Below are 55,514 nucleotides of genomic sequence, written 5' to 3'. Positions count from 1 at the left end.
TGCTCGACGGCGACGTCCATTACGTGAACTCGCATCACCGCCCGCATGCCCGCGTCCTCGCCCGATTGTTCGGCGCAATCCGTGCTGCGGTACGAGATCGCAGCGACGGACCTGAAGCGCTGATGGACGCGTCGATCGCAATGCCGCCGCACAACGTGCCGCAGCCCGACGTCGTCCTCACCCGCGAGCCCGAGGGCGAGGGGCTGATCCCGCTCTCGTCCGTTGCGCTCGCAGTGGAGGTGTCCGACACAAGCCTGCGGCACGATCTCGGGCGCAAGCGCCGCATCTACGCGCGCGGGGCGTAGCGGAATATTGGGTGGCCGACGTGCGCGGACGCGTGATCCACCAGTTCTGGTCGCCGCTTGGCAGCGACTATCGCGAGCGCCGGTGCGTGGCGTTCGGCGCCCCGGTCACGGGCGCGACGCTAGACGGGTTCGTGGTCGATACCGAGGCGCTGTAACACAGGGCAACGCCCGGCAGCGCTATGATGGGAGCACAGGATGACAGCGCATGATCGCCTCGCCCCCGGGAGATACCGGCTGACGATAGATGACTACCTCAGGCTCGCTGACGCGGGTGCCTTCGGCGAGCAGCGCGCCGAACTGATTGAGGGGGACATCTGGGTGATGAGCGCGATCCATGCGCCGCACGGCGAGGTCCATGCGACGCTGACCTATACCATCAAGGCGGCGCTGACGGCGATCGGTTCGACATGGCGCCCGATGCTCTGTGTCTCCACCCGCTTGAGCGAACATAATTTGGTGGAGCCGGACATCGTCGTAGTAACGAAAGCCGATGACGGCCTTTTGGCCGGCGAGGCGGTCTATCTCGCGGTCGAGGTCGCCAGCTTGACCTTGCGTCATGATCTTGGCGCCAAGGCCAAGGCCTATGCGGGCGCCGGGGTACCGGAGTATTGGGTGGTCGATGTCGGTGGGCGCGTGATCCATCAGCTCGGGGAGCCGTGCGCCTCGACTCATCTCAGGCGAGCGCTCGTCCCCGTCGGCGAAACCGTGGCGGCAGCGACCGTCGCCGGCTTGACGGTAACGACGCACGACCTCTGAGCCCGGCAGCGCGCCGTCTGATAGGAATCGACGTCCGGGTCGCCACCGCGACCCCTCTGCCGGCGGGTGAGGACGCGCACGATCTGATGCGGCGTCCCCACCGAGCCGTCAGCGTGTCAGCTTCTTGTACGCCAGCCGCGTCGGACGATCGGCCGCGTCGCCCATGCGACGACGCTTGTCTTCCTCATAGCTCTCGTAATTGCCCTCGAACCATTCGACATGGCTGTTGCCCTCGAAGGCGAGAATGTGGGTGCAGAGGCGATCGAGGAAGAAGCGATCGTGGCTGATCACCACCGCGCAGCCCGCGAAGGTCTCCAGCGCCTCCTCCAGCGCGCGCAGCGTCTCGACGTCGAGGTCGTTGGTCGGCTCGTCGAGCAGCAGGACGTTGCCGCCCTCCTTGAGCATCTTGGCCATGTGGACGCGGTTGCGCTCACCGCCCGAGAGCTGGCCGACCTTCTTCTGCTGGTCCGGGCCGCGGAAATTGAACGCGCCGACATAGGCGCGCGTGCCCAGCTCCTGCTTGCCGAAGCGGAACACCTCGAGCTCGTCGGAGATCTCCTGCCAGACGTTCTTGTTGGGATCGAGGTCGTCGCGGCTCTGGTCGACATAGCCGAGCTTCACCGTCGAGCCGACCTCGATCGTGCCGGCGTCGGGCTGCTCCTGCCCGGTGATCAGCTTGAACAGGGTCGACTTGCCCGCTCCGTTGGGGCCGATCACGCCGACGATGCCGCCCGGCGGCAGCGTGAAGTCGAGGTTCTCGAACAGGAGGCGGTCGCCATAGGACTTGGTCAGCCCCTTGGCCTCGATCACCTTGCCGCCGAGCCGCTCGGGCAGCTGGATCAGGATCTGCGCCTTGCCGGCGACCCGATTCTCCTGCTTCGCCATCAGCTCGTCGAACGCGCGGATACGCGCCTTGCTCTTGGTCTGGCGTGCCTTGGGGGTCTGGCGCATCCAGGCGAGCTCGTCGGCGATCGCCTTTTGCTTGCCCGCCTCCTCGCGCTCCTCCTGCTCGAGGCGCTTGGCCTTCTTCTCGAGATAGCCCGAGTAGTTGCTCTCATAGGTGTAGTAGCGCCCGCGATCGAGCTCGAGCACCCAATTGACGACATTGTCGAGGAAGTAGCGGTCGTGGGTGACGAGGATGACGTTGCCCGCATATTCCTTGAGGAAGTTCTCGAGCCACGACACGCTCTCGGCATCGAGGTGGTTGGTCGGCTCGTCGAGCAGCAGGATGTCGGGCTTTTCCAACAGCAGCCGGCACAGCGCGACGCGGCGGCGCTCGCCGCCCGACAGCTTGGTCACGTCCGCGTCGCCCGGCGGGCAGCGCAGCGCCTCCATCGCCACCTCGAGCTGATTGTCGAGCGTCCAGCCGTCGACCGCGTCGATCTTGCCCTGGAGCTCGCCCATTTCTTCCATCAGTGCGTCGAAATCGGTGTCGTCCTTCGGATCGCCCATCTCGGCCGAAATGGCGTTGAAGCGATCGACCAGGTCGGCGATGGGGCGCACGCCGTCCTTGACGTTGCCGATCACGTCCTTGCTGGGATCGAGCTGAGGCTCCTGCGCGAGATAGCCGACGCGGACGCCCTCGGCGGCCCAGGCCTCGCCGGTGAAGTCCGGGTCCATTCCCGCCATGATCTTCATCAGCGTCGACTTGCCGGCGCCGTTGGGGCCGATGATCGCGATCTTCGCCGAAGGGATGAACTGCAGGTGGATGTTGTTGAGAACGGGCTTGTTCGCGCCCGGGAAGGTCTTGGTCAGACCCTTCATGACATAGGTGTACTGGACGGCCATCTGGCGCGCTGCTCCATGGGCTGGGTGCGACGGGAAATCGGTCGCGCATGTAAGCGCGCAGGGGCGCGTTGGCAAATTGCGCGCGCTTGATTACGCCGCCAATCATGAACCGCTTCCCGCTCCGCACCGCCGCGCTCGCCACCAGCGCCCTCGCCGCCCTCGTCGCGCTCGCTGCACCCGCTGCCGCGCAACACGCCGTGCCGCCCGCGCCCGCGGCGGTGATGCCCGAGGTGGCGGCGCTGCGCGACGCCGCGCTGAAGGACGATCTCGCCTATGAGCTGGTCGAGGGGCTGACAACCGAGATCGGCCAGCGCCTCGCCGCGACCGACGCCGAGGCACGCGCCCGCGACTGGGCGGTGAAGAAGCTCACCGCGCTGGGCTTCAGCAACGTCCGTTCCGAGCCCTTCACCATGCCGCTGTGGCTGCGCGGCGAGGAGCAGGCCGAGATCGTTGCGCCCTTCCCGCAGAAGCTGAAGCTGGTCGCGCTCGGCCATTCGGCCGCAACGCCGCCCAAGGGGATCACTGCCGAGCTGGTGGTGTTCCCGACCTATGGCGACCTGGTTGCCGCGGCGGCGGGCTCGCTCAAGGGCAAGATCGCCTATGTCGGCAACAGCATGCAGCCGACCCAGGATGGCTCGGGCTATGGCGCCAACGGCGTTGCGCGCTTCAACGGCCCCGGCGTCGCCGCGAGCAAGGGTGCGGCGGCGATCGTGATCCGCTCGATCGGCACCGACACGCATCGCCTGCCCCACACCGGCACGACCGACTTCCCCGACGGCGTGAAGCCGATCCCCGCCGCGGCGCTGTCCGTGCCCGACGCCACGCTGATCGAGCGCATGGCGAAGCGCGGCCAGCCGATCCGGATGCACCTGCTGCTCACCCCGCGCTCCCCCGGGCCGAGCCAGTCCGGCAACGTCATCGCCGAGGTGCCCGGTACCGATCCCAGCGCGGGCGTGGTGCTGGTCGGCGGCCACCTCGACAGCTGGGACCTCGCCACCGGCGCGATCGACGATGCCAGCGGGGTCGCGATCACCGCCGCCGCGGCCAAGCGGATCCTCGACAGCGGGCAGCGTCCGCGCCGCACGATCCGCGTCGTCTGGTTCGGCGCGGAAGAAGTGGGTGGCCTTGGCGGCGCGGCCTATGCCGAGCGCCACGGCAAGGAGCGCCACGCGATCGCGGCCGAAAGCGATTTCGGCGCCGACCGGGTGTGGCGCTTCGAGACGATGCTGCCGGCAAGCGCCGCGGCGGTGGGAGACCGGCTCGCCAGCGCGCTCGCCCCGCTCGGCATCGTGCGCGGCACCGGCAAGGCGGGCGACGGTACCGACATCGCCGCCACGATCTCCACCGGTGTCGCCGGGGTCGATCTCAACCAGTCGGGCCTGCGCTACTTCGACACGCACCACACCCCGGACGACACGCTGGAGCGGGTCGATCCCGAGCAGTTGCGGCAGAATGTCGCCGCCTGGACGGCCATGCTCGCGATCGTCGCCAATGCACCCGAGGAGATCGGTCCGGTGCCGCGGCCCTGACCGCAAACGGGTGCGAACGCGCGTTCACCGTTCGTCGCAAGCTTTCAGAGAGATGAATTTTGCTTATTGACCCCCCACGGCGGTAGGGTATGGCGGAATTTCGCGACGGCGTTGGGGTCGGCCGCGAATGGTTTATGATGCTTGGGAGCATTCAGATGAAGAAGATCCTGCTCGTCGCCGCCGCCGCGTCGCTGATGTCGGTCGCCGCCTGCTCGAAGTCGCCGGAGGCCGCTGCGGTCGAGAACAACGCCGACATGATGGCGGACAACATGGACGCGCTCGCGGGCAACGTCGCCGACATGTCGAACACCACCGCGAACCCGTTCGCCGAGGACAATGCTGAGTCGGTCGCGGAGAACATCCACTCGGCCGCCGAGAACGTCCGTGACGCCGGCGAGGACGCCGCGCACAACATGTGATCGACCGGGTAGGGTTCGGGAGGATGAGGCGCTCGCTGCTTCCGCTGCTCGCCGCCGTTGCGCCGCTCGGCGCCGCCGCGTGCGATCGCAGCCCCGAACCCGCCTCGATCGGGAACAATGCCGAGATGATGGCCGACGCGCTCGAGCGCCGCGCCGACAATCTCGAGGCGATGGCCGAGGCCGCCGCCAACGACAGCGCCGCCGCGATGCTGGCCGGCGCTGAGACGAACTTCGGGGACGATGCCGGCAGCGCCGGCAATGTCGCGGCCGATCCGGCGACGCGCTGAGCGCTCGTCCGGTAAGGCGACGATGGTATTGATAAGGGGCACCTTCGGGTGCCCCTTCGTTCGTCGACCGCTGCTTGCGCGCGCGCGCGACGGCGACTAGGTCGACGTTGGCGTCGGGGAGTGGCGCAGTCTGGTAGCGCGCCTGCTTTGGGAGCAGGATGTCGCAGGTTCGAATCCTGTCTCCCCGACCACAGCCTTATTTCACCGCATCCCTGCCACCGCCGTTTTGGGCCGTAAACCCAAGGGCCAACAACCGCTTGTTCGCGGTCCCAGCCGGGCGCATCCGTACCCCGTCAACCGCGAGGCTTGTGGGGGTAGTTTGGGGGTACAGTCCGCGAAGGCCGGGGGTACCGGATGCTGACGGATCTGGCGTGCCGCCGGGCGGTTCCGCGGGCGACCGCGTACAAGCTCAGCGACGGATCCGCCTTCAACTGAGCCTGCGACGTCGATTATGCCTTCTTCGACTTCACGCGCCCTTCGCTGAAGCCGTTGAACCAAGCGGTTCGCATCTCAAAATTCTCGTGGCCATAGGGACATTCTACGCCTTGGTGCGACAAGTCAGCTCCTGCACGCTCACCGCTGGATCGCGCTGCCTCAAGATCAGCTTCGCCCTCGTCGACGCCGACGTTCGCTGCAACGGTTTCTGCATCAGCTCTATTCATGACCGTGCCATCTGTCCTGGGCCTTTCGCTCGAAAACCTTCAGGCGCCGCTTCGCCACCCGATAAACAGAGAGCTCGTACGACATCTTTTCGCTTGTGACGTGGACACCTTCAACAAACAGCACAGAGCCTAGCGCGTCCATGACGGCGCGCTCAGCAGCCGCCAGCATCTTCCAATCGCGTTCCGTCACTGTATCTTCAACGTTTGAGGCCGATGCACAATCGGATAAGCGGTCCGGCCACTTAGACGAAGCCGGCTGTTACGCATCGAAGCGCTTCCCGCTCGCTGGTGACACGAAGCCGGAAGTCATAAGGGTGGCCAGGATAAGCCCACTCTCGTCGGTGACATCGACCTGCAGGTGCCCGTCGGCCCAGAATGATCCGTCGACGATTGCCAGCGCGCGGCTGGCTTCCTCAACAGCCTGCGTCTTGGCAGCGGACAGGTTCGGCAGGTCGACGACCTTGTTGCCGATCTCGCCTTTGTCGTCGCTGATGGTGAAGCGGAAGCGGGTCATGACTCCGTAATGCCGCTCAGCTCAGATCGATGCTGGCGTCCACCCATGTTACGGCGATTGCAGCTTAGCCTGACGCTCAGGCGACGGCATAGATGAGAAAAGGGACCCGGCAGACTGATCTACCGGGCCGAGGTCAAACCCTCGTGGCTGAGGATCTGTGGGTCGCAGGGCATCGGTAAGGCACCGCCCCTTCTTCTCGCCACCGCCTTTCCTTACATCAACCTGATCGGCATTACTGATGCTCGTGCGCCCGCTGATCTTACCGGCACGCTCACTCTGCAAAAAGCTCCAGACTACCTCGGGAAAACGTGGGTCTAGTGTGGGGCTGGAAGCTCGGTGACCGGTAGAGGAGGAGGCGGTGGCGGCACCGGAATGCAGAACGGCGCGTAGCAGCCCTCAGGGCGGGGGACGCCAGGCCGATAGGTCATGGTCGACAGGATGAGCTTGGAATGCGTGGCTCGCGCTACCGCTACGGTAGCCGGAGCAACCCTGTACTTAGCCAGCAAAGGGCTGATGGCTGCGGCAAAGATATCACTCGAGGCCCAGCCGCTTCCGGAGTGCAACTTACCAGGCGTCCGTGATCATCCAAATTGCATTCCCATTGCACGCTACCAGCAGTCTCGGCCCCCTTGGGGAACACGTGCTGGAAGTCTGCATCATCTGGGACCGACAGCCATTCGATTTCGACGGAGTTGCCACGTGGTCCGGGGAAAAGGATTGCACCTGGCTGGTGTGCGGCGGCCTCGGCGCTCCCTGTAAACGGGATCATACGTGCCGAGAGGGCGGCTGAGTTTCTCATTTGCGCTTATCTCGCCTGACCTATGAGTCACCCGCATCCCTTACATCTCGTCCCAGCACCACCCCTGAGTGGTTGAGGAATCCGATTGTGGGCGAGCTCGCGAAAGCGGATATTCCATAGCTCGCCGGCATCAGCCCAGCTGCGCGCCAACTGGGTGTCGTCCTGTCGGCCCTCCCATAGCTCCTCTGCCAGCCGCTCAAACCAGCCCCTCGGAATCGGTCGAGCCGCATAGCGCACCTCCGGCGGAGTTGTGGCCTACGCCAGGCGCATGTCCGACTCGGTCTAGATTCTCGCGGGCGCTCATTGCCTCCAAATGACGCAAGCTGGTGAGTCAAACCAGCCTTTTTGTTCACGCCCTGTTCCGTATGCTGGCGTCATGGTCGGCCCGCCAAAGACTCTTCAAGACCTCCGCCGAGTCGAGGGATCGATCCGCGTCACCTGCCAATCGTGCAAGGCAGTGAAGCAATATGACCGGGAGGTGTTGATCATCGATCGGCGCTCCCAGCGTCGCTCAATGGAGTGGGAAATCGTCCTCCGCGACATGCCCTGCCGCTCGTGCGACTCGAAGGACACGCGGGTGGACGGCGTACCATTCGGCAGTAGCGACCCCGAGCTACGCGCCCAACGCGCTCGATCGCTGCTGATGAACCTGGCACTGGCGGTGTTGGACGATGCCAGCCGGCGCGCGCGGGACGAGGACGTCTGCACACCCTCAACTCGTCTCGCCCTGCGCGTGCTGCGGCCCTACCTGCCCGACCGCGAACTGCTGATGACGTTCTGGACCGCGGCGGAGACCGGACGAGGCAAGCCGCACGGGCCGGCGCTTCAGGCGATGCGGTGGATCGTTACCAAGCTGGTGGACGCAGGGCATCCGGTGTGGGCGGAGTTCCGCTAACTAGAAGGTGGTAGCCTGTCCAAACTTGGCACACATCGCTTTGATTATCGAGGGAACCTGGGAAATCCCCCTCCTCGGACGCCGGATTTGCATAGAGACAAATCGCGTTTCTGAACCTTAGATGACTTCCAGATTGAAAGAAGCGGCCAGCTTCGACGCTAGCTCGACGTGGTGCGCAGATGGTCTTTTGGGGGGCGGAAATGGCAAACGCCAACATTTTGGTCAGACTTCTGATGAGCGTCGGGGGATGCATCTTGCTGCTCAGCGCTATCGTCGCGCTGTCGTTGTACACCATCGTCCGCGGCGCCGAGGTGTCAGCCCAGTAGGTTGGCTCGGGATGCGTCTGTAGAAGCCGGGAGCGCTGTGGGAGCGGTGATCGGCCGATGGGCTGGAGCTTTCGGACGCGCCGCCGAAGGTTGAGGGACGAATCCCAGCGCCCGGAACACCTCGGGCGCGTTGGATCGCTTCGGCGTGCGTGAGAGCATATCGACCTCGACATCGAGGCAGCGAGCCTGATTGGCTTCGTGTTCAAGCTGCGCAGCGAAGAGCAGATCACTGCCCCATATCAGCACGGCGGTGATCGCCCATGCGCCAAGTTCCGAAGATAGTGCCGCGCCCGACTAGCATCAGCATTACGCAAATCGCGCCAGCTGCTGCGCAGGTCACAGCCCAGGAGAGGTCGACGTACTTCAGTAATGGCGCCGCGATGAAGGCGATGACCACCACGAAGATGGTGAGCGCCTGAACCGACGTCTGCGCGCGAGTGGCGCTCATTGTGTCAGCAATCCAGTTCCCGCCGCTGGATCTCGGCGGCTAGCGTCTCGGTCTCGCGGTCCCTTGGCTCACCTGAAGCGCTCAGGAGCGCCTGTCGCAAGCCGTCATCATCCCCTGGCACGAAGGCGCCGCCGCGCTCCGGCGCGCTGACGAGCACGCACCAGTAGCACGGCGCGTTGCGATTTGAGGCATCGAACTTGCTGAAGCGGGTCTCGCGGCGCTTCACTCTCCCCACCTCGCCGGTCTGCGGGCCGCCGTAGACGGGGAGTGTCGGTGCGGCCCCGAAGTGCGGACCATCAGAAATCCAGCCCGCGCCGCTCGACCTCAGCCGGCAACACGTCAATGCGCGGGTCGTTGGACAGAGCCTGCATCCATTTGGTGAGCAACTCCTGGTCGGTCCAGTTGGCGAGCGCTTCGGGCGCGGGCGGATCGTCAGGAACGCTCAGGGGTTGCCTGTCAGAGGGCCAAGATCAAGCCGCTATGCGGCCGCTGAGCGCTCCAGCGGCCTAGCGGGTCTCCAGCGCGAGTGTCAGGCGAAGCGCAGCACCGACCTTCGGCGCATGGCGTAGCCGATCGCGCCAAAGCCAAGGATCATCATCGCCCAGGTGGCAGGCTCTGGTACGCTCGCCACCGAAAAGCGTAGGCTCGAGAGCCGAACCGCTCCGAGAAGATAATCGTACTGGCCGTAGCTAAAGCTGCCCGAGCACTGAACGACGCGCTCGCAGACGTTGCCGCCGGCCGGCACGTCGAAAAGGCTGGTAGGCGCGCCAGTGATGAAGCCGCGGGCACTCAATCCCAGTCCATCGCTTCCTCCGAAGCGTCCGGGACCAGTGCTCGCCCCGAGACTCAGGCACTTCGCTGTGTATTGGCAGCCTAGATCCCCGAGTACGGCGAGCGCATAGCTCGATGAGGCGGCGCCGTCGTTCTCCTGTGTGATCCCGTTGATCGTGATGGTACCCCCGCCGATGTCAGCAGTGCGCTCCGGGTCGTCCCCTGGAAAACTATTGAACTCGCCGGAGCTAACAAGCTGAGAGCCGGTCGACCGATACAATGGCGGTGTGGCGGTCAGATCGACAGTGATCGTAATTGTCGCGGTTTCACCGATTAGCGACGCCCCACGCGGACCAAACCGGCCGAATTCATCTATGGGCTCTCCGATGTACGGTGCGAGCCGCTCTATAACTCCGACCCCTGTTGCGATGACGGTCAGGGCGTGGGCGGAACACGGCATCACGGACAGGACCGCAGTGGCTAGAACAGCTCTCAGCATCGTCCGCCTCCATATGTCGTCGGATTGCCGACTCACCTGCTAAATACCACACGCCTCAAGCACTTAGTAGGCGGTCTCTTTTACCTTCAGCGAATAAGGCTCCCTCCGCAGCCTGCACCATGCGCTCGCGCCCGCTTCGCGACGCCTTGCAAGGGAGCTTGGCAGATCAAATCTTCTGCCATCTTGCCCCAGCGCCTTTGGCTCCCCCCTGCCACAGGCACACCTTCTAGCCACCCGCCCCCAGCGCGCGCTTCGCTCGCGCGCGATGCCCGAGACCGCCGCAGCCGCCGTCGACCTCTCTCGCCTGCCCGCGCCGCGGGTGGTGGAGCCGCTCGACTTCGAGACGATCTACGCCGCGATGCTCGCCGCGCTCCAGCAGCTCGTCCCGGGATTCGACGCCACGGTCGAGAGCGACCCGGCGGTTAAGCTGCTCCAGGTCTGCGCCTATCGCGAGCTGCTGCTGCGCGCGCGCGTCAACGACGCCGCGCGCGGTGATGCCGGCCTTCGCGCGCGGCAGCGACCTCGACCAGCTCGCCGCCCCGATTGGGGATCACGCGCCACCGCCTCGGCGCCGGTGACCCGAGCCGCAACATCGCCCCCACCTACGAGGACGACGACGACTTCCGCCGCCGCCTCGTCCTCGCGCCCGAGGGCTTCTCGGTCGCCGGGCCGGCGGGCGCGTACGTCTTCCATGCGCTCTCGGCCGATCGCGACGTGCTCGACGCCAGCGCGATCAGCCCCGCGCCGGGCGACGTGCTCGTCTCGGTGCTCTCGCGCACCGGCGACGGCACCGCGCCCGCCGCGCTGGTCGCTACCGTCGATACCTATCTCTCGGCCGAGACGCGCCGCCCGCTCACCGACCACGTCCGCGTCCGCGGCGCCACCATCGTGCCCTACGTGGTCGAGGCGGTGCTCACCACCTACGCCGGCCCAGATGCCGCAACCGCGCTCGCCCAGGCGCAGGCCAATGTCGCCGCGCACGCCGCGCGCTGCCACCGGCTCGGACTCGACGTCACGCGCTCGGCGCTGTTCGCCGCGCTGCACGTGCCCGGCGTGCAGAACGTCACGCTGCTCCATCCCGAAGCCGACATCGTCGTCGACCGCACCGCGGCGACGTGGTGCTCGGCGATCACCGTCACCGTCGGCGGGGTCGGCGAGTGACGCTACTGCCGCCCAATGCCACCGCGCTCGAGCGCGCGCTCGAGACCGCGACCGCGCGGCTGGGCGACGTGCCCTCGCCGCTGCGCGCGCTGGTCGATCCGGACAGCTGCCCGGCCGAGCTGCTGCCCTATCTCGCCTGGGCGATCGCGATCGACAGCTGGTCGGAGGACTGGCCCGAGGCGATCCGCCGCGCGCGCGTCCGCGCCGCCATCCCGATCCAACGCCGCAAGGGCACCGTCGCCAGCGTGCGCGACCTGATCGCCAGCTTCGGTGGCGCGCTGGCGCTGCGCGAATGGTGGGAGCCAGCCCGCCCGGTCGCCCCTACACCTTCGCGCTGGTGACCAGCCTGGACGGCGTCGTCCGGCCCGAGGCGACCGCCGCCTTCGCCGAGGCGGTGATCGCCGAGGTGCACCGCACCAAGCCGGTGCGCTGCTCGTTCAGCTTCAGCCAGGCCATCGCCGCGGCGGGCCGGCTCGGCGCGGTCGCCGCGGCGCGCCCCGCAGTGCACGCGCGGCTCCGGCTGGCGGCCTGAGCGATGGGGCTCCAGCTCGTCCTCACCGACGCCAGCCGCGCCGCGGTGATTGACCACAGCGGCGGCGGTTTCCGCGCGGTCCGCGTCGCCGCGGTCGGCGTCTCGCCCAGCCCGGTCGCGGCGAGCACCGCGGCCAGTGCGCTTGCCGACGAGGTGAAGCGGATCGCCACGATCGCGGGCGAGACCACCGCGCCCGACACCTTCCACGTCACCGTCACCGACGAGAGCCAGGACGCCTACATCGTCCGCTCGTTCGCGCTCTACCTAGACGATGGCACGCTGTTCGCTTTGTACGGCCAGGACGAGGTGATCGTCGAGAAGTCGGCGCAGTCGCTGCTGCTGCTCGCGCTCGACGTCGCGCTGGTCGACGTGCCCGCCGCGGCGATCACCTTCGGCAGCGCCGCCTTCACCAACCCGGCCGCGACGCCGCGGCGCGCCGGCGTCGTCCGCCTCGCCAGCGACGAGGAAGCCGTCGCCGGCGTCGAGCGCGCCGCCGCGGTGACGCCGGGCTCGATGCGGCTGTTCGCGCAGCTGGCCGGCGCGACCTTCACCGGCGGGGTCACCGCGCTGCGCGGCGTGTTCGCCGACGACGAATGCTACCTGCGGGTACCGCGCGCCGGCCTCGCCGACGTCAGCTTCGACGCCGGCGACGTGCTGCGCTACGACCGCGCGGCGGATCGCTGGGACTTCCTGATCGACAGCCACCCGCGGCTCACGATCACCGCCGCCGGGCTCGACCGCGCCGGCAACCGCATCTGGGACGCGGGCAACGACGGCGCCGGCTCGGGGCTCGACGCCGACCTGCTCGACGGCCACGACGCCGCCGCCTTCGCGCTGCTCACCGGCGCGACCTTCACCGGCGGCATCACCGCGGTGGGCGGGCTCTTCGCCGACAACGACTGCTACCTGCGCGTACCGCGCACCGGCATCGCCGATCTCAGCTTCGACGCGGGCGACGTGCTGCGCTACGATCGCGCCGCCGACCGGCTGGATTTCTTCGTCGCCAACACCCCCGGCTGACGATGAGCGCGACCGGGCTCGACCGCGCCGGCAATCGCCTGTGGGACGCGGGCAACGACGGCGCCGGCTCGGGCCTCGATGCCGATCTGCTCGACGGCCACGACTCGACCGACTTCGCGCTGCTCACCGGCGCAACCTTCATCGGCGGCGTCACCGCGATCGGCGGCCTGTACGCGGACAATCACTGCTACCTGCGCATCAACCGCGAGGGCAAACCCGATCTCAGCGCCGACGAGGGCGACGTGCTGCGCTACGACCGCGTCGCCGACCGCTGGGACGTCGTGATCGACAATCACTCGCGGCTCGGCATTGCCGCCACCGGGGTCGACCGCGCCGGCAACCGCGTGTGGGACGCGGGCAACGACGGCGCCGGCTCCGGCCTCGACGCCGACCTGCTCGACGGCTGGGAGCGCGACGACCTGCGCGCCTGGAGCAACCTGCTCGGCCGCCCCGCTGCCTTTCCGCCCGCGGCGCACACGCACAAGGCCGCCGACCTCATCGGCGCCTTTCCCGGCGCGCTGTCGACCAACGGCTATGTCGTGCTGCCCGGCGGGCTGATCATCCAGTGGGTGTCGGGCGCGTTTCAGGACGCCGGCAGCGTGGCGACGCAGACTGTCACCTTCCCGATCACCTTTCCCGGCGCCTGCACGCAGGTGGTGGTCACCGCCCAGCTCGGCCAGGCCGATCCCGAGGCACACGCCGCCTACCAGCTGGTCGCGGTTTCCGCGTCGTCCGCGACGGTGCAGCGCCAGCTGCCCGGCGGCGCGATCGTCGACCGCCAGGCGAGCTGGCCGCGGCTGCTCGCGCTAGGCTATTGACGGAGCGCCCCCGGTGCCGATCCACTACAGCGCGACGCACAACGCCTTCTTCGACGCGCGCCTCCACGCCGAGCTGCCCGCGGACGCGGTGCCAATCGACGCCGCCGAACACGCCGCGCTGCTCGAGGCGCAGTCCGCCGGCAAGGAGATCCGGGCGGGCGATGACGGACGCCCGACCGCGCGCGCGCCGCGCGAGACGGGCGAGCAGCTGCGCGCACGGTTGCTCGCGGCGGTGAAGGCGGAGGCGGCGCGGCGGATCCACGCGGTGGCGCCGCTGTGGCGCCAGCTCAACGACGCACGCGACCTCGCCACGGCCCCGGGCGAGCGCCGCGCCGCGATCGAGCGACGCTTCGCCGCGATCGACGGCTTGCGCGCCGCCTCGAACCGGCTCGAGGCCGCGCTGTCGGCGATGACGCCGCGCCAGCTCGCGCGCGTCGACCTCATCGATGACAGCCACTGGACGGAGTCGACGTCATGAAGGTCAGCATCGGCGCGTTCGACAGCGCGACCCGTACGGTCGCGGTCACCTTCGAGCACGACGGCGTGCGCCACGAGCGCCCGGTCAACGCCTGCCTCGATGGCAAGGGCGGCTACGAGGCCGCGGCCACCGAGGCGCGGGTCCGCGAGGTCGCGCGCGGCGTCGAGTACAAGATCGCGGCGGGCGTGATCGCTGCTGCGGTTGCGGGAGCGGTCGCAGCGACCGAATGACTCATGCTCGTCGGTGCGACTGATGCCGGCTGACCGGAGGTAAGCGGACGCGTTCTCAACTGAGGGAGAACAGCACCATTCGCCGAGCAGCGTCTTTCGCTCCGCTGCATAGCCCAGGTCGACCGTTGGCAGCGATGCGAGTTGAAGATCGTCTGTATTCAAGTGACCGACGCCGACGACGCGCCAGTCTCTCCCCGTATGGCTCTCCGCCGCACGTGACTTGTAGATCACCGTCCACGTCATGAGCGAACCCGAGCACTGGCGCTCCGTCAAAAACGTGCTGGCACAGATAGCACGCCTTATAGGGATGGAAGGTAAGTCCAGCCAGCGAGATCATCGCGCCAGCGTGGTGGCAGCAGCTTCGTTCGCGAAACGGCATCACGAACGATCTCACCGGATCGGAGCTGAATGGCTGGTTGTGGCACGATAGCGGAAGGGCCGCTTACAGGTGCCGTACAGCGTAAGCGGCCACTCGTTGAGTTCGGTTGGAGCCTACTCTCGTTCGTCAGCGTCGACCGACTTCAGGCGCAAGCGTCACGAGCGGCTTGCCTTTTTCCACTATGTAGGTCGCGAGCTCGGCGCCATTGGTGGTGCCAGGATTATGCGCCTTGTGTGCTACACCTGCCGGTATGAACAAAACCTCGCCAGCTTTGAAGGTCGCCGGGCTCTGGCCGTCCAGCTGGTATTCCAACGTGCCTTCGATTACGTAGATGACCTCCTCGCCCGGATGTCGGTGCCAAGGCGCCGTTGCTCCCGGTGCGATGTCGATGCGCGCCTGCACTGTCTCCCGATTAACGATTGACAGGTCGTGTCGCTGAAGGTCTGTTCGCTTCACGCTCTGCTGACCCTGCGCAGTCGCAGCCATCGCACAAAAGGCGAGTGACGATCCAATTGCGAGTACGTACTTCGAGCCCATGCTCTTACTCCTTCGTGTTGAGAGTTTCCCTCGGGTTCTTGCGGTGAAGCGGGCAAAGCGTGCGACGCTCGATATCAGTCACCAACTGTTTCACGCTATAAGGCAGAGCCATGTCGTCATAGCCGGCAGGACGAAAATGACGAGTTTCATCTTCGCATCCGGAAGTGATGGACCGACGACTGCATGAAGCGCCAGTAAGGAGCTAGCGGACGCTACCGCTCACGCGCTCGCCGCCCGCAGGAACGTACCGCTTCCCGCTGAGGACCTGTCGCAGCGGCCTCCCACAGGCACGCGCCCGCGCGCCACGGCGCCCCCCGGCGCATGGTCGCGCCTCGTCATGACCGCGCTTTCCGACCCGCGCCGCTTGTTCGGCAACCTGCTCCAGCTCGGCGCGGTCGAGTCGGTCGATCTCGCGCACGCCACCTGCCGCGTGCGCGTCGGCGAGCTGGTCACCGGCGACATCCCCTGGCTCACCCCGCGCGCCGGCGCCGCGCGCGTCTGGTCGCCCCCGGTCGCGGGCGAGCAGGTGCTGCTGCTCTGCCCCGAGGGCGACGTGGAGGGCGGACTCGTTCTGCCCGCGCTGTTCAGCGACACGCATCCTGCCCCCGCCAGCGACAAGCGCGACCTCGTCACCTGGGCGGACGGCGCCGAACTCTCCTACGACGCCGAGGGCGCCGGCCTCGTCCTCAAGCTCCCTGACGGCCGACCGCTCACGATCACCGCGCCTGCCGGCGTCTCGATCGAGGCACCGGTCGCGATCAAGGGCGACGTCAAGGTGAAGGGCAGGACCGCGCTCGACGGCGACGTAAGCGTCACCGGCAAGCTCACCGCCAGCGACGACGTCGTCGCTTCCGGCAAGAGCCTCAAGCGCCATACCCATCCCGGTGTCCAGCCGGGCGGCGGCACCTCGGGGCCACCGCAATGAACGGCATGGACGCCGTCACCGGCCGACCGCTTCGCGGCGCGGCGCACCTGCGCCAGTCGGTCGCGGACATCCTCTCGACCCCGATCGGCAGCCGCGTCGCGCGCCGCGATTACGGCTCGCTGCTGCCCGAGCTGCTCGACCAGCCGATGAACGCGCTCGGTCGCATGCGCCTGGTCGCCGCGACCGCGCTCGCGCTCGCACGCTGGGAGCGCCGGCTGCGCGTCACCGCGGTCGCGGTCGAGGCGCGCGCCGACGGTCGTGTCGCGCTCACCATCGACGCCACCCGCACCGACGTCCCCGCCCCCAACGCGCGCACGCGGCTGCTCGTCCCGCTTGCCCCCCGCCCCGCCTGAGGAACCGCCCATGCACGGCATCACCGTCACCGAATATAGCGAGGGCGCCCGCGCGCTTGTCACCGTCGCCACCGCGGTGATCGGGCTGGTCGCTACCGCCAGCGCCGCAGCGGGCGCCGCGAGCGACGCGCTCGACGCCGCCTTCCCGCTCAACCGTCCGGTGCTGGTCACCGACCTCCCCGCTGCGATCGGCGTCGCCGGGAATGACGGCGCGCTGGTCGCGATCGCCGATCAGGTGCGCGCGCCGGTAATCGTCGTGCGCGTCGCCGCGGGCGCCGACACGGGCGCGACCAACACCAATGTCATCGGCGGCACCGTCGCCGGCACCAAGACCGGGCTGCAGGCACTGCTCGCCGCCGAGCCGCAGCTGGGCGTGCGCCCGCGCATCCTCGGCGCGCCGGGGCTCGACACACAGCCGGTCGCCGCCGCGCTCGCGGTGGTCGCCGTGGTCGCGGACAAGCTGCTCGATCGCGGAGGAAGTCGCCCGCGCGCTGGAGGCGTACCGCCGCCGCGAGGCCGCGCACGCGCGCGCCAGCTACCGCGACGATCCCGACGGAGCCGACCAATGAACCTGATGGCGCTCGGCATGTTCGTCTTCTCGATCGACACGCTCGCTTATCAGGAGCTGACGCGCGACCGCGCCTGGCGCCACGCCCGCGCCCCCCGCGTCGGCGCGCTCGACGCCACCCAGTTCCTCGGCCGCGACAATGACGAGATCACGTTCGCCGGCGACGCGCCGGCCGAGCTGATGGACGGCGCCGCCTCGCTCGCGCAGCTGGTCGACATGGCCGCGGAAGGCGCCGCCTGGCCGCTGGTGAGCGGCAGCGGCGACGTGCTCGGCCAGTTCGTCGTCACGCGCGTCAGCGAGCGCCACACCGCCTTCTTCCCCGACGGCACGCCGCGGCTGATCGGCTTCCAGCTCCAGCTGCTCCAGGTCGACGCCGAGCCGGCCCCCTCGCCCGCCGCACCGGCCGGCGGTAACGCTGCGGAGTGGGTGTGAGCGCCGCGCCCAACCGCCCCGACTATCGCGTCACCGTCGACGGGCAGGACATCACGCCGGTGCTACGCGGGGCGTCAGCTGGTGCGGGTTCACGCGGCGGGCGCCCGCGGCTGGTCGCGCTGCGTGCGAGGTGGTGAATGACGTTAACCCGCAGAAGTACTCGTTGGCCCACATTGCGGCGTAGTTTGCCTTCGCCGGGTGCTTGTGATCAGACGGCGGAGATTGTGGAACAATGATCCTCGCCCCGGAGCCACTACCAACACCTTCTAACGACGCGGCCCGTGCACGATTGCAGTCATGGTGCCACCGCTGCCCATGTGAAGGCGTCTTGCCGGTCGTGAACTCGACCGTCTGCTTTCGAACGATCGGTGGAGGGTACGGTGGCCGTTCGGCGACGCGAGCTTCGTAAGCGTCTTGCGGCACACACCGCCCCAACATAAGGAGACGTTATACCGTACCTGGTTGATCTAAGGGGGATCGATGAACCGACTGTCCATCCGGGCAGGCCTGATGCTTGGCCTGTTCCCGATCACCATGCCTGCCTCCGCCCAGACGGAGGCTGAGGAGCACTCACGCCGCTCGGACATCGTCGTCAACGGCATCCGCGAGGACGATAGCTATGCGCCCCAGCAGGCGACCGTTGCGGGCAAGAGCCCCGCTCCGCTGATTGAGATTCCGCAATCAGTCAGTGTGGTCACGCGCCAGCAGATCGAGGACCGCAACCTGTTCACAATCGGCGAGGCGGTGCAGACCGTGGCTGGCGTCACAGTGATGCCGTTCGACGGCACCAATCCCGATTATCGCGCGCGCGGCTTCGTGCTCGACTATGCCTATGACGGCATCCCCTCAACCTTCTCCTCGGGCGTGCCCGAATTCGACCTCGTCATCTACGAGCGGCTCGAGGTGCAGCGCGGACCCACGGGTCTGTTCCGCGGTTCCGGGTCGCCGGGCGGCACGATCAACCTCATCCGCAAGCGTGGGCAGGATCAGCTCACGGTTTCCGGTGCGCTCTCTGCGGGGTCCTGGAACAACTATCGCGGCGAGTTCGACATCGGAGGGCCAGTGGATGCCGCGGGTCGCCTGCGCCTGCGAGCAGTCGGCGCGCTCCACGACCGCGACTTCTTTCAGGTAAAGTCGCATACACGCAAGCTCACCGCCTATACCGCGCTCGACTTCGACCTGACGCCGACGACCACGGTCGGAGCGTCGCTCAGCTACCAGGATACGGTGGCGAACACGCCGATGAACGGGCAGCCAGCCTATGGGCTGTTGACCAACGGCCAGCTGCACCCGCTGACCGACCAGTTCCTGAACTTGCGCCGCGACTTCCAACATCTGCCGAGTTGGAACAAGTTCACCGAAACGACCACCGAATATGCCGGCGAGATCAAGCAGCAGCTCGGCGACTGGTCGATGGTCGTGCGCGGACTTTACCGCATCATCCCGCGAGCCTGGGAGGATGCGTTCGTCCGGCCCGGAACGGGTGTCGATCCCGTCACACTGATCGCAGAATATGTGAATCGCCGCAGCCGCGGCGTGAATGGCAAAACGTCGGTGGACGCCTATGCTACCGGGCCCTTCACGCTGTTCGGCCAGGAGCATGAGCTGGCGATCGGCTACAGCTGGGACAAGCGGACAACCTCATTCCTCAATCGCACCCAAACTCCGGTCGGTCGCTATTCCATCTACGATGCGGACACGATCCCGCTGCCGGCTGCCGCCTTCACGTCCGGGAGCGAGACCGATCTGCAGCAAAGCGGCGTGCACGCGCAGCTCCGGCTGCGCCCGATCAGAGGTCTGACGATCGTCGCGGGCGGTCGGATCAGCGACTATACCAACAAGTCGCGCAACATCCCGCCCTCGTCCCCGACCGGCCTCGTCACCGGAGCGCGAGAGCGCGGCCAGTTCACACCCAGCCTCGGTGCGGTGCTGCACCTGACCGACGATGTTACGCTGTACGGAAGCTATTCCGACATCTTCAACCCTCAGACTTCGCTGCGCGCTGACGGCAGCGTGCTCGACCCGCGCGTCGGAGAGCAATATGAGGCGGGGCTGAAGGGGCGCTTCCTCAGCGGCGCAGTGAACGCGAGCGCCGCGATATTCCGCAGCAAGGACAAGAACCGCGCCCTCTCCGACACGGCTAACCCCGGGTTTTTCGTGCAGGCGGGCGTCGTGACAGTCGAAGGGTTCGAGTTCGAGGTCACCGGGCGCCCGCTGCCCGGGCTGGACCTGGTGGCGAGCTACACCAATGTGAAGACCCAATTTGAGCTGGGAACCGCCGCACAGACCGGGGCGGTGTTCGACCTCAACACGCCCCGGCACCAGTACAAGGCCTACGTCCGGTACGAGCCGGCGGCGCTCGGCGGGGTCTTTGCCGCGGTCAGCGTAAACGGTCAAAGCGGCGTCATCGCGGGCGGCGTGGCCGGCCTTCGCGAGCAGGCGCCGTTCGCGGTCGCCGGGGCCCAGCTCGGCTGGCGGGTCAGCGAGGAGCTGCGGGCGTTCGTGTCGGTCAACAACGTGTTCGACAAGGTATATTACCAGCGCGTCGGCTCGATCAACACGTACAACTTTTATGGCGAGCCGCGGAACGTCCTGCTGACCCTGCGGGCAAGTTACTGATGGCGCCCGTCCTCCTCTCGGTCCTCGCCGAGCACCGGTGGCGGCTGCCGATACGCGACCCGACGGCTCGCGGTGCTCAGGCTGGGCGCAGCCGCGGTGAGGGCGCAGGCGGCCAACTGCATGTTACGCAGGAAACGGGCATAATCGAAGACTGACACGTACCCGAAGGTACGATCCACCACCGACTGCCCGCGGTGGAGATACCCTCCGCCGCGGTGCCGCCTACGCTCTCTGCGGATAATGCCGAGCAAGCCTATTGCACCCGCGCGAAACCCGCTGCGTCGGCCTGAGTGGCGATGATCCTTGAGCTGCGCGCGGTCGCTCTGCCGCAGGTACGGGTCGTGGTGGAAGTCCTCGCTGCGGCCGGAGGTTCGCGCCTGGGCGACGCCGGCGGCGGAGAGCCGCTCGGCACTCCCCGACCACAGCCTTATCCCACCGCATCCCCGCCACCTCCGTTCTGGGCCATAAACCCGAGCGTTGCCGGCCTGGTGGGCGGTCTCAGCAAGCGCCAGCCGTGGCCCATCGACCGCGATGTCTGTGGAGGTAGTTTGCAGGCATCGGCTTTCGCGAAGCTACTCGCCCCCCGCTGGCGCGCCTTCGCTCTTGGTGCCGCGACCAGCTTCGACTAGCACGCGGCCATGGCTCACTCCGGCTCCTGCCACTGTGGCGGCATTCGTTTCACGATCGATGTCGAGCCGGTCGAACTCACCACCTGCGATTGCTCACTGTGTGTGAAGCGTCACGCGGTGATGACGAAAGTGCCGGAAGCTGCGTTGTCCGTGCAGACGGGTCAGGATCTGCTCGCCACGTACGAGTGGAACACCCGCCGCGCCAAACACCATTTCTGCCGTCGATGCGGCATCTACGTGTTTCATCGGAAGCGCGCAGCCCCCGACCACTTCGGGGTCAACGTCTTCTGTCTCGACGGCTTCGACACCGCATCGCTGCCGGTGCGCGCGACCGACGGCCGGGGAATGACCGTGGTCTCCGATGCACCGCGCGATGAGTGGCCCGGCCCCCGCGTCTCGGGCGCGCGCGGATAAGGCGGCCTTGCGCGTCAGAGTTGTCGAAAGCCGCTTGTCCGCTCTCTCCCCTGGCCAAGTATTGCGCCGGAGGAATCCGTTGTAGCGATATGCCCCCGCGTTCCAGCAGCGCTGCCGATCGCGCAAGCGGTACCGAGGCTGGAGCTTCGACAACGCCGCGATACCGAATGTCTGGCCGTGTAGAGCCCGCTGAGACCTGATCGGTGGCTGCCGTAGCGGCACACGCCGTTCACAAGCGAACGAACAAGGTCGCACTCAGCACATGGTTGACGCGGTCATCGCCTGGGCGGTTGATGCGCTGGTTCAGATATCCCGGCTCAAGCCGCGCCCGCTCCGCAACCGGAAATCCGACGCCGACAAAGGTGCGCCATTGATCGATACCGTCGCGCACGCCCCAGCGGGTCTCGTTGAGGTTGAAGAAGCCCTCGGTAAACGCGACCGCCTGAAGCCCGCCCGGCTTGGCGATCGGCACCTGCACCCGCACGAACTGGCGGAGCCGCCAGGCGGTGCCGTCTCGGCCCTCGACCATCCGCTGTTCGAGCCGCGTGCGACTGATGACGAGCGGTGCCCCGCTCCTCAGTCGGATCGGCGCGAACTGGACCTGCTGCCATGGGCGGTGCTCATGCGTCACCGCGCCGCCTTCCGGATCGGTCCTGACATAGGCATAACCGACGACAGCGTGAGCGTCTCGCCCGATCCTAGCTCCGATCGCCGGCCGGACAATGACCTGGCTGCCACCGCCAATGTCGTCGGTCGCTCGGGCCTGTCCCTCGAGCCAAAGGAAGAGATCGCCGCGCACGGCGCCGGTCGCAATCACCGACGCCCATGCCTGTGTGTCCTCCTCGGCATGAGCGGGCGGAGAACACACGGCAAAGGTTGCTGCGACGGCGCTCGCAAGAAACGTCCGCGCCAGCCGATGGCGTCCGGCTCTCGACGCGCGAGAGCCGGGCGATGCGACGGGGCGCAAGAGCATGTTATTGATCGTGGCATGGTGAGTGAGCATCGCGCGTCCCCGGAATGAAAGCTGGACGCGACCCTTCAGCTGACGCCTCGTGGGGAGATCGCAATCCCCATGCGCAAAATCAGCCACGCCGCGACTTTCTTGTCAACCACGTTTGACGGTCGACGTCCGCGCGTCATGGATCGATCATCGCCTGTCTGCTGCCTCTCGGCTCGGACCTAGTAGCGGCGATACCCGTTCCCGCGATAACCTGGCGAGGCCACGAAGGAAGGCGACAGCGCCTTGCCCTACTCGCATGGTTACTGTTCGAGCCTTCTGACCCAGAACCGGACTAGCCGTCATTGAGGACGCATTGCCACGTTGCCCCAAGCGCCCGCCTTTCGTAGGCGGCACTGTTCATGGGGGAGAGGACGATGGCAAAACTGACGGGAACGAACGGGAACGATCAGCTGACCGGAACCGCCGACGACGACCTGATCGAGGGTCTGGCTGGCAACGACACGCTGTCCGGCGGCATGGGCAATGACGTGCTGGACGGCGGAGACGGTGACGACTTCGTCGTCGACGAAGCGAGTGGTTCGGACACGCTGCGGGGCGGCGCGGGCAACGACGTCATCAAGCTGTTTCACACGGAGCGGCAGTTCGTCAGCGAGACGATCGTGATCGACGCCGGCGCGGGGAACGACCTGGTCTCGGTGACCACCCTAGCCACCGGTCCGGTGACCATCGACCTGGGCGACGGCGATGACACGCTGAACCTGATCGCGGTTTACGGATCGGCCACCATGACATTGGGAGCAGGCCAGGATCATGTCGTTCTCGGTGCGAGCTACGGCGATTATACCGCCTTCTTGACGACCACGATCACGGACTTCGCGACGGGCGACGCCGGCGACGTGCTCGATCTCGGCGCGTATTTGAGGCGGCACGCGCCCAATTGGAACGGTTCCGACCCGGTCCGATCGGGTTACCTGCGCGTGGTGCAGTCCGGGAAAGACGCGCGGGTCGACATCGATCGCGATAGTACGAGCGGACATGACTACGGCTTCCTGGAACTGCTCACGTTGCGGAACGTCGATGTCGCCAGGCTCACCGCGCACAACCTCAACGGCTTTGAGCCCCATGGGTCACCGATGGACGCGCGCAACGACTTCAACGGCGACGGTTACTCCGACATCCTCTGGCGCAACGATAACGGTGCGCTGTCCGATTGGCTGGGCGGACAACAAGGCCGCTTCACGACGAACGATGCCGCCGCCTTCACGCAAGTGCCGACCAGCTGGCAGGTCACCGGCACGGCCGATCTCAATGGCGACGGTCGCGACGACATGCTGTGGCGCAACAGCGACGGCACCCTCTCCAACTGGCTGGCGCGCGCCGACGGCGGCTTCACCCCCAATGACGCCAACGGCTTTGTTCGCGTCGGGACCGACTGGCAGGTCGTGGGCACCGGCGACTTCGACGGCGACCATCGCGACGACATCCTGTGGCGCCATGCCGACGGGACGATTTCCGACTGGCTCAGCACCGCTGCGGGTGGGTATAAGGCAAACGACGCGGTGGCGTTGACCGATGTATCGGCGAGCTGGACCGTGGCGGGCACGGGCGATTTCAACGGTGACGGTCGCGACGACATCCTGTGGCGCAATGCCGATGGCTCCCTGTCGGACTGGCTCGGCCGCACAGACGGTGGCTTCACCGTCAACGACGCGGCGGCGTTCAGCCGGGCCGGGACCGATTGGACGGTGGTCGGCACGGGCGACTTCGACGGTGACGGTCGCGATGACATCCTGTGGCGCAACGCCGACGGCAGCGTCTCCAACTGGCTGGGCCGCGCCGACGGCGGCTTCACCGTCAATGACGCCGTCGCCCTCGTTCCGCGAGCCTTGACCGGCTGGTCAGTTGCCGAAATCGGCGACTACAGCGGAGACGGTCATGATGACGTCCTGTGGCGCAGCGACAGCGGCGTCGTCATCAACTGGGTGGGCATGGGGTCGGGCAGCTTCTACGCTAACGACGGCGCCACGCTGGTGCCGGTCAGCACCGATTGGCACATCGCCTGATCCCCTACGCCGCGGTGGAGCAGCCCTCCGCCGCGGCACGTCCGCCACCCTGCGCGCCGATCACCTGTCCGCTTTCGACATGTCTGCGCCATCGCCGCGGCCGTTTGGCTAGACACCCTGCCCTCGCCGGTGTCGCCGCCCCGACAGGCGCGCTCGTCCGCTCCAGCAATGGCGCGACCAGCATTGCATCAGTTGGCCACGTCGCGGCGACGATCAGTCCGCCGCTGGTCAGGTAGATGGTCGAGGCCGCCGCTAGGTAAGCGGCCAGGGGCCGAGCCACGACCCGGTCGCGCCGGCGGCTCGGTACGCCTGGCGACCACCTCGCCTAATCGGTGGTTTCGCTCGCGATGACACCGGCAGCGTGAGGCACGACCCGCTACCGCCCGAACGCCGCGCGATAGGCGCGCGCCACGTTGGGGAGATGCCCGTCGGTAAGCCGCGCGTTGATCCCGCCGTCGGTGCGGTTCCAATAATTGTGGTGCGACAGGCGCGCGCCCTGGGCGATGATCCACGCCGCCATCAGCTGCGCGAAGATCGCAGCGCGGTCGTCGTCCACGCCCCATTCCGACACGCCGATCAGCTTGCCGTGGCGCGCGCCGAACGACGCCAGCCAGCCCAGCCCGAACGGCTGCGACACGCGATAGCCAAAGATCGAGCGGCCGCCGTCGCGCAGGTTCTGGTCGTCGTACTTGCCCTGATAGTAGAGGTCGACGCTGACGACGTCGACCAGGTCGTCGCCGGGGTAGCATTGCTCGGGGTTGATCCCGCCCTCGCCGATATTGGGGCACCAGTCGAAATAGAAGCGGCGCGACACCTGGCGGAAGAGACTGGCGATGCGACGCCACGCCGCGACATAGGGGCGCGCCGCCCAACGTCCGCCGCCGTCGTGCGCCGCAAGCGACTGCGACGCCAGGTTGAACTCCCATGGCAGGCGGACGCAGATGCGGCTATCGTTACGCGGCGAGGCCGCGAGGATGGCGCCCGCGATCCGTCGGTACAGCGCATCGCGTGTTCCCGCGACGACACTGTCATAGCCGCGCGCACCACCGACCGGGACCGACCAGTGCACCCGCCGTCCCTGGGCGATCACGCCACGGCCGACACCGACGATGAAGTCGATCGATTGCTCCAGCTTCTCCCAGCTCTCCTGGTTGAAGTAGAGCAGGTCGTGATCCTGCCCGCGGCCGAGCCACTCGCCCCAGCGCCGCATCGCCGCCGGATCGTTGCCGGTAATGGCGCCGAGCTGGCGCACCGGGATGCCATCGTGGCGCGTCGCCGTCAGCTCGCCTGCATGGCCGCGACACGCAACCAGCGCCGTCGCGGTGGCGCCCGCCCCCAGCCGCAGCGCATCGCGCCGTCCAATCGGCGCACCCTCTCTCGTGACCATCGACTTCCTCCTCGAACCCCATGAGCCGAGTAGAAGTTGCTGCACGTGCGAGAAAGTCGGCGCGGGAGCGGGCGCGCTCCGCTCGCACGGGCGCGGGCACCGCTCACCGTCTTATGTGCACGCGACGCGACGAACCGCGTCGCATGCCGTGGCTCACACCAGGTTGAAGTGGACCGAACGGCGCCGGCGCATGCCATAGCCCACTGCGGCAAAGCCGGCGAGCATCAGCATCCAGGTCGACGGCTCGGGCACGGCTGCGGGCGTGAAGCCGAAGCGCGTCGTCAGCCCGGCGTCGGCGTCGACCACGCCGCGGTCCTGATCGCGGAACGAGTTGAACGTATAGACGCGCTGCACCTGGCCCGGCGCGTAGGAGGCGGCGCCCGTCAGGTTGCGCAGCCCGTCGCCGCGGATCTCGAGCAGCAGGTCGCCCATCGCGGGATCGTAGAAGAAGGATCCGTCGAACGAGCGCGCGCCGGCGGCGCCCGCCGCCACCGTGCCGTTGTAGAAGGAGGCGAAATCGGCGCCGCGATTGGCTGACAGCATCGACGACATCGCGCCCACGCCGGTCGCCGCGGTGCCGAGATAGATCGACAGCGGCGTCGCCGCATTGGGCTGGAGGAAGAAAGTGAGGCTGTCGATATAGCCCGCCGTGCTGAACAGCGCGCTCGAAATGCTGTACTGGACCGTGGCGGTGCAGCCCGGCGCACAGGTGACCTGATCGGTGGTGTTGGTGCCGAAGTCGATCGTCGCGCCCGCGGCGGGAACCGCTGCGACGACGGCGGCGCCGAGCGCCGCCAGACCGATGATTTTCATTGTGTACGCCCCTTTTACTACGTCCCCAACGCTAACCCGCGTTAGCGAGTTAGGATGCATAGCTTCGTGACGCATCCGTCTCGGATTGGAACAGTGACGATCGGCCCGAGCCGGCCGGGACCGCACCCGTGAATGCCGCGTTGAGCGCCGCGGAGGTGAGCATGACCGAGGAAGACGAACGCTGGATGCGCGAGGCGATCGCGGTGGCGCGCTCGAAGGGATCGGATCCGTCCACCTCGCCGCTCGGCTCGGTGATCGTGCTCGACGGCAGGGTGCTCGCCGCGGAGCGCAACCAGACGCACGAGCTGCCCGACGCCACCGCCCATGCCGAGATGATGGCGATCCGCCGCGCCTGCGAGGGCAGCGGCGAGCTCGAGCTGCGCGGTGCGACGCTGTATTCGACGCTGCAACCGTGCGGCATGTGCACGATGGCCTCGATCTGGTCGAAGGTCGGCCGCGTCGTCTATGGCGCCGGGCGGGACGACGTCCACGCGATGTATTTCGAGGCAAAGCATGTCGACACTCTGTCGTTCATCGCGGATGCCTATCGCGACGATATCGTGATCGAGGGCGGCTGCCTGCGCGAGGAATGCGCTGAGCTCTACTACCCGCCCGACGCGGACCTCCCGAAGGAGGAACAGGCAAACCTGTGAAGGCATGATGTGAGGGCGGAAGGCGAGCCGTCGAAATTTGACGAAGGCGCAAAGCAGGGCGTGGCGCAGCCCGCCTTTTGCTTCCGTCCTCCACCATCATCATCCTGATCTCGTTTCAGGACCCGCGGCGCCGCATCAGCGACCGCCGCGGCGCCTTCGGCACGGTGGATCCTGAAACGAGTCCAGGATGACGGCGGGAGCGGTGAGGACGCCTGCGCAAAGGGCGAACGTCATATCGCGCCGGCCCCTCCCTTTAGCCGGACGAGCGCCGCGCCGCTCACGCCTCCGGCGCCTCCCCCTCGACACCGCGATACCGCTCCACCATCGCGCGCACGTCGACCCGTGCACCGAGCCGCGCGCACAGCAGCGCAGTACCGCTCACCTTGCGCTGGACGAACAAGGTGTCGATCGGCGGCAGGTGCCAGGTGGCGCGGTCGCGCGCCACTGTGGTGGCCTCCTCGCGCACCACGCCGACGAAGCGTCTGTCGCCAAAGTCGAACGCGCCCGGCCGACCCAGGTCGGCGAGGATCACGTCGATCATGCGGTTGACCGCGGCGCCGTGGCGCTCCACCGCGGCGGTGCCGAGGAAGCCCGCGGCGAGCGCCGCCTCGCGGACGCGCGCGCGGTCGCCGTCGAGCCCGGCCATCAGCAGACGGTGGTAACCCCGGCGCGTCTCGGCGCGCACCTCGCGCGCTGCGCCGAAGTCGAGCAGCACGAGCCGGCCGTCGTCCGCCTGCCAGCGGTAGTTGGCGAAATTGGGATCGGTCTGCATCACGCCCCAGTCGAACAGTTCGCGCAGCACCAGCCGCACCAGCGCTGCACCGGCAGCGTCGCGCGTCTCCGCCGGCGCGTCTGCGAGCGTCTCGACCGGTACTCCCGCAACGAACGTCATCGCGAGGACGCGATCGGTGCTGAGCGCGCGCTCCGGCGCCGGCACGACATAGCCGGCGTCATCGCCGAGCAGCGTGCGATAGCGTTCGAGCATCGCTAGCTCGCGCGCATAATCGGCCTCCTCGTGCAGCTGGCGCTTGGCCTCCTCGAGCAGCGGACGGAGATCGAGCTCGCGCGGCAGCAGCCCGGTGACACGCAACAGCGTGGCGACATTGTCGACGTCGGCATCGATGCTCTCGGCGACGCCCGGATATTGCACCTTGATCGCGAGCACGCGCCCGTCTGGCAGCTCGGCACGATGGACCTGGCCGATCGAGGCGGCGGCGATCGGATGCGCCTGAAAGTGGCGGAAGCGGCGTCGCCACCCCTCGCCCCATTGCTGCGCGAGCACGCGGTCGAGCTGCGCGGGCGGCATGTGGTGCGCGCTCTCGCGCAGCCGCGCCAGGATCGCGGTGAGCTCGGGCGGAAGCACGTCGCCCGCGTCCATCGAGATCATCTGACCGAGCTTCATCGCCGCGCCGCGCAGCTGCGACAATTGATCGGCGACGCGCGCGGCATTGGCGGGGGTGAGCAGCAGCTCCCCCATGCGCGGGCGCTCCCCGGTGGCGAGCCGGCGCGCGCCCTCCGCGATCACCCCGCCCGCCACGCCGCCCGCCAGCTTGCCGAAACCGCTGAGCCGCGACCATCGCCCGCTCGGCACCGCGCGTCCGCGCTCATCCACCATTCGCTCGCTCCTTCGAGCGGGTGCAACGGTTCGGGCGCGACGGAGGATGCATCGTGTCGGCATGAGACGACGCACCGGTCTGGGGCGCCGTCCCGCGCTGCCGCAAACGGGCAAGCGCAGCGGGCGATAGGACCCGCGCTCAGCGCCTCCTTACTTCGGCCGGGTCATCGAGAACGGCCGGTCCGCGCGCGCGGTGCCCCACTCCTTGTTCGGCGTCGGCCCCATCACGAAGCGGAGTGTGCCGCCCGCCCGCAGCGCCTCGCGCGACAGCCACGGCTTGGCGTAAGGCGCGCCGTTGAGCGTCGCCGACTGGATGTAGACATTGTCGCGGCTGTTGTTTTCGGCCTCGATCGTCAGCAGCTTGCCGCCGGGCATCGTCACGCTGACGCGGCGAAACAGCGGGCTGCCGATCGCATATTGCCCTACCGTCGGCGTGACGGGATAGAAGCCGAGCGCGGAGAAGACGTACCAGGCCGAGGTCTGGCCATTGTCCTCATCCCCGGGATAGCCGTCGGGCGCGGCGGAGTAGAGTTTCCGCATCACCTCGCGCGCGTGATATTGCGCCTTCCACGGTGCACCGGCCCAGTCGTACAGATAGATCATATGCTGGATCGGCTGATTGCCGTGCGCATATTGGCCCATGTCGACGATCTGCATTTCGCGGATCTCGTGGATCACCTGGCCGTAATAGCTGTCGTCGAAGATCGGCGGGGTCGAGAACACCGAGTCGAGCCGCGCGACGAACTTGCGGTCGCCCCCCATCAGGTCGATCAGTCCCTGTACGTCCTGCATCACCGACCAGCTGTAGTGGATCGAATTGCCCTCGGTGAAGGCGTCGCCCCATTTGTACGGGCTGAACGGAGTCGACCAGCTGCCGTCCTTGTTGCGGCCGCGCATCCAGCCGCTCTGCGGGTCGAACAGCTTGCGATAATTATGCGCCTGCGCGGCATACTTCCTGGCATCGTCGGTCTTGCCCAGCGCGGCGGCCATTCGCGACAGCGAGAAGTCGGCGGTGGCATATTCGAGCGTGCGCGCCGCATTCTCGTTGATACCGACGTCGTAGGGGACGTAGCCGAGCTGGTTGTACAGCTCGACGCCCTCGCGCCCGACCGCGCTGAGCACCTTGCCGCTCTTGTCGCGCGGCCGCCCCTCGGAGGTGGTCGCGTTCTTGACCATCGCCTCGTACAGCGTGTTGGCGTCGAAGCCGCGGACGCCGTTGAGATAGGCGTCGGCGATCAGATTGGCCGAGTTCGACCCGATCATGACGCTGCGATGCCCCGGGCTGGCCCATTCCGGCAGCCAGCCCGACTCCTTGTAGGTGTTAACCAGCCCCTGCATGATCTCGCCGTCGCGCTCGGGGTACATCAGCGCGAAGAAGGGGAAGACCGCGCGCCACGTGTCCCAGAAGCCGTTGTCGGTGTAGAGCGGGCCGTCGTGGACCTTGCCGTCATACGGGCTGTAGTGGATCAGCTTGCCGTTCGCGCCGCGCTCGTGGAACTCGCGCGGGAATTGCAGCATGCGCCACATCGCCGAGTAGAAGGTGCGGCGGTTATCGAGATCGGGGTCGTCGACCTTGATGCGGTCGAGCTCGGCCGACCAGGCGGCGCGTGCCTTGGCCCTGGTCTGGTCGAACGTGTCGCGACCGATCTCGCCGTCGAGGTTGCGCTGCGCCTGCTCGGCGCTGATGAACGACGAGGCGACGCGCGCGCCGACCTGTTCGCCCTTCTTCGTCGCGAAGCTGATCACCGCGCCGACGTGATCGCCTTCGGCGCGGCGGCCGGCGGTCAGCGTGCCGCTGCCGTCGAAGGTCTGGCTGACGGTGAAGGGCTTGTCGAACTCGACCACGAACCAGTTGCGGAAATTGGCCGGCACGCCACCGTGATTGTTGCTGACATAGCCGGTGATGCGGCGGCGCGCCGGGTCGACCGACACCATCGAGCCGCCGGTATAGCCATCGAGCAGGACGTGCGCGTCCTTGGCTTCGGGGAAGGTGAAGCGGAACTGCGCGGCACGCCCGGTCGGCACGATCTCGGTGGTGACGTCATAGTCGGCGAGATAGACCTTGTAGCCCCAGGCGCGGCTCTCCTCCGCCTTGTGGCTGAACCAGGAGGCGCGTTCCTCCTCCTTCGCCTTCACCGTGCCGGTCATCGGCAGCAGCGCGAAGGCGGCATAATCGTTCATCCACGGGCTCGGCTGGTGCGTTTGCTTGAACCCGTTGATCTTGTGGGAGCTGTATGTGTAGCCCCAGCCGTTCCCCATCTTGCCGGTGACCGGCGTCCAGGCGTTCATCCCGAACGGCACCGCGATCGCGGGGTAGGTGTTGCCGTAGGACAGCTCGTAGCTGCTGTCCGTCCCCATCAGCGGGTTGACGAGGTCGACCGACGCCGGCGGCGCGTCCTGCGCCACCGTCGCCGCGGGGGAGAGGATCATGGTGGAGGCGCACAGCGCCGCGATGATGCCCCGGCGCCGCGCGCTTGCCATGTTCACTCTCCCTGAGACGTCATTGGTGATCAGAACTTGAAGGCGGCGCCGAGATAGACGCGGCGGCCGGCATATTCGTTAGAGACGAAGCGGTCCTTGGTGTCGTTGCCGAGGTGGCGGCGCTGCTCCGACTTGGTGAGGTTGATCACCGAGGCGGTGATCTGGACGTTCTTGTAGACGTCGAACGCCGCGTTCAGATCGACCTGCTCATAGGGATCGTCGTAGGTGTTGATCCCCGACACCAGTTCGCGCACCACCTCGCCGCGGCGGTTGTACGAAGCGCGCAGCAGCACCGGCCCGCGCTCGTAGAAGATCGAGGCGTTGAACTGCGTCTTGGCGCTGTTGACCAGCGGCGACTCACCCAGCTTGGTGCCGTTGAGCGAGACCTCCGCGGTCGACGTGTCATTGTAGGTGAAGTTCACCTGCGCGCCGAGCCCGAAGTCGAGCGTATGCTGGGCGTAGAGCTCGACGCCCTGCGACACCGCGCTGGAGCCGTTCGCCTGGGTCGCATATTGTTGCACCGTCACCGTCTCGCCGGCGACCTCCTGCGGCAGGTCGATCACGACCGGCACGACGAAGTCCTTCACGTCCTTGCGGAACAAGGTTGCGCCGATGACCGAGCCGGGGTGGAAATACCATTCCGCACCGATGTCATACTGCCACGCCCGGAATGGCCTCAGGTTGAAGTTGCCGCCCTCGCCGAACCAGCCGGGCAGCGCGCCGAACTGGCCGCGATCGAACACGAACGGGTCCGAGTTGAAGGTCAGCGCGCGCGCCGCGCCGAGGTCCTGATAGCCCGGCCGGCTGATCACCTTCGACGCCGCGCCGCGCAGCAGCAGGTTGGGGACCACCTCCCACGAAATGTTGAAGCTCGGCAGGAAGTCGGTGTAGCTCTTGGTCTGTGCATTCTGGCTGAAGACGCGCTGCTGGCGCTGGGCCTCGGGAATGACGAGGCAATTGCCGTCCTCGCCGAACGGATTGTTCGGGTCGAACTGGCCGTTCGGTCCGTTGACGCAATAGTCATTCTCGTAGATCAGCGCGTCAGTCGATACGCCGCTCTGCTTGGTGTTGACTACGCGAAGTCCTATGTTGCCGCGCACCGTCTCGGTCTTGAAGTTGGCCTGCGCGTAGCCCGCCCAGATCTTCTCCTGAATGTCGTACACGTTCTGCGGCTCGGGCACACGCACGGGGCCGTTGTACTTGCCGTTAAGGTAATCAATGTAATTGTTGATGTTGATCGCCGGAAAGGCGCTCGTCTCGAACCCGCCCGCGATGTTGCCGAGCGAGTTGGGGTAGAAGATCTCCGGCAGCGCCAGCGCACCGCCGGGCGTGTCCTGGAAGCGTAGCGTATTGGCCGCGTCCGAATACCATTCGAAGCGGCCCGTCTCACGATGAACCCGACCGTCACGCCACTTGGCGCCCGCCTGGATCGATGCGAGGAAGGGCGAGTCGAAGCTGCGCGTCACGTCGACCTGGGCGTAGCGCTGCGACAGCGAGCTGTTGGTGAAGCCCGACCCGGTCGACCCGAGATCGATCTGTGCCACGCCATTGAGCATGTTCTGGATGATATCGGGCGAGAAGTTCATCGCAACCGACTGATCGGTGAAGTTCCAGGCGCTCAGGCTGTTGCCGTTGACCGCGCCGTTGCGCGGCTTGGCCTGCGCATAGAATTGGAACGACGGGCCGCCGGTCGATCGCGTCTTGCCGAACACAACGTCGACGCTGAGGTGATCTTTGTTCCACTTGGCGTGGACGTCGTAGGTATTCGACACACTCCGCTCGCGTCCCAGATAGTTCTGCGGCGCGGGAGTCTCCATGGTGCACGGATTGGCGTTGGCGCGGCACAAGGTACCCTCGGGTGGCACCTGGAAGGTCGCACCGTTCAGGATCGTCCCGCTCTTGTCGAGCGTGCCCGCTGTGAAAAAGTTGCCATATCCCCATTCGGGAATTTTGATGACGTTGCGGGTATAATCCCCGTCCAGCTGGAAGCGGAAGTAGTTGGCGGTGATCTCTAAATTGTCGAACGGCTTGGCCTGCATCGTCGCCTGGATGCCGAGGCGCTTGCGCTTTTGCTCCTCGATCGTTTCGCTGACCGACTGCGGCGCCCAATAGCCGTCGAACTCCGTACCGCCCTGCGTGGTTTGCTGACCGCCCACGCCATCGTTCCAATAATCGATAGCGGCATCGTTGGCGTAGGTGCTGCCGTTGACGTCCACAGCCGGCTTGGCGTTGCGATCCCTGGTCCACCAATGCCAACTGTCGGCATTGGCGCTCAGCGTGCGGTTGGTCCGCTCCTGATAGGTCGCACCGACGAGGAAGCCGAGCGTTTTGCCCTCATTGTGCCACGACAGCAGTCCGGAGACGTTTGGCTCCGTCTTCTTCGTCACGTCGGCGTACGTGCCCTCGGCCGAAACCGTGCCCGACCAGGGCTTGAGGTCGAACGGCACGCGTGTGTGATTGATGATGACACCGCCGACGCCGCCCTCGTCGAGCCGCGCCTCGGATGACTTGAACACCTCGACGCTGCCGATCAGCGTGGACGGCAGCAGCAGATAGTTGAACGAACGCGACGGATTGTCGTCGCCCGCGCCGGCGATGAAGTTACCGTTGAGCTCGGTCAAGGTCAGGTCGGAGCCGAGGCCGCGGATACTCACCTGCGCGCCCTCGCCGCCGTCGCGGTCAATGATCACGCCGGGAACACGCTGGAGCGAATCGGCGACGTTCTTGTCGGGGAACTTGCCGACGTCCTCCGCGGTGATCACGTCGACGAAGGCATTGGCCTCGCGCTTGCGGCTGAGGCTCTGCTCGATCGAGCGGCGATAACCGGTGACGACAATGTCACCGCCACCCGCCGCAGCCGAGTCGACGGCGGAGTCAGCGGCGTCGGCCTGCAGCTGGCCGGGGCTGTCGAGCGTGCTGTTGGCGGCGGGCGCGGACACCTCGCCGGTGTTGCTCGACGGCGCCGGGACGGTCGTCTGGTCGGGCGCCTTGTCGGCCTGCTCGGCCTGGGCACCGGTGGCGGTCGAGGGGCTGGTCTGCTGCGCCTGCGCGCTGCCGACGATGCCCGCGGCCAGACTCACCCCCGCCAACAGCAGCGGCATCCGGCGGCGCAGCGGCGCGCGCGACGGGGCATGACCGGTGAAACCTCGCATATGTCCATCCCTCCTCTTCGCGGCGGGATTCGTTGCCCCGCCACGTCCCTCGACCCCATTGCCCGCGCGCACCGCTGGCGCGCTGCACCCCTCATGCCGGGCAGCGATGGTTAATCAGACAATAGCAAAAGCAAATTGTCAAATGGAAGAATTGAGAACGTTCGCGCAAACCTTTGTGAACAGGCAATGTCCGTCCAGATCGGCCGTAAAACCGATCGACGGCGAGCGATGAGGTGACGCCCCTCTACCGGCAGGATCGCTCCGCGCCTGTCGCACCGACGTCGGTTATGGAAGTGCTTCCCGGCGAACACGGCAGTCCAGGCCTTGACCAGAGAAACGAATTGCCGCGCCAGAAGCGATCAGGCTCCCGCGCGACAGGCCGCCCGATGAGCGTGCCGCAGAGGGATCCTTAGAGGGGCAAAGCCGAAGCTCCGTACGACCTAATCGACCGCCTTCCACAGCGCGCCGGGCTTGGGCAGCAGGAAGTGGCTGAATGGCAGGATGGCGGCGCCCACGGCCGGCGCATCCTCGGACAGTGCGGCGCGCTCCACGCGCGCCACCGCGGGGGCGTTGGTCACCTCCCCGATCAGCGCGTTGACCCGGTCGGCCAGCGTCTCCACCACCGCGGCGGGCAGCCGACCGCCGATCAGCACCGCGGCGGGATCGATCAGGCAGCTGATCGCGTCGAGCGGCGTACAAAGCCGCCGCGCGGCGCGGTCGATCCAGGCGTCGACGCTGGCACGCGCGGCATCGGGCGCGTCGGCGGCGAGCGCGGCGGTGATGGCAAAGCCGTCACGCGCGAGATGCTCCTGCAGGCCGGAACGCGAGACCAGTTTCTGCACCTGCTCACGCGCGCCGTCCTCGTCCGGCGCGAGCATGAAGCCAAGCTCGCCGCTGCGTCCATGTGCGCCGCGCGCGTACACGCCGTCGCTCACCACGCCGCCGCCGAGGCCGGACGACACCAGGATGTAGAAGAAGTTGCTGAGCCGCTGCCCCATGCCGAGCTGCATCTCGCCGGTGGCGGCGGCGGCGGCGTCGTTCTCGACGAACACGGGCAGCGCGAGCGGCTCGGCGAACAGCGCGACCATGTCGACCCGCTCCCACGCGTCATAAGCGGCGGGACGCCCCGGCAGATCGACCGAGCCGAGATCGTCCGGCACCGCCACGCCGAGCCCGACCAATTTGGCCGCGTCGACGCCGGCGGCGCGCAGCATCGGCTTGATCGATCGGCGGTAGAAGGCGCGCACGTCGTCGGGCAGCGCGAAGTCGATCTCCTCCGCGCGACGCGCCAGCGTCTCCCCGGCGAAGTCGACGAGGACCAACGTAATATGGTCGCGATCGACGTTCACGCCGATCGAGTAGCAGGCGTCGCGTCGCACCTCGAGCTTGGTCGGCGGCTGCCCGCGTCCGCCGCGGCGCTGCCCGGCCTCCTGGATCAGCCCGTCCTGCAGCAGCCGCCGGGTGATGTTGGCAATCGCCGGGCCGGTGAGCCCGGTGATCTGCGCCAGCTCGACGCGCGTCAGCGATCCGCCGACGCGGATCGCATGCAGCGTCACGCGCTGGTTGTGGTCGGCGGCCCGCTCGAGATTGGTGCCGGACAGCCGCGGTGCCGCTCCGCTCATGCCGTCCCCGCCACGCGCGCCGATCGCCGCATCATCCTGTCCCCTCGTCTGCACCGTTGCGTTCACAGCGTCTTTCGCGCCGCACCGCAAGCAAGATCGAATCGCAAGCGCAATTTGAATTATCCAATTTGATGTTCTAAAAGAACCGGCTCAGGTGTGCCGTGCCGGTCGGGGGCGGGCGCCGGCGAGGTGGGGGAGAGGCGGTAGATGCGATATCAGGCGGACGGGCGAGCGGCGCACGCGCCGCTGGCGGGGGTAGAGCTAGGCGGCACCAAATGCGTCGTCACGCTGGCGCGCGCGCCGGAGGACGTGGTCGATCAGGTCACGCTGCCGACGCTCGCGCCCGAGGAGACGCTGCCCGCGATCGCCACGGTGCTGGCCGATTGGCACGCGCGTGATGCGCTCGCCGCCGTGGGGGTCGCGTCCTTCGGCCCGGTGTGCCTCGATCGCACGTCGCCACGATATGGCCATGTTCTGGCCACGAACAAGCCGGGCTGGCGCGACGCGAACGTGCTCGGAATCGTCGCCGCGCCGCTCGGTTTGCCGATCGGCTTCGACACCGACGTCAACGGCGCCGCGCTTGCGGAGATGCGCTGGGGCACCGGACGCGGCCTCGACGACTTCGCTTATGTGACGGTCGGCACCGGAGTCGGCGTCGGCCTGGTGGTGCACGGGCGGCCGACGCGCGGACTCGGGCATAGCGAGATCGGCCATATCCGCGTGCCGCGCTCGCCCGGCGACGAGGCGCCGAGCGCGTGCCGCTACCATGACGATTGCGTTGAGGGGCTCGCGTCGGGCAGCGCGCTGCAGCTGCGGCTTAACGGACGCGCGGTGGAGGAGGTCACCGCCGATGATCCGGTGTGGGACCCGATCGTCGACGCGCTTGCCGCGATGTGCCACGCGCTGGTCGGCAGCACCGGGCCGCTGCGGATCGCGATCGGCGGCGGCATGCCGGTGAAGCAGCCGCACCTGCTGCCACGCGTCGCGGCGCGGCTGGAGGCGAGCCTGGCAGGGTACATGGAGCTGCCGCAAGACGGCTATATCGTGCTGCCGGCGCTCGGCGACCGCGCCGGCCCGCTCGGCGCGATCGCGCTCGCGCTCGACGCGCTGGAGGAAGCTGGCGACGTGAGCGCGCGCATCGAGGCGGAGGCGCTGCTGTGACGCGGCGTCTGCGTCACCGCCTCGCCGCCGGCGCTGCCCCGGTGGCCCTGCTCGCCGCCCCCGCGCTGGCGCAGCAGACCGCTGCGCACGAGCCGACGGCGGCGCGCACGATCGACTCGGTCGATCCGTTCATCGGCACCGGTGGCGAGGGCCACACCTTCCCCGGCGCGGTCGCGCCGTTCGGCATGGTGCAGCTGTCCCCGGATACCGACACCAGCTGCGTCATCCGCGCCTGCTACGCGCATGCGGCCGGCTATCGCCATGACGATCCGATGATCGAGGGCTTCAGCCACACGCATTTCTCTGGCGCAGGCCATTCCGATCTCGGCGACCTGCTGGTGATGCCGGTCAGCGGCGACGCAGTGGCGATGGACCCGGGCACCGTCGCGGCGCCGGGCTATCGCTCGCGCTTCACGCACGCGAGCGAGGTCGCGCGCCCGGGCTATTATGCGGTGACGCTCGACTCGCCTCAGGTGCGCGCGGAGCTGACGGCGGGCACCCGCGTCGGCGTCCACCGCTACACGTTCCCGGCGGGCAAGGCGGCGCATCTCGTCGTCGACCTGCGCCGCTCGCTGTACGATTATCCCGGCAAGGTGCTGTGGTCCGGACTGCACCTGCGCGCGGACGGCACGCTGACCGGCTTCCGCGAGACCCGCGGCTGGGCGCCTGGGCGCAAGCTGTTCTTCGCGATGCGCTTCTCTTCCCCGCTCGCCGGCCACGCGCTGGTCGATCGCGACCGCGACGTGACCTATAAGGGGTTCCAGGCGCCCGGTGCAGGCAGCGATGCCCTCGCCGAGAAGCTCGGCCGCCAGCTCGAGGCACGGCTCGACTTCGGCCGGCTCGACCGCGCGCTCGAGGTCCGCGTCGCGCTGTCCGGGGTGGACGAGGCCGGCGCGATCGCCAACCTCGACTCCGAGCCGGGCGACTTCGACGCGACGCTCGCGCGCACCCGCGCGGCGTGGGACGAGGCGCTCGGCGCGGTGACGCTCGAGGCGCCTGCCCCGACCAAGACGATCGTCGCGACCGCCCTGTACCACAGCCTGATCGCACCGAGCGTGTGGAGCGACGCCGACGGACGCTATCGCGCCCCCGACGACCAGATCCACCGCGCGGAAGGCTATACCGTCCGCTCGACTTTCTCGCTCTGGGATACGTTCCGCGCCGAGCACCCGCTCCTCACGCTGATCCAGCCGGCCGCGACCACGAACGACGTCGTGCGCTCGCTGGTCGACAGCCAGCGCTACAGCCCACACGGCATCCTGCCGGTGTGGCAGTTCGCCGGGCGCGAAACCTGGACGATGATCGGCTATCACGCAGTGCCCGTGATCGCCGACGCCTATCTCAAGGGCTTCCGCGGTTTCGATGCGAATTCCGCGCTCGACGCGATGGTGGCGAGCGCAGACTATGCGCCTTTTGGCGGGCTCGGCGACTATATGAAGCTGGGCTATGTCCCGATTGACCGCGAGCCGGAGGCGGCCTCCAAGACGGTCGAATATGCCTATGATGATTGGGCGATTGCGCGGATGGCGCGCGCTCTGGGTCGGCACGACGTGGCGGACCGCTTCGACCGACGCGCACGCAACTGGCGCAACAGCTTTGACGCGCGCACCGGCTGGCTGCGCGCGCGCAAGAGCGACGGCAGCTTTCGCACGCCGTTCGATCCAACCGCGATCAACTACGGCTCCGATTATACCGAGGGCAATGCGTGGCAATATAGCTGGTTCGTGCCGCAGGATCAGGCCGGACTGTTTCGCCTGCTGGGCGGCGATCGCAAGACGATCGCCAAGCTCGACGCCATGTTCGACTATGACAATTCCAAGCTCGACTATAGCCATGCCGAGGACATTGCCGGGCTGATCGGCCAGTATATCCATGGCAACGAGCCGAGCCACCATGTCGCCTATCTCTACAATTACGCTGGCGCACCGTGGCGCACGCAGGAGCGGCTCAAGCAGATCGTCGAGTCGCAATATCACGCCACGCCTGAGGGGCTGAGCGGCAACGACGACCTCGGCCAGATGTCGGCCTGGATGGTGTTCACCGCGCTCGGCTTCTACCCCGTGGCGCCGGGCAGCAACCAATACGTGATCGGACGTCCCTTCGTGTCGCGCGCGACGCTGCGGCTGCCGGACGGCAAAAGCTTCGCGGTCGTCGCGGAAGGATTGTCGGACGCCAACCGCTACGTCGGCGGGGTTGCGCTCAATGGCAAGCCACTGATGCGCAGCTGGATCGGCGACGAGGAATTGCGCGCCGGCGGCGAACTGCGCTTCACCATGACGGCGCGGCCGAACAAGACTTGGGGCGTCGGCCGCGCCGCGCGGCCGTTCTCGACGACACGCTAGCAGCCACTATCGTCATCCCGGACCCGCTCCGGGGTCCACCAGACCGCGCAAGGCCGCGATCAGGCATGCGCGGGCAAGTGATACCGGCAAGGCGTCCGGGGGAGACGGACGCGGCGCGTGCCGTTTACCCCTCTGCCCTCCGGAACAACGAACCGCGGGCGCTCAGCGCCGCTCGGGACGGCGCAGCCGGGCGCTGCTGATGCTGGCGAGCAGCAGCTCGTAGTGATCGTTGGTATAGCCTGCCGCGAGGAACGCCTTCACCGCGCTCACCGGCACCGCGAAGCCCTGGTGCCAGGCATGCACCGCGAGCCGGCGCAGCGCCTCCAGCTTGGGATCGGCCAGCCGCGGGTTGGGCTTTTTGCCGAACAGCACGCCCATGGCGACCGCGATCCGTCCGGGCTCGCGCAGCGACGCCAGCCGGTCGCGCCGCGCGAGCGCGACCACCAGCCACTCCAGCGCGCTGAGCGCGGCGCGCTCGGGCGCCACCTCGGCGACAGCATCGGGCAGCGGGCGGACGCGCTCGGCGCTGAGCGCGGCGGCACCGCCGATGGCGGAGGTGAAATCGATGAAGGCCATGTCGTCTCTCCCCTTCGGAGCAGCAGGGCGCAACCCGGCCGCCGGTGCCACACCGGGGCGGAGACGCCATATTCGGTCAAAGCGAGGGTGCCGCGCCGTCAGCGACGCGCACCCGTCCCGGCGATCAGCTCGCGGGGGCGTGGGTCAGCGGTCGTGCCATCGTGGCGTTCCTCCGGTGAAGGTGCCGCCGGAGCGTCACCGCCGTTCTATACTGTGTGGTATAGAAAGCGGCGGCGGCCGCGTCAACGCTTTATGTACCGCTCGGTAGCGTTTTTTTCTTACCAGCCGCTGACAATGGTTCAGTTCGTCGGCCACAGCGCAAGGCTGGTGTCGACGACCTGCTCGAGCTCGGCGCGGGTCGCTCCCGAGCCGGCCTGCACCGCCATGCCCTGCAGGATGGCGTAGAGATATTGGCACAACGCCTGCGGCGTGATGTGCGGCGGGAACTCGCCCGCCCGCTGCGCCTGCTCGAACCGCTCGACCAACGCGGCCTGGGAGGAGGCACGACGGGCGATCACGTCGTCCTTGATCGACTTGCCTTCCTCGCCACAGGCAGTGGCACTGATCACCCCGAGGCACCCTCTGGGGCCGCCGCTGTTGCACTGCGCATTGATCGCGCCGCGCATGAAACATTCTGCCACCGCACGCGCGCTGGGCTGGTTCAACGCCTCGCGCGTATAAGCGAGCTTCTCCGCCTCGTAGAGGTCCAGCGCCTTGTGGAACAGCGCCTCCTTGTTGCCGAACGCAGCATAGAGGCTCGGCTTGGTGATGCCCATCGCCGCGGTGAGGTCCGCCATCGAGGCGCCCTCATATCCTTTGGTCCAGAACACGCCGAGCGCGGCGGCGAGCGCCGACTCGGTGCAGAATTCGCGCGGACGGCCCTTGACGGCGGCACAGGCGGTAGCGGTGGATTCCATAACGGCCGGTATGTAATGTCGACGTCACGCCGCGTCTAGGCCGCGGCGGCGCCGCTCGTCTCACTTCCGCCGCCGCGAGCCCGTCAGCGATAGCGTCCCATCGTCACCTTAAGCACCTGCGGACGATCGATCAGATTGAGGCCGTAATCGGTCTGGTCGCCGTTCCACACGCGCGCGGTGACCCATTGGCCGTCACGGAACGTGCCCTCCTCGACGCGCACCACCATGCCGGTTCCACCCATGGCGTCGGAGAAGGACACGCGCGCATGATCGCCGACCAGCAGGAACTCGTCGGCGGAGAGCTGCGCCACCGCCACCCCGCCGACCGGCTCGTCCGCCCAGGGCGCCGGCTCGGACTTAAGCCAGGTCCAGTCGCGCATGCCGAACTGCCACTCGCCCCAGGTCGCCGCGATCTTCCACCCGCCGAGCGTCGTCTCGGCCGGCTTGCCGTCGTCGGGTTTGGCCGCGCCCCAGGTCGGCCGCGTCGCCGCGATGCGCGCCCAGTCGCGCATGATCGGCGCCAACGTCGCATAGGGCAGCGCGATCGCATCGAGCGTGGCGGCGTCGAGCGCCTGGGCGCCGAGCGGGTAATTGTAATAGCCGGTCGCGTCCATGCCGAACGGGGCATAGCCGATCGCGCCACGCCCGATCGCGGCGTAGAAGAAGCGGGCGAAGTCGCGCGCGTTCCCGATCTCGGGCACCATCAGCGCATTGTCGCGGCGCGCGTATTTGTCGAGGTACTGGACGACGTTGGCGCTCTTGCGGTCGTAGATGTCGGGCGCCGCGAAGTCGATCGACGGTGCCGCCGCCTTCCAGATGTCGAGCACGTCCTGCTGCGGCCCGCCGCTCGCGACGCCGGACGGATCGGGCACGTTCGATGGGCCGGCGAGCGCCGCGTTGACGTACATCGGCAGCGGCTTGGCCTTCTTCCCCGCCTCGGCGATCGCGTTGACATAAGTAGCGACGTACCAGGTGTTGAAGGCACGATCGGCCTGCGCGCCAAAGGCCTGCGTCCACGTCCCGGTTTTGCCGACGCGCTTGGCCAGCGCGGGCGGGATCGGCTGCGCGAACAACCGGTCACCCTCGGCGGAATAGTCGCGCGGGTTGCGGTAGCTCCCGGTCTCATTCTCCGGCTGGACCATCACCACGGTGTGCTGCTCGTCGTGATCGCGGAGATATTCCATCACCTTGACGAAGGCGCGCCGATCCGCCGCGAGCGTCGTCGCGGAAAGCGGGGTGAGAACGCCGTGATCCTTGCCGTCGCGCGTCTTCATGCGCGGGAAGCGGCGATTGTCGAGCTTGACCCAGTCCGGCGTATAGCCCGGGCTGGTGTTCTTCCAGGTGCCGAACCATAGCAGCACCACGCGCTTGTCGTGCTGGCGCGCCTGGTCGAGCAGCGTCTGGAGGAATGAGAGGTCGAACTGCCCCTCGCGCGGCTCGATCTGCTGCCACGCGATCGGCACCTCCACGGTGTTGGCATGAATACGGTCGAGCACCGGCCACACCTCGGGCAGCGACGCGGCATAATTGCTCGAATTGTTGACCTGCGCGCCCAGCATCAGGAACGGCGCGCCATCAACCAGCAGGGCGTGGCGCCCGTTCTTGCTCACCAGTCGCGGCAGCGGCGCGGCGTTCGCGCTCGTCGCCAGCACGCTCGCCGCCGCCAGCAGCGCCAGCCGCTTTCCCGTCCCGATCATTCGCTCTCCCCTCCCTGCGGGTCGCCGTACATGATTCCGCGACCGTCGGTGCCGACATAGACGCGGCCGAACCGTCGCGGATCGCCGCCGATCACGCGCAGCCGCAGCCCCCAGCGATGCGCGTCGTCATTGATGCGCGACCAGCCCGCCCCGCCGTCGGTCGAACGATAGACGCCCCGTACGCCGCCGACCGTTCCGATCGCGTAGAGCGCGGGCCAGGTGCTTCCGGGTGCTTCCTTGCCGAGGCCGTAGCGCTCGATCACGATCGTCGCGCCAATGCGCGTCCAACGCTCGCCCGCATCGGTCGAGCGATAGAGCGCGCCGCCGACCAACAGCCATAGCGAGCCGGCGCGCCCCGGCGTCGCGACCAGCGGGTTGGCCGCCTCGCGGCCGATCGCGCGCGCGCCGCCGAGGTCCGCGGGCAGCCCTTGCCCCGCTATCGGTGCGAAATGCGCACCGCCGTCCTCGCTGCGCAGGATACGACCCGCGTCCGGGTCGACCGCGTAGAAGCGGCGCGGGTCGGTCTTGTCCGCGGTGACCCGCCGCTCGCGCGCGAGTCCGGCGATCGGCTGCCACGTTGCGCCGCGGTCGCGCGTCAGCAGCGGATGGTCCGCCTCCACCAGGAAGGTGCCACCGTCCGCCGCGACGGTGATCGCGGCGCTGCCGGTCTGCGCCAGCGCGGGCGTGCCGTCGGCGCGCGGCGTCATCTCGGCGGCAGGGAGGTGGAGCGGGGTCCAGCTCTCGCCACCGTCGCCCGACCAGGCCAGCGACGTGTCCGGCACCACCGGCTTGTGCGTGTTGCCGCTGCGCACCAGCACCAGCGGCGCCGCGCCCGCGTAATCGAGCGCGTTGGTGTTGGTGAGAAACGGCGTGCGGTGGACGTGCGCGGGCGAGCGCGCGAGGTCGGTGTGACGGAAGCCGCCGAGATCGCCGAAGCCGGAGACCAACGGCGCGCCGCCGGTCGGGCTCACCAGCGTGATGATCGCGGTCTGCTCGATCCCGCGCGTCCAGGGCGCCCAGCGCATCGTTCCGCTCGAAGCGAAGCGGTCGGTGGCGTAAACGGTCGCGCCGGTAATATAGGCGGCGTGCGCGGGGTCGAACGGGTCGATCGCAAGCCCCGCGATCCAGTGGCCGAAATTTGCCGTGCCGTCGAAGTCGAGGAACGGCGTGGCACCGACGTCGCGCGTGCTTCGCTTCCAGAGCTCGTCCCAATGTGCGCCGGCGTCGGTCGAGCGCCACACCGTGTCCACCGGCTGGTAGCGGTTGACGGTGCTCACCGCGATCACCCGCGGGTCCTGCGCCGATACCGACACCCCGAAGAAGCCGCCGGGCACCTCTTCCGCGACGCGGGGCGGCGTGACGTCACGCCACCCCGCGCTGGCCGGATCGTACCGCCACACCGCGCCGTCCTTGACGCCATTGGGACCGATCGCGTCGCTGTAGGTGATCGTCATCACACCGTCGCCGCCGATCACGCCCTTCACCGGCAACAGCCCTGCGCGCGGGCCGCCCTCGACGGCGCGCCACGTCGTGCCACCGTCGTCGGAGCGGTACAGGTGGCGCTCGCCCGGATCGGCGCTGGCGACGAAAACGCGGCCGCGCTGCGCCGGATCGAACAGCACGAACGACAGCCCGCCATGCGTGGCGCGGGGCCGCGCCGGGCGGCCAAGCCCGGCGAGCGGGAAGCCGGCCACCTTGCGCCAGCTCGCCGCCGCGTCGTCGCTGCGCCACAGCCCGTCATGGCGCGATCCGAAGAACAGCGTCGCGCGTGCATGCGGGTCGATCGCGAGCCGCTCGCCCAGCCCACGCCCGTCCTCATTGCCCCCCATTGCGAACGGCACCGGCGTGGTGCGCCAATGCGCCCCGCGATCCGCCGAGCGCAGGATCGCGGCGGGACCGCGCGCGCTCATGCCCACCGCGAGATAGACCAGCGCGGGGTCGACCGGGTCGGCCGCGACGCTCTCCACGCCCATGTAGCTCGGCTCGGCATTGTCGTCCTGCAGCGGCACCCAGCGGCGCGCCGCCGCGTCCCAGCGATAGGCGCCGCCCATGTCGGTACGCAGATACGCGAGCCCGCGTTCGGCACGGCTGAAGATGATGCCGGGCGCAAAACCGCCGCCGCCCACCGTCACGTTGCGCCACTGATAAGGTACAGGGTTCTGCGCGAGAACGTTCACCGGCATGAGCAGCACGCACGCCATCATCGTCGCGGCCGATTGGATCCTCACCACTGCCCCCTTATCGACCGATTTATCAGATCGTTGTTCGAGGCGCAGCTATGACACGGAAGCGACCGCGATCACAATGGTCAGCGTGCGCGCGCGCCGGGACGGCGACGGGGAGCCGCATCCGACTGACGTCGGACCAGCGTATGCTCGAGCACCAGCTCGGGCGCGGGGCGCGTCGCGCCGTCGCGGCGCGCCCGCAGCATCTGCATGAGCAGGCGCACCGCGGCGCGGCTCATGTCGGCGATCGGCTGGTGGATGGTGGTGAGCTCAGGCCAGATCGTGGTGGCCAACGTACTGTCGTCATAGCCGACCACGGTGAGATCGCCCGGCACGTCGAGCCCGCGGCGGTGCGCCACCGCCACGCTCGCCGCCGCCATGTCGTCGTTGCTGGCGAAGATGGCGGTGGGCGGGTCGGCGAGGTCGAGCAGCTCCTCGGTGGCGTCGAGCCCGGAGCGGTAGCTGAACAGGCCGCGCGCGATTAGCGCGTCGTCGCGCGCCAGCCCGGCCTCGGCGAGCGCATCGCGATAGCCGGCCAGCCGCTCGCCGCTGGCGGCGAGGTTCGGGTTGCCGGTGATGAAGCCGATCCGCTGATGCCCCAAGGCGATCAGATGCGCCGTCATCGCGCAGGCGGCGGCGCGGTCGTTGATCGCGACGCGCCCGACCGCCTCCGAAGAGCTGCCGGTCGCCACCACCACCGTCGGCACCTGCGCGGCGAGCAGCACGTCGAGCACCAGCGGCGAATCGCACAGAGGCGGCGGCAGGATGATCCCGTCGACCCCCGAGGCGACCAGTCGCTCGGCGACCTCCCCCTCATGCTCGTCGAGATCGCATTTCTGCACCACCAGCTGGATGTCGGCCCGTCCGGCCTCGTCGAGGCTGCCAAGCAGGAAGGCGCTGAGATAGGCCTCGCTGGGATTGCTGTAGAGGAGACCGAGCCGCACCTGCGACGCGCCGGCGAGGCTGCGCGCCGCACGGTTGGGGGCGTAATCGAGCCGCGCGATCGCCTCGCGCACCATCGCGCGGGTCGTCTCGCGCACGTTGTTCTCACCATTGATCACACGCGACACGGTCATGGTCGACACGCCCGCCAGCTGTGCCACGTCGGCGATGGTCGGCTGCCCGGTCTGTCGCGAGCCGTTGCTCCGCGTCCGTCGTATGTCCCCGCTCATGCGACGATACGTACCAGCAAAGCGCGGCGCGCCTAGCTAGTCTCTATAAAATGTTGATAGCGTTCTCAGAAGCTCGCTCCTATGCTGCCGGTCATCACGGATCGCTGCCAATCGTCCCCGCCTTTCGTCGCACCGCCGCAGGTCGGGCGACGAGGAGCACCGGAGGACAGGCGCAGCGGCTGACGACTGGGAGGGGACGAAATGGGGCGTTTCTCACATATCACGCTGGCGCTGTTGCTGGGCGCCGGTGCCACTGCCGGGGTCGCACAGGTGGCGCATCCCGCGCGCTGGCCCGCCGCCAAGAGCGTCGGGCTGGTCGACGCTGCAACCGAGGCCAAGGTCACCGCGCTGATGCGTCGCATGACGCTGGAAGAGAAGATCGGGCAGATGATCCAGGCCGATATCGGCTCGATCACGCCCGAGGACCTGCGCCGCTACCCGCTCGGTTCGATCCTGGCCGGCGGCAGCTCGCCCCCGCTCGGCAGCCCTGACCGCTCGCCCGCCGCCGCCTGGGTCGCCACCTCGCGCGCGTTCAACGCGGTGGCACTCGAGCAGCGCGCCGGCCACGTCGCGATCCCGCTGATGTTCGGCGTCGACGCGGTGCACGGCGACAACAATGTCGTCGGCGCGACGCTCTTTCCGCACAACAGTGCGCTCGGCGCGATGCGCGACCCGGCGCTGATCCGCCGCATCGGTGCGGTCACCGCCGAGGAGACCGCCGCGGCCGGGATCGACTGGGCGTTCGGGCCGACCCTGGCGGTGCCGCAGGACGATCGCTGGGGTCGCGCCTACGAAGGCTATTCGGAGGACCCGGCGGTGGTCGCCTCCTATGCCGGTGCGATGATCGAGGGATTGCAGGGCGTCCCGGGTCAACAGGGCATCCAGCGTGGCCATGTCGCCGCCAGTCCGAAGCACTTCCTCGGCGACGGCGGCACCAGGGACGGTGTCGACCAGGGCGACACGCAAGTCGACGAGGACACGCTGATCAAGGTGCACGGCGCCGGCTACCCGCCCGCGATCAAGGCCGGCGCGATGACGGTGATGGCCAGTTTCTCGAGCTGGAACGGCCAGAAGATGCACGGCAACCGCTCGCTGCTCACCGACGTGCTCAAGGGCCGAATGGGCTTCGAGGGCTTCGTCGTCGGCGACTGGAACGGCCACGGCCAGGTGCCGGGTTGCACCAACACCGACTGCCCCGCCACCTTCGCCGCCGGGCTCGACATGGCGATGGCGCCGGACAGCTGGAAGGGCATGTTCGACACCACGCTCGCCGCGGTGAAGGCGGGCAAGCTGCCGATGGCGCGCGTGGACGACGCGGTGCGTCGGATCCTGCGCGTCAAGATGAAGCTCGGCCTGTTCGACGCGGCGCGGCCGTGGGAGGCGCGCGGCACTACGGTGGGTTCGGCCGAGCATCGCGCTGTGGCGCGCGAGGCGGTGGCCAAGAGCCTCGTGCTGCTCAAGAACAACGGCGTGCTGCCGGTCAAGGCGAGCGCCACCATCCTGGTGGTCGGCGATGCGGCGGACGACATCGGCCGCCAGTCGGGGGGCTGGACCTTGTCGTGGCAGGGCGACGGCAACACCAATGCCGATTTCCCCGGCGCGACCTCGATCTATGCGGGGATCGCCGCCGCGGCCAAGGCGGGCGGCGGCACCGCGACGCTGTCGCGCGACGGCAGCTTCACCGCCAAGCCCGACGTCGCGATCGTCGTCTTCGGCGAGCAGCCCTATGCCGAGATGCGCGGCGACGTGCGCACGCTCGAGTTCGAGGCAGGCGACAAACAGGCGCTCGCCTTGCTCAAGAAGCTGAAGGCTGCGGGCGTGCCGACCGTATCGGTGTTCCTTTCGGGTCGACCACTATGGGTCAATCCCGAACTCAACCAGTCGGATGCGTTCGTCGCTGCGTGGTTCCCCGGCTCCGAGGGCGCGGGCGTCGCCGACGTGCTGGTCGGCGGCAAGCGCGATTTCAATGGCAAGCTCTCCTTCAGCTGGCCGAAGAACGCGGGCCAGTTCACGCTTAACCGCGGCACGCCGGGCTACGATCCTCTGTTCCCGTTCGGCTACGGGCTGAGCTATGCCAGCGGCGGCAGTGTGCCCACGCTGAGCGAGGAAGCCGGCGTTGACGCCAGTCTCGCCAACACCAGCCTGTTCTACGCGCGCGGTCGCGTGCCCGCACCGTTCAAGCTCACGCTCGACCCGGCGGTCACGCGCGCCGCGGTGGACAGCGCCACCGCGCAGGAGGGGGCGGTGCAGCTGGCCTGGCGCGGCGCGGGCAGCGCGGCGATCAGCGGCCCCGCTTTGTCGCTGGTGCGCGAGACCAACGCCGACCTCAACCTCCAGATCAGCTACCGAGTCGACAAGGCGGCGACCGGGCCGGTGTCGCTCGCGCTGGGCAGCGGCAAGGTCGATGTGGCGCGCGCCCTCGAAGCAAGCGCCGGCTGGCACGTGCTGCGTGTGCCGCTGAAGTGTTTCCGCAGCGCCGGCGCCAACATGGAGTCGGTCAATACGCCGATGGCGCTGGCGGCGACCGCGCCGTTCACGGTTGCGATTGCGGATATCCGGCTCGCCACCGACCCCGCCGGTGCGGTATGTCCGGGCACATGACGATGGACCTGCCCAGCCGCCGCGCCGTGGTCGCCGCGCTCACCGCTGCGCCGCTCGCCGCGCCCTTCACCGCCGGGGCGGCCGCGGCGCCGGACGACATCCCCGGCGCGACGATCCTGCTCTGGCCCGACGCGGCGCCGGGTGCGCCCGCGACGCTGCCGACACCCAGGATCGAGCAGCGCTCGAAGGACGCCGGGTTCAATGACCGCTGGGTCACCGGCGTCGCCCGGCCAGGGCTGACGGTGCGGCGCGCGGGGCGTGCCAACGGCGCCGCGGTGCTGCTGATCCCTGGCGGCGGCTATGGCTTCATCGCTTGGGACAATGAGGGCGAAGAGCAGGCGCGGTGGCTCAACAAGCTGGGCGTCACCTGCTTCATCCTTTCCTACCGCTTGCCGGCCGAGGGTTGGAGCAACCGCGCGCTGGTGCCGCTGCAGGACGCGCAGCGCGCGGTGCGGCTGATCCGCGCGCGCGCGGGCGAGTTCGGGGTCGATCCCAAGCGGGTCGCGGTGCTGGGCTTCTCTGCCGGCGGGCATCTCGCCGGCAGCCTGGCGACGCGCCATGCCGAGCCGTGCTACGCGCCGGTCGACGCCGCCGATCAGCAATCGGCACGACCCGATCTCGCCGGGCTGATCTACCCGGTGGTGTCGCTGGCCGAACCGTTCACGCACGCGGGCTCACGCGACAATCTGCTCGGCACGCCGTCGGGCGACGCGCAGCGCCGCGACGCCTCGGTCGAGCGCCGCGTCGGCGGCGACACCCCGCCGATGTTCCTTGCCCATGCCAGCGACGACACCACGGTGCCGATCGCCAACAGCCTCGTGCTGTACGAGGCGATGCTGGCCGCCAAGCGTCCGGCCGAGCTCCACGCCTTCGATCTCGGCGGACACGGCTTCGGCACGCGCCTGCCCGAGCAGGCACCTGCGTCGGCCTGGCCCAAGCTGTTCGCGGCCTTTGCGGCGCGGCACCAGGTCTTCCCGGCCGCGGTCTGAGGCCGATCACACCCGCCTGTTCGTCGTCCTGAACGCCTTTCAGGCTCCACTGTCCCGCCAGCACCCCACGTACAAGATACGCGGCACGCTAGATCCTGGATCGAGTTCCGGATGACGCAAGCGAGCGGCCGATGCAATCCGATCAGGGTCGCGCGCGCCGGAACCACCACCCCGCGCGTACCATGAGCCGGGATCCGCGCCCGGCTCCGCTCACATCTCGCCGCGCGCGCGGCGGATAGCGTACCACTTCTGTACGTTGGCGTTATGCTCGGCGAGCGTATCGGCGAAGACGTGGCCGCCGCTGCCATCCGCCACGAAATAGAGCGCGCGCGAGGGCGCAGGATCGAGGACGGCGTCGATCGACAGCCGCCCCGGATTGGCGATCGGCCCGATCGGCAGCCCGGGCGATGCATAGGTGTTGTAGCCGTTCTTCGCATGAAGCTCGGACTGGCGGATGCGACGGCCGAGCGGGCGCCCCTTGGTGATGGGATAGATCACGGTCGGATCCGCCTGCAGCGGCATGCCGAGCCGCAGCCGGTTCGAATAGACCGCCGCGACCATCCGCCGCTCCGCCGGCTTGCCCGTCTCCTTCTCCACGATCGAAGCGAGTACCAGCGCCTGCTGCGGCGTCGTCACGGCTGACGCAGGCTTGCGCCGCGCCCAGGCGGCGGCAAGGTAGTCGCGCATCGCGCGTTGCATTCGCGCCAGCACCGCGGCACGGGACTCGCCGCGCTCGAACGCATAGCCGTCGGGCAGCACCGATCCCTCGGCGGGCACCGCGACATCGCCGGTGAGCGCGTCGGCCCGTTCGAGCACGTCGCGCACCATGACCGCGGGCAACCCTTCCGGGATTACGACGAGGCGCTGCACCACCTTACCGCTCTGCAACAGCGCGAGCACCTGCGCGGCGCTGGCGTGCGCGGGAAAGGCGTATTCGCCGGCGCGGATCGGCGCGCTGCTGCCCAACACGCGCGCCTGAACACGGAAGCGCCGCGCCGAGGCGATCACCCCTGCCCGCTCGAGCGCTTTGGCCGCACCCGCCAGCGTGCTGCCCTCGGCGACGGTGACGCTGGTGGCGCGCGGCGACGGCCCGGCGCCCTTCCATCCCTGCGCCACCCACATGCCCGCCGCGAACAGCAGCAGCGCAGCGATCAACCCGAGACAGCCGAGCCGGCGCATGATCGCGCTCAGATCGCCTTCATCACCAGCGAGGCATTGGTGCCGCCGAAGCCGAAGCTGTTGTTGAGCACGGCGCGCACCTCACGCTTGCGCGCGACATGCGGCACGAGGTCGACGCCCTCGGCGCCTTCGGACGGGTTGTCGAGGTTGAGCGTCGGCGGCACGATCTGGTCGCGCATCGCCAGGATGCAGAAGATGCTCTCCACCGCGCCGGCACCGCCCAGCAGGTGGCCGATCGCCGACTTGGTCGAGCTCATCGACAGGCCGCCGATGGCGTCGCCGAACAGCCGCTTCACCGCGCCCAGCTCGATCATGTCCGCCATCGTCGAGGTGCCGTGCGCGTTGATATAGTCGATGTCCGACAGCGCGAGGCCCGACTTGCGCATCGCCATTTCCATCGCGCGATACGCGCCCGACCCCTCGGGCTCGGGCGCGGTGACGTGGAAGGCGTCGCCGGACAGACCGTAACCGATCACTTCGGCGTAGATCTTGGCGCCGCGCGCCTTGGCGCGCTCATATTCCTCCAGCACGACGACGCCCGCGCCCTCGCCCATCACGAAGCCGTCGCGATCGCGATCATACGGGCGGCTGGCCTGCTCGGGCCGGTCGTTGAAGCTGGTGTTGAGCGCACGTGCCGCGGCGAAGCCGGCGATGCCGATCGGGCAGACGGTGCTTTCCGACCCGCCCGCGAGCATCACATCGGCATCGTCCAGCGCGATCATGCGCGCGGCGTCGCCGATCGAGTGCGCGCCGGTGGAGCAGGCGGTGACGACCGCGTGGTTCGGCCCCATCAGCCCGTATTTGATCGAGACCTGGCCCGAGATCAGGTTGATCAGCCGCCCGTGGACGAAGTGCGGGCTGACCCGCTTCGGCCCCTTCTCGGCGAGTACCAGCGACTCGCTCTCGATGCCGGGCAGCCCGCCGATCCCCGACCCGATCGAGCAGCCGGCACGGTACCGCTCCGCCTCGCTCATCTCGGTCAGGCCGGCGTCCTCGAGTGCCTGGCCGGCGGCGTCGATGCCATAGACGATGAACGGATCGACCTGGCGCTGGACCTTGTGATCGACCCGCTTGTCCGGATCGAAGCCCCAGGGATGGTCCGCGGGCTTGACCTCGCATGCGATCGTGCACTTCTGGTCCGACGCGTCGAAGCGCGTGATCGGTCCGGCGCCAGACTTGCCCGCGATCAGATTGGCCCAGGCGGTCTCCACGTCGGCCCCGAGCGGGGTAACGAGGCCGAGACCGGTGACGACGACACGACGCATAGACTTTCCTTCTTCACCGGCGCTGCGCCACGCGTCGCGCCGCCGGTCCTCTCAAACGAAACGGCTCCCCACCCTCTGGTCGAGGACAGGGAGCCGCTCAGATCAGCTCGCTAGAGCGGGAGGTCTCCCCCCGTTCCTCAGCCCTTGTGCTCGTCGATATAGGTGATCGCGTCCTTGACGGTCGAGATCTTCTCGGCCGCATCGTCCGGGATCTCGACGCCGAACTCTTCCTCGAACGCCATCACCAGCTCGACGATGTCGAGGCTGTCCGCGCCCAGATCGTCGATGAAGCTGGCGTCCTCGGTGACCTTGTCGGCCTCGACGCCGAGATGCTCGACGACGATCTTCTTCACGCGGTCGGCGGTCTCGCTCATAGCTTTCCCTCTTTCAATTGGGGGGTAGGTTTCAAATTGCTGAACGCAGGTAGAACGGGCTCGGGCCCGTGGCAAGGGTGCGAATGGCTCGCACGCCCCCCCTTCCCCCTGCGGTTCGCCGCCCCAGTGGCTCAGACCATCGCCATGCCACCGTTGACGTGCAGCGTCTGACCGGTGACGTAACCCGCCTCGCGTGACGCCAGATACACCACCGCCGCGGCGATGTCCTCGCCACTGCCGAGGTCGCCCGCCGGGATGCGGCCGAGCAGCGCGCTCTTCTGCGCTTCGGGCAGCACGTCGGTCATTGCCGAGCGGATGAAGCCGGGCGCGACGCAATTGACCGTGATGTTGCGGCTGGCGAGCTCCTGCGCCAACGCCTTGGACATGCCGACCAGGCCCGCCTTGGAGGCGGCGTAATTGGCCTGGCCGGGATTGCCGGTCTGCCCCACCACCGAGGTGATCGAGACGATGCGACCGAAGCGCGCCTTCATCATCGGCTTCGCCGCGGCACGGATCAGCCGGAACGCGGCTTCCAGGTTGACGCGGATCACCTGATCCCACTCGTCGTCCTTCATCCGCATCGCGAGATTGTCGCGCGTGACGCCGGCGTTGTTGACGAGCACGTCCAGCCTGCCCAGCGCCTCGACCGCGCGCGGCACCAGCGCGTCGACCGCGGCGGCATCGGACAGATCGCAGGCGAGCGCGACGTGATCGCCGCCGAGCTCGTCGCGGAAGCGCTCCAGCTTGTCGGCGTTCGAGCCCGAGAGCGCGAGGCGCGCCCCCTGCGCGGCGAGCCCGCGCGCGATGGCCGAGCCGATCCCGCCGGAGGCGCCGGTGACCAGCGCGGTCATGCCTGTGAGGTCGAACATGGTCTACTCCGTGTTATGGTTCACGCGAGGCGCGGAGACGCGGAGGGGCGGTAGCGATTGACGATCCGTCGCACCCCCTCCTTCAACGTCTCGCCTCCAAAGTTGATGAGCAGCCCGACGGGCTGCTCGATGAGCCTAAGATACGTCGGTAGCTGCTTGCCGTGCACTGGGGCGAGCTTCTCGACCGACTTGACCTCGACTATCAATCGATTGTCGATCAACAGGTCTATTCGGGAGGCCGCAGGGAAGACCCGACCTTCGAAGCAGATGTCGACCGGATGCTGGCGGGGAGACGAGATAGCCAAACGCCGCCAGGCGAGCCGCGAGCGCTGTCTTATAGACGCTTTCCAACAAGCCCGGTCCGAGCTCGCGGTGAAGACGAAGCGAGAGGTCGAGATCGTCACCGCTGATGGTGTCGATCACTTCTTCTCCGCGTCTCCGCGCCTTCGCGTGATCTCACATCCTTTTTAGCAGCGCCTCCACGTCGTCCATCGACACGACGCTGACCGCCTCGACGTCGGGCGCGATGCGCTTGACCATCGGCGCGAGCACCTTGCCGCCGAACTCGACGAACTCGGTCACGCCCGCCGCGACCATCGCCAGCACCGACTCGCGCCAGCGCACGCGGCCGGTCACCTGTTCGACCAGAAGTCGCCGGATCGCGCCCGGATCGGCCACCGCGGCGGCATCGACATTGGCGTAGACCGGCACCAGCGGCGCGCGCAGCTCGGCTTCGGCCAGCGCCGCCTCCATGGCGCGCGCAGCATCCTCCATCAGCGCGCAGTGGAATGGCGCCGACACCGGGAGCAGCACCGCGCGCTTGGCGCCGAGCTCCTTCGCCAGCGCGACCGCGCGCTCCACCGCAACGCGATGCCCGGAGATCACCACCTGCGACGGGTCATTGTCATTGGCGACCGTGCAGACCAGCGGCTCGCCGCCCTCGGCCAGGATCGAGTCGATCGCCGCGCCCGCGATCGTTTCGGCCTTGGCGACGTCGGCGCCGAGCAGCGCCGCCATAGCTCCCTCACCCACCGGCACCGCCGCCTGCATCGCGCGGCCGCGCCGCTTGAGCAACCGCGCCGTTGTGGCGAGGTCGAAGGTCTCCGCCGCGCAGAGGGCGGTGTATTCGCCAAGCGAGTGGCCGGCGACATAATCGACCTTGTCGGCGAGCACCACGCCACCCTCCCGCGTCAGCACGCGCAGCGTGGCGATCGCATTGGCCATGATCGCGGGCTGCGCATTCTCGGTCAGCGTCAGATCGTCGGCCGGCCCCTCCGCCATCAGCCGGCGAAGGTTCTGGCCGAGCGCCTCGTCGACCTCGCCGAACACCTCGCGTGCGACCGCCGAGGCGTCGGCCAGCGCGACACCCATGCCGACCGCCTGACTGCCCTGACCGGGGAAGATGAACGCGCGCATCGTGCCTCTCCTTGGAAACGCTGCGCTGCTAGGGCGGCGCTCCCGGCCGGTCAACCGCAAGCCCTTGCGCGCGGAGGGGTTCTGCGGCATAGAGCGCCCACTCGGGGCGGGAAGCTACGGCTTCTTCCGCCCCTTGTTGTTGCACGACAGCCGGAGGGGCGTGGCACATGGGGTGCCCGTCAGCGATCGGCCAACGAAGAGGTACATGCATGGCTCTGTACGAGCACGTGTTCCTTGCGCGCCAGGATCTGGCACAGGCGCAAGTGGACGCGCTGGCGGAAGCCGCGACCAAGGTGGTCACCGACCACGGCGGCACGGTCGTCAAGACCGAGACGTGGGGGCTGCGCAGCCTCGCCTATCGCATCGCGAAGAACCGCAAGGCGCATTACGTGATGCTCGAGATCGACGCGCCGGGCGACACCGTCGCCGAGCTGGAGCGTCAGACCAGCATCAACGAGGACGTCATCCGCTACATGACCGTGCGCGTCGACGAGCACGAGCAGGGTCCGACCGTGATGATGCGCAAGCAGGAGCGCGATCGCGAGCGCCGCGGCGAGCGCGGGGAGCGCGGCGACCGCGGTGACCGTGGTGATCGGGGCGACCGTCCGCGTCGCGACCGCGAAGAGGAGATGGCATAATGGCGCGCCCGTTTTTCCGCCGCCGCAAGTCGTGCCCGTTCAGCGCCAAGGACGCGCCGCGGATCGACTATAAGGACGTCCGCCTGCTGCAGGGCTTCGTGTCCGAGCGCGGCAAGATCGTCCCGTCGCGCATCACTTCGGTGAGCGCCAAGAAGCAGCGCGAGCTGGCGCAGGCGATCAAGCGCGCCCGCCACCTGGGCCTGCTGCCCTACGTCGTGAAGTAAGGAGAAGAGCAGATGGACGTCATTCTGCT

The 55,514-nt window shown here is 68.1% G+C and carries 53 protein-coding genes, 1 tRNA gene and 2 pseudogenes (2 of these 56 only partly in view); 30 read left to right on the top strand and 26 right to left on the bottom strand.

From position 1 onward, the window contains the following. The 3 genes from ACMGDM_RS12060 to ACMGDM_RS12050 all read left to right on the top strand — a co-directional run. On the top strand, window positions 1–305 hold the 3' portion of the coding sequence (locus ACMGDM_RS12060; protein ID WP_436804370.1) for a Uma2 family endonuclease. Its footprint begins 112 nt before the window's first position; 305 of the gene's 417 nt are visible here — the last part of the coding sequence; its start codon lies off the left edge, out of view; it ends in the stop codon at window positions 303–305. 11 nt (window positions 306–316) lie between these two features. Next, complete coding sequence (locus ACMGDM_RS12055) at window positions 317–460, top strand: hypothetical protein (protein ID WP_436804369.1); 144 nt, start codon at window positions 317–319, stop codon at window positions 458–460. Window positions 461–626: 166 nt separating this feature from the next. Next, the gene (locus ACMGDM_RS12050; RefSeq protein WP_436804825.1) at window positions 627–1,061 is read left to right on the top strand and encodes a Uma2 family endonuclease; all 435 of its coding nucleotides are present in this window, start codon (window positions 627–629) and stop codon (window positions 1,059–1,061) included. A gap of 108 nt (window positions 1,062–1,169) precedes the next feature. On the opposite strand, the gene ettA is transcribed toward ACMGDM_RS12050, so the two are convergent. Next, on the bottom strand, window positions 1,170–2,849 hold the full coding sequence (gene ettA / locus ACMGDM_RS12045; protein WP_436804368.1) for an energy-dependent translational throttle protein EttA: 1,680 nt from the start codon (window positions 2,847–2,849) through the stop codon (window positions 1,170–1,172). 104 nt (window positions 2,850–2,953) lie between these two features. Between ettA and ACMGDM_RS12040 the strand changes: the two genes are divergently transcribed. From ACMGDM_RS12040 to ACMGDM_RS12025, 4 genes are all read left to right on the top strand, one after another. Then, on the top strand, window positions 2,954–4,378 hold the full coding sequence (locus ACMGDM_RS12040) for a M20/M25/M40 family metallo-hydrolase (RefSeq protein ID WP_436804367.1): 1,425 nt from the start codon (window positions 2,954–2,956) through the stop codon (window positions 4,376–4,378). Between the two features lie 155 nt (window positions 4,379–4,533). Beyond that, complete coding sequence (locus ACMGDM_RS12035) at window positions 4,534–4,797, top strand: hypothetical protein (RefSeq protein ID WP_436804366.1); 264 nt, start codon at window positions 4,534–4,536, stop codon at window positions 4,795–4,797. Between the two features lie 23 nt (window positions 4,798–4,820). Beyond that, window positions 4,821–5,084, top strand: coding sequence for a hypothetical protein (locus ACMGDM_RS12030; protein ID WP_436804365.1), 264 nt, complete (start codon window positions 4,821–4,823; stop codon window positions 5,082–5,084). Window positions 5,085–5,198: 114 nt separating this feature from the next. Then, window positions 5,199–5,275: transfer RNA gene (locus ACMGDM_RS12025), tRNA-Pro, on the top strand. A gap of 258 nt (window positions 5,276–5,533) precedes the next feature. Here ACMGDM_RS12025 and ACMGDM_RS12020 read toward each other — a convergent pair. Together ACMGDM_RS12020 and ACMGDM_RS12015 are read right to left on the bottom strand one after the other, a co-directional pair. After that, the gene (locus tag ACMGDM_RS12020) at window positions 5,534–5,746 is read right to left on the bottom strand and encodes a hypothetical protein (RefSeq protein WP_436804364.1); all 213 of its coding nucleotides are present in this window, start codon (window positions 5,744–5,746) and stop codon (window positions 5,534–5,536) included. A gap of 259 nt (window positions 5,747–6,005) precedes the next feature. Further along, window positions 6,006–6,260 (bottom strand): DUF6894 family protein, encoded by a 255-nt coding sequence (locus ACMGDM_RS12015; RefSeq protein ID WP_436804363.1) that lies wholly within the window; start codon window positions 6,258–6,260, stop codon window positions 6,006–6,008. A 1,256-nt stretch (window positions 6,261–7,516) separates the two neighbouring features. Here ACMGDM_RS12015 and ACMGDM_RS12010 point away from each other — a divergent pair. Beyond that, on the top strand, window positions 7,517–7,954 hold the full coding sequence (locus ACMGDM_RS12010; RefSeq protein WP_436804362.1) for a hypothetical protein: 438 nt from the start codon (window positions 7,517–7,519) through the stop codon (window positions 7,952–7,954). 552 nt (window positions 7,955–8,506) lie between these two features. Here the strand turns inward: ACMGDM_RS12010 and ACMGDM_RS12005 are convergent. The 3 genes from ACMGDM_RS12005 to ACMGDM_RS11995 all read right to left on the bottom strand — a co-directional run bounded on the left by ACMGDM_RS12005 (window position 8,507) and on the right by ACMGDM_RS11995 (window position 9,998). After that, entirely contained in the window at window positions 8,507–8,728 is a 222-nt protein-coding gene (locus ACMGDM_RS12005; protein WP_436804361.1) for a hypothetical protein, read from the bottom strand. 4 nt (window positions 8,729–8,732) lie between these two features. Further along, window positions 8,733–8,954: a hypothetical protein gene (locus tag ACMGDM_RS12000; RefSeq protein ID WP_436804360.1), complete on the bottom strand. Its 222-nt coding sequence runs from the start codon at window positions 8,952–8,954 to the stop codon at window positions 8,733–8,735. Between the two features lie 303 nt (window positions 8,955–9,257). After that, window positions 9,258–9,998, bottom strand: coding sequence for a PEPxxWA-CTERM sorting domain-containing protein (locus ACMGDM_RS11995; protein ID WP_436804359.1), 741 nt, complete (start codon window positions 9,996–9,998; stop codon window positions 9,258–9,260). Window positions 9,999–10,263: 265 nt separating this feature from the next. Here ACMGDM_RS11995 and ACMGDM_RS11990 point away from each other — a divergent pair. The 7 genes and pseudogenes from ACMGDM_RS11990 to ACMGDM_RS11960 all read left to right on the top strand — a co-directional run bounded on the left by ACMGDM_RS11990 (window position 10,264) and on the right by ACMGDM_RS11960 (window position 14,237). Beyond that, window positions 10,264–11,159: pseudogene (locus ACMGDM_RS11990) on the top strand (baseplate assembly protein). After that, window positions 11,156–11,500 carry a phage tail protein I gene (locus tag ACMGDM_RS11985; RefSeq protein ID WP_436804358.1) on the top strand — a complete coding sequence of 115 codons (345 nt, stop codon included), beginning with the start codon at window positions 11,156–11,158 and terminating at the stop codon, window positions 11,498–11,500. The pseudogene ACMGDM_RS11990 and the gene ACMGDM_RS11985 overlap by 4 nt, the downstream one beginning before the upstream one ends. After that, entirely contained in the window at window positions 11,497–11,691 is a 195-nt protein-coding gene (locus ACMGDM_RS11980) for a hypothetical protein (RefSeq protein WP_436804357.1), read from the top strand. The genes ACMGDM_RS11985 and ACMGDM_RS11980 overlap by 4 nt, the downstream gene beginning before the upstream one ends. Before the next feature lie 3 nt (window positions 11,692–11,694). Further along, on the top strand, window positions 11,695–12,711 hold the full coding sequence (locus tag ACMGDM_RS11975) for a hypothetical protein (RefSeq protein WP_436804356.1): 1,017 nt from the start codon (window positions 11,695–11,697) through the stop codon (window positions 12,709–12,711). Between the two features lie 2 nt (window positions 12,712–12,713). Continuing rightward, window positions 12,714–13,529, top strand: coding sequence for a gp53-like domain-containing protein (locus ACMGDM_RS11970; protein WP_436804355.1), 816 nt, complete (start codon window positions 12,714–12,716; stop codon window positions 13,527–13,529). Between the two features lie 13 nt (window positions 13,530–13,542). Continuing rightward, window positions 13,543–14,007 (top strand): hypothetical protein, encoded by a 465-nt coding sequence (locus ACMGDM_RS11965; protein WP_436804354.1) that lies wholly within the window; start codon window positions 13,543–13,545, stop codon window positions 14,005–14,007. Then, window positions 14,004–14,237, top strand: a complete 234-nt coding sequence (locus ACMGDM_RS11960; RefSeq protein WP_436804353.1) for a hypothetical protein — start codon at window positions 14,004–14,006, stop codon at window positions 14,235–14,237. The genes ACMGDM_RS11965 and ACMGDM_RS11960 overlap by 4 nt, the downstream gene beginning before the upstream one ends. 505 nt (window positions 14,238–14,742) lie before the next feature. Here the strand turns inward: ACMGDM_RS11960 and ACMGDM_RS11955 are convergent. Continuing rightward, window positions 14,743–15,153 carry a cupin domain-containing protein gene (locus ACMGDM_RS11955; protein WP_436804352.1) on the bottom strand — a complete coding sequence of 137 codons (411 nt, stop codon included), beginning with the start codon at window positions 15,151–15,153 and terminating at the stop codon, window positions 14,743–14,745. A 337-nt stretch (window positions 15,154–15,490) separates the two neighbouring features. On the opposite strand from ACMGDM_RS11955, the gene ACMGDM_RS11950 reads away from it, so the two are divergent. The 6 genes from ACMGDM_RS11950 (at window position 15,491) to ACMGDM_RS11925 (ending at window position 21,093) form a co-directional block, all read left to right on the top strand. Next, window positions 15,491–16,078, top strand: a complete 588-nt coding sequence (locus ACMGDM_RS11950) for a phage baseplate assembly protein V (protein WP_436804351.1) — start codon at window positions 15,491–15,493, stop codon at window positions 16,076–16,078. Window positions 16,079–16,083: 5 nt separating this feature from the next. Further along, the gene (locus tag ACMGDM_RS11945; RefSeq protein WP_436804350.1) at window positions 16,084–16,431 is read left to right on the top strand and encodes a GPW/gp25 family protein; all 348 of its coding nucleotides are present in this window, start codon (window positions 16,084–16,086) and stop codon (window positions 16,429–16,431) included. Window positions 16,432–16,441: 10 nt separating this feature from the next. Beyond that, window positions 16,442–17,431 carry a phage tail protein gene (locus ACMGDM_RS11940; RefSeq protein ID WP_436804349.1) on the top strand — a complete coding sequence of 330 codons (990 nt, stop codon included), beginning with the start codon at window positions 16,442–16,444 and terminating at the stop codon, window positions 17,429–17,431. Beyond that, complete coding sequence (locus ACMGDM_RS11935) at window positions 17,428–17,568, top strand: hypothetical protein (RefSeq protein WP_436804348.1); 141 nt, start codon at window positions 17,428–17,430, stop codon at window positions 17,566–17,568. Before ACMGDM_RS11940 ends, ACMGDM_RS11935 begins: the two co-directional genes overlap by 4 nt. 343 nt (window positions 17,569–17,911) lie before the next feature. Next, window positions 17,912–20,050, top strand: a complete 2,139-nt coding sequence (locus tag ACMGDM_RS11930) for a TonB-dependent siderophore receptor (protein WP_436804347.1) — start codon at window positions 17,912–17,914, stop codon at window positions 20,048–20,050. Between the two features lie 638 nt (window positions 20,051–20,688). Then, a complete protein-coding gene (locus ACMGDM_RS11925) occupies window positions 20,689–21,093 on the top strand; it encodes a GFA family protein (RefSeq protein WP_436804346.1) in 405 nt (134 codons plus the stop codon). Window positions 21,094–21,322: 229 nt separating this feature from the next. On the opposite strand, the gene ACMGDM_RS11920 is transcribed toward ACMGDM_RS11925, so the two are convergent. After that, window positions 21,323–22,096 (bottom strand): DUF2490 domain-containing protein, encoded by a 774-nt coding sequence (locus ACMGDM_RS11920; protein ID WP_436804345.1) that lies wholly within the window; start codon window positions 22,094–22,096, stop codon window positions 21,323–21,325. Between the two features lie 371 nt (window positions 22,097–22,467). Here ACMGDM_RS11920 and ACMGDM_RS11915 point away from each other — a divergent pair, with 371 nt between their 5' ends. After that, complete coding sequence (locus ACMGDM_RS11915; protein WP_436804344.1) at window positions 22,468–24,117, top strand: FG-GAP-like repeat-containing protein; 1,650 nt, start codon at window positions 22,468–22,470, stop codon at window positions 24,115–24,117. Window positions 24,118–24,493: 376 nt separating this feature from the next. Here the strand turns inward: ACMGDM_RS11915 and ACMGDM_RS11910 are convergent, their stop codons facing one another. Both ACMGDM_RS11910 and ACMGDM_RS11905 read right to left on the bottom strand, forming a co-directional pair. Beyond that, window positions 24,494–25,504: a glycoside hydrolase family 26 protein gene (locus tag ACMGDM_RS11910; RefSeq protein ID WP_436804343.1), complete on the bottom strand. Its 1,011-nt coding sequence runs from the start codon at window positions 25,502–25,504 to the stop codon at window positions 24,494–24,496. A 153-nt stretch (window positions 25,505–25,657) separates the two neighbouring features. After that, entirely contained in the window at window positions 25,658–26,317 is a 660-nt protein-coding gene (locus ACMGDM_RS11905; protein ID WP_436804342.1) for a PEPxxWA-CTERM sorting domain-containing protein, read from the bottom strand. Window positions 26,318–26,478: 161 nt separating this feature from the next. On the opposite strand from ACMGDM_RS11905, the gene ACMGDM_RS11900 reads away from it, so the two are divergent. Further along, on the top strand, window positions 26,479–26,970 hold the full coding sequence (locus ACMGDM_RS11900; protein ID WP_436804341.1) for a nucleoside deaminase: 492 nt from the start codon (window positions 26,479–26,481) through the stop codon (window positions 26,968–26,970). 277 nt (window positions 26,971–27,247) lie between these two features. Here ACMGDM_RS11900 and ACMGDM_RS11895 read toward each other — a convergent pair whose 3' ends face one another. The 4 genes from ACMGDM_RS11895 to ACMGDM_RS11880 all read right to left on the bottom strand — a co-directional run bounded on the left by ACMGDM_RS11895 (window position 27,248) and on the right by ACMGDM_RS11880 (window position 35,840). Continuing rightward, window positions 27,248–28,585 carry an ABC1 kinase family protein gene (locus ACMGDM_RS11895; RefSeq protein WP_436804340.1) on the bottom strand — a complete coding sequence of 446 codons (1,338 nt, stop codon included), beginning with the start codon at window positions 28,583–28,585 and terminating at the stop codon, window positions 27,248–27,250. Window positions 28,586–28,735: 150 nt separating this feature from the next. Then, complete coding sequence (locus ACMGDM_RS11890) at window positions 28,736–31,015, bottom strand: GH92 family glycosyl hydrolase (protein ID WP_436804824.1); 2,280 nt, start codon at window positions 31,013–31,015, stop codon at window positions 28,736–28,738. A gap of 80 nt (window positions 31,016–31,095) precedes the next feature. Further along, window positions 31,096–34,218, bottom strand: a complete 3,123-nt coding sequence (locus ACMGDM_RS11885; RefSeq protein ID WP_436804339.1) for a TonB-dependent receptor — start codon at window positions 34,216–34,218, stop codon at window positions 31,096–31,098. Between the two features lie 440 nt (window positions 34,219–34,658). After that, entirely contained in the window at window positions 34,659–35,840 is a 1,182-nt protein-coding gene (locus ACMGDM_RS11880; RefSeq protein WP_436804338.1) for an ROK family transcriptional regulator, read from the bottom strand. 207 nt (window positions 35,841–36,047) lie between these two features. Between ACMGDM_RS11880 and ACMGDM_RS11875 the strand changes: the two genes are divergently transcribed. Further along, entirely contained in the window at window positions 36,048–37,001 is a 954-nt protein-coding gene (locus tag ACMGDM_RS11875) for an ROK family protein (RefSeq protein ID WP_436804337.1), read from the top strand. Beyond that, window positions 36,998–39,343: a GH92 family glycosyl hydrolase gene (locus ACMGDM_RS11870; RefSeq protein WP_436804336.1), complete on the top strand. Its 2,346-nt coding sequence runs from the start codon at window positions 36,998–37,000 to the stop codon at window positions 39,341–39,343. The genes ACMGDM_RS11875 and ACMGDM_RS11870 overlap by 4 nt, the downstream gene beginning before the upstream one ends. 162 nt (window positions 39,344–39,505) lie before the next feature. Here the strand turns inward: ACMGDM_RS11870 and ACMGDM_RS11865 are convergent, their stop codons facing one another. From ACMGDM_RS11865 to ACMGDM_RS11845, 5 genes are all read right to left on the bottom strand, one after another. Then, complete coding sequence (locus ACMGDM_RS11865) at window positions 39,506–39,919, bottom strand: hypothetical protein (RefSeq protein WP_436804335.1); 414 nt, start codon at window positions 39,917–39,919, stop codon at window positions 39,506–39,508. A 299-nt stretch (window positions 39,920–40,218) separates the two neighbouring features. Then, the gene (locus ACMGDM_RS11860; protein WP_436804334.1) at window positions 40,219–40,836 is read right to left on the bottom strand and encodes a TetR/AcrR family transcriptional regulator; all 618 of its coding nucleotides are present in this window, start codon (window positions 40,834–40,836) and stop codon (window positions 40,219–40,221) included. 83 nt (window positions 40,837–40,919) lie between these two features. Beyond that, the gene (locus ACMGDM_RS11855; RefSeq protein ID WP_436804333.1) at window positions 40,920–42,533 is read right to left on the bottom strand and encodes a DUF5597 domain-containing protein; all 1,614 of its coding nucleotides are present in this window, start codon (window positions 42,531–42,533) and stop codon (window positions 40,920–40,922) included. Further along, window positions 42,530–44,761, bottom strand: a complete 2,232-nt coding sequence (locus tag ACMGDM_RS11850; RefSeq protein ID WP_436804332.1) for a beta propeller repeat protein — start codon at window positions 44,759–44,761, stop codon at window positions 42,530–42,532. Before ACMGDM_RS11850 ends, ACMGDM_RS11855 begins: the two co-directional genes overlap by 4 nt. Window positions 44,762–44,841: 80 nt before the next feature. Further along, window positions 44,842–45,930 (bottom strand): LacI family DNA-binding transcriptional regulator, encoded by a 1,089-nt coding sequence (locus ACMGDM_RS11845; RefSeq protein WP_436804331.1) that lies wholly within the window; start codon window positions 45,928–45,930, stop codon window positions 44,842–44,844. 201 nt (window positions 45,931–46,131) lie between these two features. On the opposite strand from ACMGDM_RS11845, the gene ACMGDM_RS11840 reads away from it, so the two are divergent. Then, the gene (locus ACMGDM_RS11840; protein ID WP_436804330.1) at window positions 46,132–48,531 is read left to right on the top strand and encodes a glycoside hydrolase family 3 protein; all 2,400 of its coding nucleotides are present in this window, start codon (window positions 46,132–46,134) and stop codon (window positions 48,529–48,531) included. Between the two features lie 2 nt (window positions 48,532–48,533). Further along, window positions 48,534–49,520 (top strand): alpha/beta hydrolase, encoded by a 987-nt coding sequence (locus tag ACMGDM_RS11835; protein WP_436804823.1) that lies wholly within the window; start codon window positions 48,534–48,536, stop codon window positions 49,518–49,520. Window positions 49,521–49,730: 210 nt separating this feature from the next. On the opposite strand, the gene mltG is transcribed toward ACMGDM_RS11835, so the two are convergent. The 7 genes and pseudogenes from mltG to fabD all read right to left on the bottom strand — a co-directional run bounded on the left by mltG (window position 49,731) and on the right by fabD (window position 54,623). Beyond that, the gene (mltG, locus tag ACMGDM_RS11830) at window positions 49,731–50,699 is read right to left on the bottom strand and encodes an endolytic transglycosylase MltG (protein WP_436804329.1); all 969 of its coding nucleotides are present in this window, start codon (window positions 50,697–50,699) and stop codon (window positions 49,731–49,733) included. An 8-nt stretch (window positions 50,700–50,707) separates the two neighbouring features. Further along, window positions 50,708–51,964 (bottom strand): beta-ketoacyl-ACP synthase II, encoded by a 1,257-nt coding sequence (gene fabF, locus ACMGDM_RS11825; protein ID WP_436804328.1) that lies wholly within the window; start codon window positions 51,962–51,964, stop codon window positions 50,708–50,710. A gap of 137 nt (window positions 51,965–52,101) precedes the next feature. Then, the gene (locus tag ACMGDM_RS11820) at window positions 52,102–52,338 is read right to left on the bottom strand and encodes an acyl carrier protein (RefSeq protein ID WP_028056834.1); all 237 of its coding nucleotides are present in this window, start codon (window positions 52,336–52,338) and stop codon (window positions 52,102–52,104) included. 131 nt (window positions 52,339–52,469) lie between these two features. Further along, on the bottom strand, window positions 52,470–53,207 hold the full coding sequence (gene fabG / locus ACMGDM_RS11815; RefSeq protein ID WP_436804327.1) for a 3-oxoacyl-[acyl-carrier-protein] reductase: 738 nt from the start codon (window positions 53,205–53,207) through the stop codon (window positions 52,470–52,472). A 20-nt stretch (window positions 53,208–53,227) separates the two neighbouring features. After that, a complete protein-coding gene (locus tag ACMGDM_RS11810) occupies window positions 53,228–53,512 on the bottom strand; it encodes a GxxExxY protein (protein WP_436804822.1) in 285 nt (94 codons plus the stop codon). A gap of 37 nt (window positions 53,513–53,549) precedes the next feature. Further along, window positions 53,550–53,630: pseudogene (locus ACMGDM_RS11805) on the bottom strand (GxxExxY protein); the annotation flags it as partial. A gap of 33 nt (window positions 53,631–53,663) precedes the next feature. Next, window positions 53,664–54,623: an ACP S-malonyltransferase gene (gene fabD / locus ACMGDM_RS11800; protein WP_436804326.1), complete on the bottom strand. Its 960-nt coding sequence runs from the start codon at window positions 54,621–54,623 to the stop codon at window positions 53,664–53,666. A 209-nt stretch (window positions 54,624–54,832) separates the two neighbouring features. On the opposite strand from fabD, the gene rpsF reads away from it, so the two are divergent. The 3 genes in view from rpsF to rplI are tightly spaced (at most 12 nt apart) and all read left to right on the top strand, a layout consistent with a single transcriptional unit that may run on beyond the window. Continuing rightward, the gene (rpsF, locus tag ACMGDM_RS11795) at window positions 54,833–55,261 is read left to right on the top strand and encodes a 30S ribosomal protein S6 (protein ID WP_223010543.1); all 429 of its coding nucleotides are present in this window, start codon (window positions 54,833–54,835) and stop codon (window positions 55,259–55,261) included. Continuing rightward, complete coding sequence (gene rpsR, locus ACMGDM_RS11790; RefSeq protein ID WP_007403456.1) at window positions 55,261–55,485, top strand: 30S ribosomal protein S18; 225 nt, start codon at window positions 55,261–55,263, stop codon at window positions 55,483–55,485. Before rpsF ends, rpsR begins: the two co-directional genes overlap by 1 nt. A gap of 12 nt (window positions 55,486–55,497) precedes the next feature. Beyond that, on the top strand, window positions 55,498–55,514 hold the start of the coding sequence (gene rplI, locus ACMGDM_RS11785; protein WP_436804325.1) for a 50S ribosomal protein L9. 577 nt of this gene lie beyond the right edge of the window; only the first 17 of its 594 coding nucleotides appear in the window; its start codon is at window positions 55,498–55,500; its stop codon lies off the right edge, out of view.

Origin of the sequence: Sphingomonas larreae, from assembly GCF_051400595.1 — a bacterium.
Taxonomy (GTDB): domain Bacteria; phylum Pseudomonadota; class Alphaproteobacteria; order Sphingomonadales; family Sphingomonadaceae; genus Sphingomonas.
Note: the sequence above shows the minus strand (reverse complement) of the source record. Positions and strands in the feature narration are given on the sequence as shown.

What these genes read in the sequence shown, in the direction of transcription:
- ACMGDM_RS11885 (WP_436804339.1), bottom strand. Translation starts at nt 34,218, where the DNA reads ATGCGAGGTTTCACCGGTCATGCCCCGTCGCGCGCGCCGCTGCGCCGC.
- ACMGDM_RS12005 (WP_436804361.1), bottom strand. Translation starts at nt 8,728, where the DNA reads ATGAGCGCCACTCGCGCGCAGACGTCGGTTCAGGCGCTCACCATCTTC.
- ACMGDM_RS11945 (WP_436804350.1), top strand. Translation starts at nt 16,084, where the DNA reads ATGGACGCCGTCACCGGCCGACCGCTTCGCGGCGCGGCGCACCTGCGC.
- ACMGDM_RS11910 (WP_436804343.1), bottom strand. Translation starts at nt 25,504, where the DNA reads ATGGTCACGAGAGAGGGTGCGCCGATTGGACGGCGCGATGCGCTGCGG.
- ACMGDM_RS12015 (WP_436804363.1), bottom strand. Translation starts at nt 6,260, where the DNA reads ATGACCCGCTTCCGCTTCACCATCAGCGACGACAAAGGCGAGATCGGC.
- ACMGDM_RS11900 (WP_436804341.1), top strand. Translation starts at nt 26,479, where the DNA reads ATGACCGAGGAAGACGAACGCTGGATGCGCGAGGCGATCGCGGTGGCG.
- ACMGDM_RS11855 (WP_436804333.1), bottom strand. Translation starts at nt 42,533, where the DNA reads ATGATCGGGACGGGAAAGCGGCTGGCGCTGCTGGCGGCGGCGAGCGTG.
- ACMGDM_RS11890 (WP_436804824.1), bottom strand. Translation starts at nt 31,015, where the DNA reads ATGATCCTCTCCCCCGCGGCGACGGTGGCGCAGGACGCGCCGCCGGCG.
- fabG (WP_436804327.1), bottom strand. Translation starts at nt 53,207, where the DNA reads ATGTTCGACCTCACAGGCATGACCGCGCTGGTCACCGGCGCCTCCGGC.
- ACMGDM_RS11915 (WP_436804344.1), top strand. Translation starts at nt 22,468, where the DNA reads ATGGCAAAACTGACGGGAACGAACGGGAACGATCAGCTGACCGGAACC.
- rpsR (WP_007403456.1), top strand. Translation starts at nt 55,261, where the DNA reads ATGGCGCGCCCGTTTTTCCGCCGCCGCAAGTCGTGCCCGTTCAGCGCC.
- ACMGDM_RS12040 (WP_436804367.1), top strand. Translation starts at nt 2,954, where the DNA reads ATGAACCGCTTCCCGCTCCGCACCGCCGCGCTCGCCACCAGCGCCCTC.
- ACMGDM_RS11875 (WP_436804337.1), top strand. Translation starts at nt 36,048, where the DNA reads ATGCGATATCAGGCGGACGGGCGAGCGGCGCACGCGCCGCTGGCGGGG.
- mltG (WP_436804329.1), bottom strand. Translation starts at nt 50,699, where the DNA reads ATGCGCCGGCTCGGCTGTCTCGGGTTGATCGCTGCGCTGCTGCTGTTC.
- ACMGDM_RS11880 (WP_436804338.1), bottom strand. Translation starts at nt 35,840, where the DNA reads ATGAGCGGAGCGGCACCGCGGCTGTCCGGCACCAATCTCGAGCGGGCC.
- ACMGDM_RS11845 (WP_436804331.1), bottom strand. Translation starts at nt 45,930, where the DNA reads ATGAGCGGGGACATACGACGGACGCGGAGCAACGGCTCGCGACAGACC.
- ACMGDM_RS12050 (WP_436804825.1), top strand. Translation starts at nt 627, where the DNA reads ATGAGCGCGATCCATGCGCCGCACGGCGAGGTCCATGCGACGCTGACC.
- rpsF (WP_223010543.1), top strand. Translation starts at nt 54,833, where the DNA reads ATGGCTCTGTACGAGCACGTGTTCCTTGCGCGCCAGGATCTGGCACAG.
- ACMGDM_RS11955 (WP_436804352.1), bottom strand. Translation starts at nt 15,153, where the DNA reads ATGGGCTCGAAGTACGTACTCGCAATTGGATCGTCACTCGCCTTTTGT.
- ACMGDM_RS11820 (WP_028056834.1), bottom strand. Translation starts at nt 52,338, where the DNA reads ATGAGCGAGACCGCCGACCGCGTGAAGAAGATCGTCGTCGAGCATCTC.
- ACMGDM_RS11835 (WP_436804823.1), top strand. Translation starts at nt 48,534, where the DNA reads ATGGACCTGCCCAGCCGCCGCGCCGTGGTCGCCGCGCTCACCGCTGCG.
- fabD (WP_436804326.1), bottom strand. Translation starts at nt 54,623, where the DNA reads ATGCGCGCGTTCATCTTCCCCGGTCAGGGCAGTCAGGCGGTCGGCATG.
- ACMGDM_RS11840 (WP_436804330.1), top strand. Translation starts at nt 46,132, where the DNA reads ATGGGGCGTTTCTCACATATCACGCTGGCGCTGTTGCTGGGCGCCGGT.
- ACMGDM_RS11860 (WP_436804334.1), bottom strand. Translation starts at nt 40,836, where the DNA reads ATGGAATCCACCGCTACCGCCTGTGCCGCCGTCAAGGGCCGTCCGCGC.
- ACMGDM_RS11970 (WP_436804355.1), top strand. Translation starts at nt 12,714, where the DNA reads ATGAGCGCGACCGGGCTCGACCGCGCCGGCAATCGCCTGTGGGACGCG.
- ACMGDM_RS11895 (WP_436804340.1), bottom strand. Translation starts at nt 28,585, where the DNA reads ATGGTGGATGAGCGCGGACGCGCGGTGCCGAGCGGGCGATGGTCGCGG.
- ACMGDM_RS11905 (WP_436804342.1), bottom strand. Translation starts at nt 26,317, where the DNA reads ATGAAAATCATCGGTCTGGCGGCGCTCGGCGCCGCCGTCGTCGCAGCG.
- ACMGDM_RS12035 (WP_436804366.1), top strand. Translation starts at nt 4,534, where the DNA reads ATGAAGAAGATCCTGCTCGTCGCCGCCGCCGCGTCGCTGATGTCGGTC.
- ACMGDM_RS11995 (WP_436804359.1), bottom strand. Translation starts at nt 9,998, where the DNA reads ATGCTGAGAGCTGTTCTAGCCACTGCGGTCCTGTCCGTGATGCCGTGT.
- ACMGDM_RS11920 (WP_436804345.1), bottom strand. Translation starts at nt 22,096, where the DNA reads ATGCTCACTCACCATGCCACGATCAATAACATGCTCTTGCGCCCCGTC.
- ACMGDM_RS12020 (WP_436804364.1), bottom strand. Translation starts at nt 5,746, where the DNA reads ATGAATAGAGCTGATGCAGAAACCGTTGCAGCGAACGTCGGCGTCGAC.
- ACMGDM_RS11940 (WP_436804349.1), top strand. Translation starts at nt 16,442, where the DNA reads ATGCACGGCATCACCGTCACCGAATATAGCGAGGGCGCCCGCGCGCTT.
- ACMGDM_RS11950 (WP_436804351.1), top strand. Translation starts at nt 15,491, where the DNA reads ATGACCGCGCTTTCCGACCCGCGCCGCTTGTTCGGCAACCTGCTCCAG.
- ACMGDM_RS12030 (WP_436804365.1), top strand. Translation starts at nt 4,821, where the DNA reads ATGAGGCGCTCGCTGCTTCCGCTGCTCGCCGCCGTTGCGCCGCTCGGC.
- ACMGDM_RS11960 (WP_436804353.1), top strand. Translation starts at nt 14,004, where the DNA reads ATGAAGGTCAGCATCGGCGCGTTCGACAGCGCGACCCGTACGGTCGCG.
- ettA (WP_436804368.1), bottom strand. Translation starts at nt 2,849, where the DNA reads ATGGCCGTCCAGTACACCTATGTCATGAAGGGTCTGACCAAGACCTTC.
- ACMGDM_RS11925 (WP_436804346.1), top strand. Translation starts at nt 20,689, where the DNA reads ATGGCTCACTCCGGCTCCTGCCACTGTGGCGGCATTCGTTTCACGATC.
- ACMGDM_RS11975 (WP_436804356.1), top strand. Translation starts at nt 11,695, where the DNA reads ATGGGGCTCCAGCTCGTCCTCACCGACGCCAGCCGCGCCGCGGTGATT.
- ACMGDM_RS11865 (WP_436804335.1), bottom strand. Translation starts at nt 39,919, where the DNA reads ATGGCCTTCATCGATTTCACCTCCGCCATCGGCGGTGCCGCCGCGCTC.
- fabF (WP_436804328.1), bottom strand. Translation starts at nt 51,964, where the DNA reads ATGCGTCGTGTCGTCGTCACCGGTCTCGGCCTCGTTACCCCGCTCGGG.
- ACMGDM_RS11930 (WP_436804347.1), top strand. Translation starts at nt 17,912, where the DNA reads ATGAACCGACTGTCCATCCGGGCAGGCCTGATGCTTGGCCTGTTCCCG.